Source organism: Nocardia sp. NPDC024068, assembly GCF_040638875.1.
Classification (GTDB): domain Bacteria; phylum Actinomycetota; class Actinomycetes; order Mycobacteriales; family Mycobacteriaceae; genus Nocardia.
The window spans coordinates 1-57671 of record NZ_JBEZYU010000032.1 but is presented as its reverse complement, the minus strand read 5'-3'; the positions used below and the strand labels follow the sequence as shown (position 1 = coordinate 57671).

Annotated in this window: 46 protein-coding genes and 3 tRNA genes; 21 read left to right on the top strand and 28 right to left on the bottom strand. The window is 67.3% G+C overall.

Annotated elements, in window-relative coordinates; all coding sequences use genetic code 11:
* Window positions 1-187 precede the first annotated feature (187 nt).
* The 6 genes from rsmG to rpmH form a co-directional block, all read right to left on the bottom strand.
* On the bottom strand, window positions 188-928 hold the full coding sequence (gene rsmG / locus AB0F41_RS21780; protein ID WP_357426524.1) for a 16S rRNA (guanine(527)-N(7))-methyltransferase RsmG: 741 nt from the start codon (window positions 926-928) through the stop codon (window positions 188-190).
* A 171-nt stretch (window positions 929-1099) separates the two neighbouring features.
* Complete coding sequence (locus tag AB0F41_RS21775) at window positions 1100-1645, bottom strand: protein jag (protein ID WP_357426522.1); 546 nt, start codon at window positions 1643-1645, stop codon at window positions 1100-1102.
* An 83-nt stretch (window positions 1646-1728) separates the two neighbouring features.
* On the bottom strand, window positions 1729-2814 hold the full coding sequence (gene yidC / locus AB0F41_RS21770) for a membrane protein insertase YidC (RefSeq protein ID WP_357426530.1): 1086 nt from the start codon (window positions 2812-2814) through the stop codon (window positions 1729-1731).
* A 4-nt stretch (window positions 2815-2818) separates the two neighbouring features.
* The gene (yidD, locus tag AB0F41_RS21765; RefSeq protein ID WP_357426520.1) at window positions 2819-3163 is read right to left on the bottom strand and encodes a membrane protein insertion efficiency factor YidD; all 345 of its coding nucleotides are present in this window, start codon (window positions 3161-3163) and stop codon (window positions 2819-2821) included.
* Entirely contained in the window at window positions 3163-3564 is a 402-nt protein-coding gene (gene rnpA, locus AB0F41_RS21760; protein ID WP_357426518.1) for a ribonuclease P protein component, read from the bottom strand. The genes yidD and rnpA overlap by 1 nt, the downstream gene beginning before the upstream one ends.
* Window positions 3565-3669: 105 nt before the next feature.
* Window positions 3670-3813, bottom strand: coding sequence for a 50S ribosomal protein L34 (gene rpmH / locus AB0F41_RS21755; protein ID WP_058854877.1), 144 nt, complete (start codon window positions 3811-3813; stop codon window positions 3670-3672).
* 600 nt (window positions 3814-4413) lie between these two features.
* On the opposite strand from rpmH, the gene dnaA reads away from it, so the two are divergent.
* The 9 genes from dnaA (at window position 4414) to AB0F41_RS21710 (ending at window position 18346) form a co-directional block, all read left to right on the top strand.
* Complete coding sequence (gene dnaA / locus AB0F41_RS21750) at window positions 4414-6597, top strand: chromosomal replication initiator protein DnaA (RefSeq protein ID WP_357426516.1); 2184 nt, start codon at window positions 4414-4416, stop codon at window positions 6595-6597.
* Window positions 6598-8105: 1508 nt separating this feature from the next.
* Window positions 8106-9281 (top strand): DNA polymerase III subunit beta, encoded by a 1176-nt coding sequence (dnaN, locus tag AB0F41_RS21745; RefSeq protein WP_357426514.1) that lies wholly within the window; start codon window positions 8106-8108, stop codon window positions 9279-9281.
* A 185-nt stretch (window positions 9282-9466) separates the two neighbouring features.
* Window positions 9467-10684: a DNA replication/repair protein RecF gene (gene recF, locus AB0F41_RS21740; RefSeq protein ID WP_357426512.1), complete on the top strand. Its 1218-nt coding sequence runs from the start codon at window positions 9467-9469 to the stop codon at window positions 10682-10684.
* Window positions 10685-11038: 354 nt separating this feature from the next.
* Window positions 11039-11608, top strand: a complete 570-nt coding sequence (locus AB0F41_RS21735; protein WP_357426510.1) for a DUF721 family protein — start codon at window positions 11039-11041, stop codon at window positions 11606-11608.
* Window positions 11609-11914: 306 nt separating this feature from the next.
* Complete coding sequence (gyrB, locus tag AB0F41_RS21730) at window positions 11915-13960, top strand: DNA topoisomerase (ATP-hydrolyzing) subunit B (RefSeq protein WP_357426508.1); 2046 nt, start codon at window positions 11915-11917, stop codon at window positions 13958-13960.
* 98 nt (window positions 13961-14058) lie between these two features.
* Window positions 14059-16560 (top strand): DNA gyrase subunit A, encoded by a 2502-nt coding sequence (gene gyrA, locus AB0F41_RS21725; RefSeq protein WP_357426506.1) that lies wholly within the window; start codon window positions 14059-14061, stop codon window positions 16558-16560.
* 39 nt (window positions 16561-16599) lie between these two features.
* Complete coding sequence (locus AB0F41_RS21720; RefSeq protein ID WP_357426504.1) at window positions 16600-17706, top strand: DUF3566 domain-containing protein; 1107 nt, start codon at window positions 16600-16602, stop codon at window positions 17704-17706.
* Between the two features lie 164 nt (window positions 17707-17870).
* Window positions 17871-17944: transfer RNA gene (locus AB0F41_RS21715), tRNA-Ile, on the top strand.
* A 294-nt stretch (window positions 17945-18238) separates the two neighbouring features.
* On the top strand, window positions 18239-18346 hold the full coding sequence (locus AB0F41_RS21710; RefSeq protein ID WP_327148968.1) for a DLW-39 family protein: 108 nt from the start codon (window positions 18239-18241) through the stop codon (window positions 18344-18346).
* Window positions 18347-18400: 54 nt separating this feature from the next.
* Here the strand turns inward: AB0F41_RS21710 and AB0F41_RS21705 are convergent, their stop codons facing one another.
* Entirely contained in the window at window positions 18401-19048 is a 648-nt protein-coding gene (locus AB0F41_RS21705) for a TetR/AcrR family transcriptional regulator (protein ID WP_357426502.1), read from the bottom strand.
* Between the two features lie 267 nt (window positions 19049-19315).
* Between AB0F41_RS21705 and AB0F41_RS21700 the strand changes: the two genes are divergently transcribed.
* Window positions 19316-20596 carry an oxygenase MpaB family protein gene (locus AB0F41_RS21700; RefSeq protein WP_357426500.1) on the top strand — a complete coding sequence of 427 codons (1281 nt, stop codon included), beginning with the start codon at window positions 19316-19318 and terminating at the stop codon, window positions 20594-20596.
* 87 nt (window positions 20597-20683) lie between these two features.
* A tRNA-Ala gene (locus AB0F41_RS21695) sits at window positions 20684-20756 on the top strand.
* A gap of 17 nt (window positions 20757-20773) precedes the next feature.
* Here AB0F41_RS21695 and AB0F41_RS21690 read toward each other — a convergent pair.
* On the bottom strand, window positions 20774-21118 hold the full coding sequence (locus AB0F41_RS21690) for a helix-turn-helix domain-containing protein (RefSeq protein WP_357426498.1): 345 nt from the start codon (window positions 21116-21118) through the stop codon (window positions 20774-20776).
* On the opposite strand from AB0F41_RS21690, the gene AB0F41_RS21685 reads away from it, so the two are divergent.
* Window positions 21035-22135, top strand: coding sequence for an NAD(P)-binding domain-containing protein (locus AB0F41_RS21685; RefSeq protein WP_357426497.1), 1101 nt, complete (start codon window positions 21035-21037; stop codon window positions 22133-22135). The genes AB0F41_RS21690 and AB0F41_RS21685 overlap by 84 nt on opposite strands.
* A gap of 73 nt (window positions 22136-22208) precedes the next feature.
* Here the strand turns inward: AB0F41_RS21685 and AB0F41_RS21680 are convergent, their stop codons facing one another.
* Together AB0F41_RS21680 and AB0F41_RS21675 are read right to left on the bottom strand one after the other, a co-directional pair.
* Window positions 22209-22730: a helix-turn-helix transcriptional regulator gene (locus AB0F41_RS21680; RefSeq protein WP_357426495.1), complete on the bottom strand. Its 522-nt coding sequence runs from the start codon at window positions 22728-22730 to the stop codon at window positions 22209-22211.
* 155 nt (window positions 22731-22885) lie between these two features.
* Window positions 22886-23530 carry a class I SAM-dependent methyltransferase gene (locus tag AB0F41_RS21675; protein WP_357426493.1) on the bottom strand — a complete coding sequence of 215 codons (645 nt, stop codon included), beginning with the start codon at window positions 23528-23530 and terminating at the stop codon, window positions 22886-22888.
* Between the two features lie 109 nt (window positions 23531-23639).
* Between AB0F41_RS21675 and AB0F41_RS21670 the strand changes: the two genes are divergently transcribed.
* On the top strand, window positions 23640-23909 hold the full coding sequence (locus tag AB0F41_RS21670; RefSeq protein ID WP_357426491.1) for a cold shock domain-containing protein: 270 nt from the start codon (window positions 23640-23642) through the stop codon (window positions 23907-23909).
* Window positions 23910-23946: 37 nt separating this feature from the next.
* Here AB0F41_RS21670 and AB0F41_RS21665 read toward each other — a convergent pair whose 3' ends face one another.
* Together AB0F41_RS21665 and AB0F41_RS21660 are read right to left on the bottom strand one after the other, a co-directional pair.
* On the bottom strand, window positions 23947-24456 hold the full coding sequence (locus AB0F41_RS21665) for a thioesterase family protein (protein WP_357426489.1): 510 nt from the start codon (window positions 24454-24456) through the stop codon (window positions 23947-23949).
* 100 nt (window positions 24457-24556) lie between these two features.
* Entirely contained in the window at window positions 24557-25468 is a 912-nt protein-coding gene (locus AB0F41_RS21660; protein ID WP_357426487.1) for an oxygenase MpaB family protein, read from the bottom strand.
* Between the two features lie 608 nt (window positions 25469-26076).
* Here AB0F41_RS21660 and AB0F41_RS21655 point away from each other — a divergent pair.
* Both AB0F41_RS21655 and AB0F41_RS21650 read left to right on the top strand, forming a co-directional pair.
* Entirely contained in the window at window positions 26077-27132 is a 1056-nt protein-coding gene (locus tag AB0F41_RS21655; protein ID WP_357426485.1) for an ATP-binding cassette domain-containing protein, read from the top strand.
* A 53-nt stretch (window positions 27133-27185) separates the two neighbouring features.
* On the top strand, window positions 27186-27986 hold the full coding sequence (locus AB0F41_RS21650; protein WP_357426528.1) for an ABC transporter permease: 801 nt from the start codon (window positions 27186-27188) through the stop codon (window positions 27984-27986).
* Window positions 27987-27995: 9 nt separating this feature from the next.
* Here AB0F41_RS21650 and AB0F41_RS21645 read toward each other — a convergent pair whose 3' ends face one another.
* Complete coding sequence (locus AB0F41_RS21645) at window positions 27996-28208, bottom strand: hypothetical protein (RefSeq protein ID WP_357426483.1); 213 nt, start codon at window positions 28206-28208, stop codon at window positions 27996-27998.
* A gap of 192 nt (window positions 28209-28400) precedes the next feature.
* Here AB0F41_RS21645 and AB0F41_RS21640 point away from each other — a divergent pair, with 192 nt between their 5' ends.
* Window positions 28401-29279, top strand: coding sequence for a rhomboid family intramembrane serine protease (locus tag AB0F41_RS21640; RefSeq protein ID WP_357426481.1), 879 nt, complete (start codon window positions 28401-28403; stop codon window positions 29277-29279).
* A gap of 73 nt (window positions 29280-29352) precedes the next feature.
* Here AB0F41_RS21640 and AB0F41_RS21635 read toward each other — a convergent pair whose 3' ends face one another.
* Window positions 29353-29814 carry a PH domain-containing protein gene (locus AB0F41_RS21635; protein ID WP_357426479.1) on the bottom strand — a complete coding sequence of 154 codons (462 nt, stop codon included), beginning with the start codon at window positions 29812-29814 and terminating at the stop codon, window positions 29353-29355.
* 93 nt (window positions 29815-29907) lie between these two features.
* On the bottom strand, window positions 29908-30174 hold the full coding sequence (crgA, locus tag AB0F41_RS21630) for a cell division protein CrgA (protein WP_357426477.1): 267 nt from the start codon (window positions 30172-30174) through the stop codon (window positions 29908-29910).
* Between the two features lie 201 nt (window positions 30175-30375).
* Here crgA and AB0F41_RS21625 point away from each other — a divergent pair, with 201 nt between their 5' ends.
* Window positions 30376-31017, top strand: a complete 642-nt coding sequence (locus AB0F41_RS21625; protein WP_357426475.1) for an aminodeoxychorismate/anthranilate synthase component II — start codon at window positions 30376-30378, stop codon at window positions 31015-31017.
* Between the two features lie 54 nt (window positions 31018-31071).
* Here AB0F41_RS21625 and pknB read toward each other — a convergent pair whose 3' ends face one another.
* From pknB to AB0F41_RS21590, 7 genes are all read right to left on the bottom strand, one after another.
* The gene (gene pknB / locus AB0F41_RS21620; RefSeq protein WP_357426473.1) at window positions 31072-32976 is read right to left on the bottom strand and encodes a Stk1 family PASTA domain-containing Ser/Thr kinase; all 1905 of its coding nucleotides are present in this window, start codon (window positions 32974-32976) and stop codon (window positions 31072-31074) included.
* Window positions 32973-34475 carry a serine/threonine-protein kinase gene (locus AB0F41_RS21615; RefSeq protein ID WP_357426471.1) on the bottom strand — a complete coding sequence of 501 codons (1503 nt, stop codon included), beginning with the start codon at window positions 34473-34475 and terminating at the stop codon, window positions 32973-32975. Before AB0F41_RS21615 ends, pknB begins: the two co-directional genes overlap by 4 nt.
* A gap of 37 nt (window positions 34476-34512) precedes the next feature.
* Window positions 34513-35979 (bottom strand): penicillin-binding protein 2, encoded by a 1467-nt coding sequence (locus AB0F41_RS21610; RefSeq protein WP_357426469.1) that lies wholly within the window; start codon window positions 35977-35979, stop codon window positions 34513-34515.
* Complete coding sequence (locus AB0F41_RS21605) at window positions 35976-37451, bottom strand: FtsW/RodA/SpoVE family cell cycle protein (protein ID WP_357426467.1); 1476 nt, start codon at window positions 37449-37451, stop codon at window positions 35976-35978. The genes AB0F41_RS21610 and AB0F41_RS21605 overlap by 4 nt, the downstream gene beginning before the upstream one ends.
* Entirely contained in the window at window positions 37451-38932 is a 1482-nt protein-coding gene (locus tag AB0F41_RS21600; RefSeq protein ID WP_357426466.1) for a PP2C family serine/threonine-protein phosphatase, read from the bottom strand. The genes AB0F41_RS21605 and AB0F41_RS21600 overlap by 1 nt, the downstream gene beginning before the upstream one ends.
* Window positions 38929-39396, bottom strand: coding sequence for an FHA domain-containing protein (locus tag AB0F41_RS21595; protein ID WP_357426464.1), 468 nt, complete (start codon window positions 39394-39396; stop codon window positions 38929-38931). The genes AB0F41_RS21600 and AB0F41_RS21595 overlap by 4 nt, the downstream gene beginning before the upstream one ends.
* Before the next feature lie 202 nt (window positions 39397-39598).
* Window positions 39599-40996: an FhaA domain-containing protein gene (locus AB0F41_RS21590; RefSeq protein WP_357426462.1), complete on the bottom strand. Its 1398-nt coding sequence runs from the start codon at window positions 40994-40996 to the stop codon at window positions 39599-39601.
* Window positions 40997-41244: 248 nt separating this feature from the next.
* On the opposite strand from AB0F41_RS21590, the gene AB0F41_RS21585 reads away from it, so the two are divergent.
* Window positions 41245-41327 (top strand) — tRNA-Leu (locus AB0F41_RS21585).
* 865 nt (window positions 41328-42192) lie between these two features.
* Here AB0F41_RS21585 and AB0F41_RS21580 read toward each other — a convergent pair.
* On the bottom strand, window positions 42193-43188 hold the full coding sequence (locus tag AB0F41_RS21580) for a stage II sporulation protein M (RefSeq protein ID WP_357426460.1): 996 nt from the start codon (window positions 43186-43188) through the stop codon (window positions 42193-42195).
* 149 nt (window positions 43189-43337) lie between these two features.
* Between AB0F41_RS21580 and AB0F41_RS21575 the strand changes: the two genes are divergently transcribed.
* On the top strand, window positions 43338-44144 hold the full coding sequence (locus AB0F41_RS21575) for an RDD family protein (protein ID WP_357426459.1): 807 nt from the start codon (window positions 43338-43340) through the stop codon (window positions 44142-44144).
* Between the two features lie 2 nt (window positions 44145-44146).
* On the opposite strand, the gene AB0F41_RS21570 is transcribed toward AB0F41_RS21575, so the two are convergent.
* The 5 genes from AB0F41_RS21570 to AB0F41_RS21550 all read right to left on the bottom strand — a co-directional run bounded on the left by AB0F41_RS21570 (window position 44147) and on the right by AB0F41_RS21550 (window position 50136).
* Window positions 44147-45442, bottom strand: a complete 1296-nt coding sequence (locus AB0F41_RS21570; RefSeq protein WP_357426457.1) for a DUF58 domain-containing protein — start codon at window positions 45440-45442, stop codon at window positions 44147-44149.
* 3 nt (window positions 45443-45445) lie between these two features.
* Window positions 45446-46450, bottom strand: coding sequence for a MoxR family ATPase (locus AB0F41_RS21565; RefSeq protein WP_357426455.1), 1005 nt, complete (start codon window positions 46448-46450; stop codon window positions 45446-45448).
* Entirely contained in the window at window positions 46447-47484 is a 1038-nt protein-coding gene (locus tag AB0F41_RS21560; RefSeq protein ID WP_357426453.1) for a DUF4129 domain-containing protein, read from the bottom strand. Before AB0F41_RS21560 ends, AB0F41_RS21565 begins: the two co-directional genes overlap by 4 nt.
* Window positions 47481-48389 carry a hypothetical protein gene (locus AB0F41_RS21555; protein WP_357426451.1) on the bottom strand — a complete coding sequence of 303 codons (909 nt, stop codon included), beginning with the start codon at window positions 48387-48389 and terminating at the stop codon, window positions 47481-47483. The genes AB0F41_RS21560 and AB0F41_RS21555 overlap by 4 nt, the downstream gene beginning before the upstream one ends.
* Window positions 48390-48456: 67 nt before the next feature.
* Window positions 48457-50136, bottom strand: coding sequence for a DUF4407 domain-containing protein (locus tag AB0F41_RS21550; protein ID WP_357426449.1), 1680 nt, complete (start codon window positions 50134-50136; stop codon window positions 48457-48459).
* Window positions 50137-51049: 913 nt separating this feature from the next.
* Here AB0F41_RS21550 and gltB point away from each other — a divergent pair.
* Window positions 51050-55702: a glutamate synthase large subunit gene (gltB, locus tag AB0F41_RS21545; RefSeq protein WP_357426447.1), complete on the top strand. Its 4653-nt coding sequence runs from the start codon at window positions 51050-51052 to the stop codon at window positions 55700-55702.
* 56 nt (window positions 55703-55758) lie between these two features.
* Window positions 55759-57228 carry a glutamate synthase subunit beta gene (locus AB0F41_RS21540; protein WP_357426526.1) on the top strand — a complete coding sequence of 490 codons (1470 nt, stop codon included), beginning with the start codon at window positions 55759-55761 and terminating at the stop codon, window positions 57226-57228.
* The last annotated feature ends 443 nt before the right edge of the window (window positions 57229-57671 follow it).

Below are 57671 nucleotides of genomic sequence, written 5' to 3'. Positions count from 1 at the left end.
GGCGATTCAGCAATGCCGAGCCGACCCATCATGGCAACTCCACCACCGTGTGCATGGTCGTCGAGAGCGCAGAGAATCCGCGATGGACTCCAGACAATGTTTCCCGTGAAACATCGCAGCCGCCGGCGCGTACAGCAGCAGCCCGCGTTGCCGTTCCGGCACCCCGCGGACGACTGGCGGGATCGACTCAGCTCTTGCGGCGCTCCGCCCGAACGCCGCGCTTCTTGGACTTCTTCGACGTCCGCTCCGAACGCCGGAGCCGTTCCGCGGACAGCACGACAGTGGGGGTCGAGAGGACTTCCACGCCGCACGCCAGGACGCTGAAATTCCCGGCGCCGGTACGCTCGACCGCTTCACGATCGCGTTCCAGTTCCTCGGTGACACTGGACCCTTTGAGGGCGAGCATATGTCCGTGATCCCGCAGGAGGGGGAGCGACCATTCGGCCAGCTTCGCCAAGGGAGCCACCGCACGTGAGGTCACCACATCGGCGCCGCCGGCTTCCTGGATCACACCCGGCTGTTCCGCCCGCCCGCGTACCACGGTGATATCGAGTTCGGCCGCGTCGATGAATTCCTTCAGGAAGACGGTCCGGCGGAGCAGCGGCTCGACGAGAATGATCCGGAGGTCCGGCCGGGCCAGCGCGAGGGGGATTCCGGGGAGACCGGCGCCGCTGCCGATATCGACCACGGAAGCGCCCTCACCGATCACTTCACCGACCACCGCGCAGTTCAGGATGTGCCGCTCCCAGAGGCGCGGGACTTCGCGGGGGCCGATGAGTCCACGCTCCACCCCGGCGGTGGCCAGCGCGTCCCAGTATCGGCGCGCCAGCCCCACGCGGTCACCGAATACGACCTCCGCCTCCGCCGGCGGCCGCGACTCCGGCGCCGCGGCCGCCGAGTCGCCGAGATCTGGTTTCACGTGAAACACCCTTCTGTGTGATCGTTCGCGCCGGTGTGAACTGGCCACCCGGTATCGAAGGTCAACCGTATCCGCTACCCGCGACAACCGGGACCACCGCGCGCCGGGCAGAGAAAGGGCTCGGGTCCATCGGACCCGAGCCCTATCCAACCACCGGCCGCGTTCGGCCGGATCGCCGTCTCACTCCGGGATGACCACAACCCGGCGGTTCGGCTCCACGCCTTCACTCTCGCTGGCGACCCCGTCGATCGCGGCCACGGCGTCGTGCACGATCTTGCGCTCGAACGGCGTCATCGGCGCGAGCTGCTCGGGTGATCCCGTCTGCAGCACCCGCTGCGCGGCCGCGGCGCCGAGTTCACTCAGATCGGCCCGCCGCTTGGCACGCCAGCCCGCCACATCGAGCATCAGCCGGCTGCGCACCCCGGTCGACTGCTGTACCGCGAGCCGGGTGAGCTCCTGCAGCGCGTCCAGCACCTCGCCGCTGTGACCGACCAGCTTCGACAGATCATTACCGCCGTCGATGCTCACCACCGCACGGTCGCCCTCGACATCGAGATCGATATCGCCGTCGAAGTCGAGCACATCCAGAAGCTGTTCGAGATAGTCACCGGCGATCTCGCCCTCTTCGATGAGCGCCTCCTCTGCATCGCTCACGGCGTCATCAGGATCGGCTTCCACCACGGTCGCGGATACGGTGGCGTCGCCGCCTTCGGTCTCGAGAGTCATATGTTTCCTTTTATCTGCTCGTCGGGACTCCACCCGGTCGGCCGGCCGGGTCCCGATCACAAGGGGTCTCGGTGGGGGAGCGGTCAGCGCCGGCGCTTCTGATTGGCGCGGCCGCGATTGCCGGGTCGCTTCTGACCACTCGACCTCCGCTGGCCCGACTGCTTGCCGGCGGCCTTGGTCGGCGTCGAGCCGTTGGTGCCCGCAGCGCCTTCGTCGGCGGGATCGGCATCCTCTTCGCCGGGCTTCGCCGTCTTCTTCTTGGTGTCGACCGGTTTGGCACCGGGCTTCGGTGCGTTCTGCGCCTGCTTCTCTTTACGCTCCAGCGCCTTGGCCTCTTCTTCCTTGGCCATCCGGCCGAAGACGAGATGCTGCTGGCCGTAGGTCCAGATGTTGTTGGAGACCCAGTAGAGCAGGATGGCGATGGGCAGGAACGGACCACCGATGAGCACACCGAACGGGAACACCCACAGCGCCAGCTTGTTCATCAGCGCGGCCTGCGGATTGGCCGCGGCCTCGGGAGTCTGCCGGGCGACGGAGGCGCGTGCGTTGAAGTGGGTGGCGATCGCGGCGATCACCATCAGCGGGATGGCGACGGCGGCGATGCTGATCTTGCTGGGCACGCCGCCGTAGTCGGCGAAGGCCTGCAGTTCGTCCACCGGTGCGGTGATGAAGGCCGAGATCGGGGCGCCGAAGATACGGGCGCTCAGGAACGACTGCACATCGTCGGCGTTGAAGACGTAGTTCGGGGTGTGGGCGTTGGTATAGGGATCCATACCGAGCTGCCCGAATCCGTGGCCGGTCCGGTTGAACGACCGCAGCACATGGAACAGACCGAGGAAGACCGGGACCTGCGCCAGGATCGGCAGGCAGCCCATGAGCGGGTTGAAGCCGTGATCCTTCTGGAGCTTCTGCATCTCGGTCGCCATTTTCTGGCGGTCGTTCTTGTACTTCTTCTGCAGCTCCTTGATCTGGGGCTGCAACTCCTGCATCTGTTTGGTGGTCCGGACCTGCCTCACGAAGGGCCGGTAGAGCACCAAGCGCAGCGTGAAGACGAGGAACACCACGGACAGCGCCCAGGACAGACCGTTGTCCGCTCCGAAGGCGAAGCCGAAGACCCGGTGCCAGAACCACAGGATCCAGGACACCGGATAATAGATGAAATCGAGCACGGCTCTATGCACTCCCGTCGGTAGTGTCACCGATCACCGCGTGCGGTGATCCCTTACAAGCTTCGGTCCGCGGATCGTCGTGGCCGACGTTGCGCCGCCGCTCCGGTACGGGATCCCATCCACCAGGGTGCCAGGGTGCGCATTTGGCCAGCCGGGCGGCCGTCAGTCCGAGGCCGATCACCAGTCCCCGGGTGCGCAGCGCGGTGACCGCGTACTCACTGCACGTGGGTGTGAATCGGCAGACCGGCATCCGGGTGGGGGAGACATAGGTCCGGTACAGCTCGATCAGAAAGATCAGAATATTCGCGGGCCAGCGAGCAGGCGCGAGGCGACGGCCACGGGGGCTCATCACGGGGTACCTGCGTCGGCGAATGCGCCGACGGGCTGGACGCCGAGCTTGCGGAGACCGCTGCGCAGCTGCCGACGGAGCTCGTCGCTGCCGGCGGCAGCGGAGCCCGGGAGTGCGCGAATCACGATATCCACTTCGGTGGGGACCTCCGCGGTCAGCTCGGCGCAGATATGACGCAGGCGGCGAGCCACGCGGTGACGGACGACCGCGGGACCCACCGCCTTGCTGACGATCAACCCGAAACGCGGTCCACCGAACCGGGTCGTTACCTCACCCGATTCGGGATCCGGCAGTTCGGTCAGTACGTGGACGACCAGATCCTGTTTTCCCGCGCGCCGGCCGCGGCGTACCGTCCGGGAGAAATCGGCACGTCGGCGCAGCCGGTGCGGCTCAGGAAGCACCCGGAGATCCCAGGTGGAAAGGAGCCGCCGGCCGGATCGGACAACCGGCGGCGTGGGCCACGGAGTTCGGCGAACCGGGCATCGGGCACCGAATACGACGGGCGATCAGGCGGTGAGGGTGCCGCGGCCCTTACGGCGCCGCGCGGAAACGATGGCGCGGCCCGCACGGGTCCGCATCCGGAGACGGAAACCGTGGACCCGCGCCCGACGACGGTTGTTCGGCTGGAACGTCCGCTTGCCCTTGGCCACGGTGAACACTCCTCGAATTGGTGGGCGCCCCGCGGCGCCCGAAGCTTTTCAATGATTCTGGCGATGTCCTCCGACTCGGCGCCGCGGTCCTGGCGAACGGTCAGCACAGAACGGTCACCGCGCCAAGGGGTGACTGTACGAGGGTACTTATCCAGTTCTACCGGGTCAAACTCGCCCCCCATCGCGGCGATCCGCGCGGCGGTTGCCGCCGTGGGCCGCGATTCATGAGTGGTGGTGATCATCACCGCTCATCCGCCCGGCCCCCGAGGCCGCAGGTCGTAGGCCTGCCACCGGGTCGTCCGCACCGCGCGACCAGAACGGCGGTCCACGGAGATTGTGCACATCTGTGGATAATTGTGTGGAAATACCCTGTGAATGGCATATTCGTAGGGCCGACGGTGCCACGCAGCAGCCGGGAAATCGGGGATTCCCGGCAGCGCCCCTCGGGCGCCGTATCCGTCGCAGCGCTCCCGGGGCGCCGGATGCGGCAGCTCTGGTCGGGTGGACGTATGCGGTGTCGCTGAAACGAACCAGTACAGTAGACGCACCGCGAGCCCCGGACGTCTGCGCCGAGCAACCGACTCCCGGGGAGGACACTGGATGGACGACGAGCAGAACGTACTGGCCACGGTGTGGCCGACGGTGGTCGCGGAGCTGACCACCGGTTCGCCCGACGGTGCCATTGCCGCGGTGACCCGGGCCCAGCAGGCCTGGCTGAAGCTCGTCAAACCGCTGATGGTGGTCCAGGGTTTCGCGCTGCTCTCCGTCCCGTCGTCGCTCGCCCAGGAAGCAATCGAACGCGACCTGCGCGAACCCATTCTGCGATCGCTGGGCCGACGGCTCGGGCCTCAGGTGGAGGGGCTGGGGGTGCGCATCGCGGCACCGGTGCCCACCGGCTCCGACAGCGGGCCCCCTCGGCACGCACGCATGACCAACCGGCCGGATCATTTCGGGTCCCCCCGTCCCGGACCGGGACCGTCACCGGTTCCCGCCGGGCCTCCGGAACCCTGGCAGGCCGAGCCCTCGCGCGATTCCGACGGCGGCGAGTATCCCGCCCGCGGCTACCAGCGCGATCCGGGCTTCCCGCGTAATCAGGCGGGCGAACCGCGCTATCCGCGCGAGGAGTTCTCCCATGAGGCGGAACTACCGCTGACCGGGGAGCTGCCGCTGAACCCCGGCCATCCACGCGGGCCCGAAGCACCCGGGCCCGACCATTCCCGGCGCCCGGCCCTCCCCGAACTGCCACAGGGGGCGCAGTTCGGGAACTCGCCGCCGGTCCGGGGCGGCGACGGGCCCGCACCGTACGCGGTTCCCCGGCCGTACCCCCGGGAATACGCACCGGCGGCCGAGTACACCCGGGAGCCCGGATACGAGCGGGACCGCGAGTATCCACCCGCCGAATACCGCGACGCCTACTCCACGGGCCGCTCCGATATCGCGGAACCGGCCGGCGGCCGCGACCGTCCCGCCCCGCCCGTCCGTGATTCCGGACCCGAACTCGATCCGGTCCTGCCGCCGCGTCGTACGAGCCGCCCGGCGCAGGACACCCTTTTCGCACCCGACCTTCCGGCCGCCGAAACCGCCGGCCGCGACCCCCACCGGGACAGCAGCCGCGACAGTCTCCGCGAAAGCGTGCGGGATTCCGGGATCGAGCCCGTCGACGACGATCACGAGGACGAGAAGGTGGTGAACGTCCGGGATTCCTGGCCCACCTTCTTCGCCAAACCGACCGAAACCGCCGATCCCTCGAAATCCTCGGCGAGCCTGAACGCCAAGTACACCTTCGAGACCTTCGTCATCGGCGCGTCCAACCGGTTCGCGCACGCGGCCGCCGTCGCGATCGCCGAGGCGCCCGCGCGGGCCTACAATCCGCTGTTCGTCTGGGGCGCCTCCGGACTCGGCAAAACCCATCTGCTGCATGCCGCCGGTCACTATGCGCAGCGGCTGTTCCCGGGGATGCGGGTCAAATACGTGTCGACCGAGGAATTCACCAACGACTTCATCAACAGCCTGCGCGACGACCGGAAGGTGGCGTTCAAACGCCGCTACCGGGAGACCGACATCCTGCTGGTCGACGATATTCAGTTCATCGAGGGCAAGGAAGGTATCCAGGAGGAGTTCTTCCACACCTTCAACACCTTGCACAACGCGAACAAACAGATCGTGGTGTCCTCCGACCGCCCGCCCAAGCAGCTGGCCACCCTGGAGGAGCGACTGCGTACCCGGTTCGAATGGGGGCTGATCACCGATGTGCAGCCGCCGGAACTGGAGACCCGTATCGCGATCCTGCGCAAGAAGGCGCGGATGGATCGCCTGGATGTCCCGCACGATGTCCTCGAACTCATCGCCAGCCGGGTGGAACGCAATATCCGCGAGCTCGAAGGTGCACTGATCCGGGTCACCGCGTTCGCCTCGCTCAACGGTCAGCCGCTGGATCAATCCGTGGCCGAAGTGGTGCTCCGCGATCTGATGCCCGAATCACAGGACGTCGAGATCACCGCCTCGACGATCATGGGTGTCACCGCGGAGTATTTCAACACCTCGATGGAGGAACTGACCGGTCCGGGCAAGGCGCGGCCGCTCGCCCAGGCCCGCCAGATCGCCATGTACCTGTGCCGCGAACTCACCGACCTCTCGCTGCCCAAGATCGGCCAGGCCTTCGGCCGCGACCATACGACCGTCATGTACGCGGAGAAAAAGGTCCGTAAGGAGATGTCGGAGCGGCGCCGCGTGTACGACCAGGTCCAGGAACTCACCGCGCGGATCAAGCAGCGCTCCCGGTAGTCGATCCGAATTCTCGCCCGGTGCGGCTCGGAGTCCGATGGCTCCGGGCCGGTGCCACAGCGCGACCACATACCGTCGGGTGCTCGCACCTCTTCCGGGCAGGACCTCGAATTCGTTCGGGATGATCGCCTGATCCGCCCCGGCAATCGGTGAGATCGACGCCCTGTACATTCGCGGACCTTCGGCCCCATTTCCTTCGCTTCTTCGGCCCTCGCGGACTGCTGCCTGCGTCGGCGCACGGCCCCAGCGAGGTCCGACGAGCGCACTGGTGGGTGCATCGTTCCCGGGCGCTCCGGGTACGGCAGGACCCGAACCAATGACCACCGCGGGTGCATTGCGCCGCCGGCCGGCCCGCGGCGCAATGCCTCACGGCCTCAATCGGGTTGGCGAATCGGCGCTTCGCCGGTCGGGTCCGATCAGTCGCCGGGGGCGGCATTCCGAATCCATACACAGGTATTCCGCTAACAGCCTGTGGATGCCCTGAACTGGGGGTTTCCGATGGTTATCCCTGTGGATTCCACAGGTTGTCCACCGGTTCCTCCACAGCTTCGGACCACCTGCGCCGAGATCTTGTCCACAGGAAGGTTATCCACAGTTTCCACAGGCAGATTCATCCACACGCACTGATCAGGAGCGATCCGGTCAGAGGCATGGGGACAACCTGTGGAATCCCTGGGGAATCCTCGAGGAATCCACAGGTTATCCACGGATTCGTACACAGTGTGCACAACAACGCGAAAACTGGGGAGCGAACTGGGGATGAACTGTGGAGACAGTGTGGACAACGAAACCTGTCCACAGAGCGGGCGAATCCATCCTCGAGTTATCCCACGGCGGTCCACAGGCGGACACGCGCTGCCATCAGGTAAAACAGGGGAAATCCACAGTTTCCACAGGGCCTATTACTACTCCTGTTCTTCCCCTAGAGAATTTCTCTTGAAAACAGGATGTGTGGACAAGCCGTCGAGCGGACCGCACGACTCGAATCGCGCCCGGAGCCGACAAGGAGAGCGGAACGGGCGGTACTCGGACGGATGAGCACTCGTCCGCGAGTGCCCCGGCCGGGGTCGGCCTTCCTGTCCGAGAGTCCCGAGCCGAGCACGCTCGGACAGCACCGGCGGGCCGGCGCGATAACCGGACGGCGGACTTGTCCACATCGCGGGCACGGGACAGCTGTGGATACGTGGCGGGAATCGGTTCCCGCTCGTTTGTCCCCAACCGTCCCCATGTGCGTCCCCCCTTGCCGGGATACTCCACCGCCGCATGTGGGGCAGGCCTGGTCCGTCCGGCCCCCGAGGACGTATCCTCCACACGGAGGGGCAGCCGACCCGGCCACCGGAAACCGGGTACGGTCTGATGTCGGTCGCGTGTGCCGGACTTCTCGGGCGATCGAGCCGGTTCACCGATCGCGCGGTAACCGCGCCGGCGGAGCAGGAGTAGGCGCAGCCGGATACACGGGGGCAGTACGGCCACCGATCCACACTGAACGGGAGAGGACACCTCGGGCGATGGACCTTGCAGGCATGAAGTTTCGGGTCGCGCGTGAGGATTTCGCGGAATCGGTCGCCTGGGTGGCACGCAGTCTGCCGTCGCGCCCGCCGGTCCCGGTTCTCGGCGGAGTCCTGCTGGTCGCGGACGAGGACGGTTTGACGGTTTCCGGGTTCGACTACGAGGTCTCCGCGCAGATGCGGGTCGCCGCGGAAGTCGCCGGGCCGGGCAAAGTGCTGGTCTCGGGCAAACTCCTCGCCGATATCACCAAGGCCCTGTCGAACAAACCGGTGGACGTATCGGTCGACGGCAGCCGGGTGCTGATCCAGTGCGGAAGCGCCAAGTTCTCGCTGCCGACCATGCCGGTCGAGGATTATCCCCAACTGCCCGAGGTGCCGCAGTCCAGTGGGGAACTGCAGGTCGATGTGTTCGCCGAGGCGGTCGGCCAGGTCGCCGTCGCCGCCGGTCGCGACGATACGCTGCCCATGCTGACCGGGATCCGGGTCGAAATCGAGGGGCCGCAGGTCGTCCTCGCCGCGACCGACCGGTTCCGGCTCGCGGTCCGCCATATCCAGTGGCAGCCGGCGCGCACCGATATCGAGACCGCGGTCCTCATCCCGGCCCGCACCCTCTCCGAATCGGCGAAGACCCTGGGCGCCTCGGATAGGCCCGTGCAGTTGTCGCTGGGCTCGGGAACGGGGGCCGACGGGCTGCTCGGGATCGTGAACGGTGGCCGCCGGACCACGACCCGGCTACTCGATGCCGAATTCCCGAAGTTCCGGCAGCTGCTGCCGAAAGAGCACACTTCCATCGCGACGCTGGAGGTCGCCTCCCTCGCCGAGGCCATCAAACGTGTCGCCCTGGTGGCCGAGCGTGGCGCCCAGGTGCGGCTGGAGTTCTCCGGAGAGGGACTGCTGCTCTCCGCGGGCGGGGACGATGCCGGCCGGGCCGAGGAGTGGCTCACCGCCGATTTCCGGGGCGAACCGCTCACCATCGCCTTCAACCCCGGGTATCTCATCGACGGGCTCTCCGCGCTGCGGTCGGACCGGGTGACGTTCGGCTTCACCACTCCCAGCCGTCCGGCGGTGTTGCTGCCGGCTGCCGACGAAGCACCGGAACCGCTCGACACCGGGGCCTATCCGGCCCTGGAAAGCGAGTACATCTACCTGCTGATGCCGGTCCGGCTTCCGGGCTGAGCCCGTGGACCCGGCAGCGCTGACCCGGCGGCCGATCCGCCTCCGTGCCCGGGTGTGTGATCCCATGGAGACCGCGGCGGCGCGGGGGAGCGATATCGCCGCAAACTCGCGCGCCGACCTGCACAATCCGAAGTTATCCACAGCTGTGGATAACTCGGTGGTGATGTTTCGGGCGGTGTGAACAGGTGCATATCCGTGCTCTGACCTTGCGTGACTTCCGTTCCTGGGAGCTCGCCGAGATCGAGTTATCCACAGGGCCTACAGTTTTCCTGGGTGCCAACGGCAACGGCAAAACCAACCTGCTCGAGGCCCTGGGCTACCTTTCCACGCTCGGCTCGCACCGGGTTTCCAGCGATACACCGCTGGTTCGCACCGGCGCCGAACGCGCCCGGATAGGCGCGAATGTGGTGCATCTGGGCCGCGAACTGCGTATCGATCTGGAGCTGAACCGCGGTACGGCCAACCGGGCCCAGATCAACCGCTCACCGGTGCGCCGCCCCCGCGAGATCCTGGGCATCCTGCACACCGTGCTGTTCGCCCCGGAGGACCTGGCCCTGGTGCGCGGAGACCCCGGGGAGCGGCGTCGCTTCCTGGACGAGCTGTGCACCGCCCGCCGCCCGAGCCTGGCCGGTGTCCGCGCCGACTACGACCGGGTGCTGCGGCAGCGGTCGGCCCTGCTGAAAACCGCGGGCCGTTCGGGGCGGGCCGAACTCGGCACGCTGGACGTGTGGGACGGGCACCTGGCCGCGCATGCGGCCGTGCTGCTGGCCGAGCGGCTGCGCCTGGTGCACGAACTGCACCCGTACCTGGCCCGCGCTTATGCGGCACTGGCTCCCGAATCGCGTCCGGCCGCCATCGGCTACCGCAGTGCCGCGCTTCCGGAGGAACTCCTCGATCCGGGTCGTGTTCCCGAGCCCGGCGATACCGCCGTACTGGAGGAAACGCTGTTGCGTGAACTCGCCGCGGCCCGGCCGAAGGAACTGGAGCGCGGTGTCTGCACAGTGGGTCCGCACCGCGACGACCTGGATCTGATGCTCGGTGAGACGCCCGCCAAGGGGTTCGCCAGTCATGGCGAGTCCTGGTCGTTCGCGCTCGCCCTGCGACTGGCCGCCTTCGAGCTGCTGCGGGCCGGGGGTACCGAACCGGTGCTGCTGCTCGACGATGTTTTCGCCGAGCTGGATCGCCGCCGCCGGACCGCGCTGGCGGCGGTTGCCGCGGCCGCGGAGCAGGTACTCGTTACCGCGGCCGTCCCCGAGGACGTCCCTGCCGAACTCTCCGGAGCCACCCTGCGGGTCACGACCACCGGTGATCCCGAACACCGGATTTCGAGGTTGTCCTCGTCTCCGGCGCCGGCGGCCACGGGCGGGACCGGCGGAGAATCATCCGCCGTTGCCGGCGAATAGTCGGCACCTCGGACACGCGGTGGTTCCTGCCTTGCACGCGGGCCGGAGCGTTCGTAGAGTGAGCCGGTACGTCGGGCCGTTATCCCCGCCCGGCACGTAGCGCACAGTTATCCACAACCTGTGGATAACTTGTTCCCCTGGTCGTCGGCCCGGATTCGGGTGGTGGCTCGGTGCGCTTGTCGGCAACCCGCGCCGAACCTCGTAAAACCTGGTCTGAACTGGGAATTTCCTATTCATCACCAGGTATGCCCGGATCGGGGCCGCGGCGCCGGGGAGCGGAACCTCGGATGTGCACAACCTGAGGAATACCGGTCGAACCTGGGGATAACTCGAACCGGTGAGTGGAGCGCGACCATGACCGACCAGCCCGGTACACCCGGTGGCACGCCGCCGTCCGCCGAAGCCGCGTCGCCGGAGTTACGCGGGATCGACCTTGCCCGCCGTGCGCTGGAAGAGGCCCGTGCGGCCGCGCGGGCAAGCGGCAAGTCCGTGGGGCAGGGGCGCTCGTCGCCGCGCCGCGGCCGGACCGGCCGTCGGCGCAGCGGATGGTCCGGTCCGCGACCGGACGACCGGGATCCGCAGCCGCTGTCGAAACTCGCGAGTTCCATCGCCCGCAGCCGGGGCTGGTCCACCAAGGTGGCCGAGGGCACCGTTTTCGGCCATTGGGAGGGTGTGGTCGGTGAGGACATCGCGGCCCACGCGAAACCGGTGAAACTGGAGAACGGCGTGCTGAGCGTGGCGGCCGAGTCCACCGCGTGGGCGACTCAACTGCGATTGCTGCAGGCGCAACTGCTCGCGAAGATCAGCGCGGCCGTCGGCCCCGGTGTTGTCCGGTCCCTGCGGATCGCCGGCCCCACCGCACCCAGCTGGCGTAAAGGACAGCGCCACGTACGGGGCAGAGGGCCGCGGGACACCTACGGATAGGGGTTCGGTTTCACGTGGAACCGGCCGCATATTCGGGTGTGGCCGTCAGTGAACTCTCAGGCCGAATCTGATGGTCCGAAACCGCCCGGGCCGCGAGGGGACCCGTGCCGGGTCGATTTCTCCCATCCTGGAAGCGCTCAGGGGTGTCGCAGATGCACTGTAAGTTGGGCTGCCAAGTAAGATGGAATAGTAAATCAGCGGCGATACCCTCGGCGCGCTGTGTGCAGCCCTCGATCGATTCCGGGCCCCACGCGTGCTGTCCTACCGTCGTCCCGGGGACCAGCAAGTAAGGAGAGCTACCGACCAGTGGCTGCCAAAGACTCCAAAGCATCGGGTTCGAGCGCATCGGACAAGCAGGACTACGGTGCCTCCTCCATCAAGGTCCTCGAAGGTCTCGAGGCGGTGCGGATGCGCCCGGGCATGTACATCGGTTCCACCGGTGAACGCGGCCTGCACCACCTGATCTGGGAGGTCGTCGACAACTCGGTCGACGAGGCGATGGCCGGGCACGCCAGCCGGGTGGAGGTAACCCTCCTCGCCGACGGCGGCGTCCAGGTCGTCGACGACGGCCGCGGTATCCCGGTGGCGATGCACTCCCAGGGCATCCCGACCATCGAGGTCGTCATGACCCAGCTGCACGCCGGCGGCAAATTCGATTCCGATTCGTATGCCGTGTCCGGCGGTCTGCACGGTGTCGGCATCTCCGTCGTCAACGCGCTGTCCAGCCGGCTCGAAGCCGAGGTCGACACCGACGGATACCACTGGAGCCAGACCTACAAGGACGCGGTTCCGGGGCAACTGATCCAGGGCGATCCGACCAAGGCCACCGGGACCACCATCCGGTTCTGGGCCGATCCCGCCGTGTTCGAGACCACCACCTACAACTTCGAGACGGTCTCGCGGCGGTTGCAGGAGATGGCCTTCCTGAACAAGGGCCTGACCATCGTGCTGACCGATGAGCGGGTCACCGATACCGAGATCACCGACGAGGTGGTCAGTGATACCGCCGAGGCGCCCAAGCACGATGAGGGCGGCGAGAAGCCCGCGACCGAGCACAAGGTCAAGACCCGGACCTACCACTACCCGGGCGGTCTCGAGGATTTCGTCCGGCATATCAACCGGACCAAGCAGCCGATCCACAACTCGGTGGTGGCGTTCAACGGCAAGGGCACCGGGCACGAGCTCGAGATCGCCATGCAGTGGAACTCTGGTTACTCCGAGTCCGTGCACACCTTCGCCAACACCATCAACACCCATGAGGGCGGCACGCACGAGGAAGGTTTCCGCGCGGCGCTGACCACGGTCGTCAACCGGTACGCGAAAGAGAAGAAGCTCCTCAAGGACAAGGACGGCAACCTCACCGGCGACGATATCCGTGAGGGTCTGGCCGCCATCGTCAGCGTGAAGGTGAGCGAACCGCAGTTCGAGGGGCAGACCAAGACCAAGCTCGGCAACACCGAGGTCAAGGGGTTCGTGCAACGCGCCTGCAACGAGCACCTCGCGCACTGGTTCGAGGCCAATCCGGCCGATGCCAAGACCATCGTCAACAAGGCGGTGTCTTCGGCGCAGGCCCGGGTCGCGGCCCGGAAGGCGCGCGAACTGGTCCGGCGCAAGAGCGCCACCGATATCGGCGGCCTGCCGGGCAAGCTGGCCGATTGCCGGTCCAAGGATCCGAGCAAATCCGAGATCTACATCGTCGAGGGTGATTCGGCCGGCGGTTCGGCCAAATCCGGTCGCGATTCGATGTATCAGGCGATCCTGCCGCTGCGCGGCAAGATCATCAACGTCGAGAAGGCGCGGATCGACAAGGTCCTCAAGAACGCCGAGGTCCAGTCGATCATCACCGCCTTCGGCACCGGTATCCACGACGAGTTCGATATCGCCAAACTGCGGTATCACAAGATCGTGCTGATGGCCGACGCCGATGTCGACGGCCAGCACATCTCCACTCTGTTGCTGACCCTGCTGTTCCGGTTCATGCGCCCGCTCGTCGAACAGGGACATGTGTTCCTGGCGCAGCCGCCGCTGTACAAGCTGAAATGGCATCGCACCGAGCCCGAGTTCGCCTACTCCGACCGTGAGCGCGACGGACTGCTCGAGGCGGGCCTGGCGGCCGGTAAGAAAATCAACAAGGACGACGGTATCCAGCGGTACAAGGGTCTCGGCGAGATGAATCCGAAGGAGCTGTGGGAAACCACCATGGATCCCTCGGTTCGCGTGCTGCGTCAGGTGACGCTGGACGACGCCGCTGCCGCGGACGAACTGTTCAGCGTTCTGATGGGCGAGGATGTCGCGGCGCGCCGCAGCTTCATCACCCGTAATGCCAAGGACGTCCGCTTCCTCGACGTGTAGGAGCGGTGCTTCGCCCGCGGCGCGCACGCGCGCGGTGATGTACAGCGCGCTCGCGCGCGGGTGATCCACCGTTGTTCCGTCAGTACCTAGGAGATTGCATGACCGACACCACCCTGCCGCCGGAGAGCGCGGGCGACCGGATCGAGCCGGTCGATATCCAGCAGGAGATGCAGAACAGCTACATCGATTACGCGATGAGCGTGATCGTGGGCCGCGCGCTGCCCGAGGTGCGCGACGGCCTCAAACCCGTGCACCGCAGGATCCTCTACGCGATGCACGACAACGGCTATCGGCCCGATCGTAGCTATGTGAAGTCCGCCCGTCCGGTGGCCGACACCATGGGTAACTACCATCCGCACGGCGACTCGGCCATCTACGACACCCTGGTGCGGATGGCCCAGCCGTGGGCGATGCGGTATCCGCTGGTCGACGGCCAGGGCAACTTCGGCAGCCGGGGCAACGACGGCGCCGCCGCCATGCGTTACACCGAATGCCGGCTGACCCCGCTGGCCATGGAGTTGCTGCGCGAGATCGACCACGACACGGTCGATTTCATCCCCAACTACGACGGTAAGACCCAGGAACCGGTCGTCCTGCCCAGCCGGGTGCCGAATATGCTGATGAACGGCAGCAACGGCATCGCGGTCGGTATGGCGACCAATATCCCACCGCATAATCTCAACGAGCTGGCCGAGGCCATCTACTGGGCGCTGGACAATCACGACGCCGACGAGGAATCCACGCTCGCCGCCTGTATGGAGCGGGTCAAGGGCCCGGATTTCCCGACCGCCGGCCTGATCGTGGGCACCCAGGGCATCCACGATGCCTACACCACCGGCCGCGGGTCCATCCGGATGCGCGGTGTGGTGGAGATCGAAGAGGACGCCCGCGGCCGCACCACCATCGTCATCACCGGGTTGCCCTACCAGGTGAACACGGACAACTTCATCAACGCGATCGCCGAGCAGGTCAAGGACGGCCGAATCGCCGGAGTCTCCGATATCCACGACGAGTCTTCGGACCGGGTGGGCCTGCGCATCGTGGTCACGGTCAAACGTGACGCGATCGCCAAGGTGGTGCTAAACAATCTCTACAAGCACACCCAGCTGCAGACCAGCTTCGGCGCGAACATGCTCTCCATCGTGGAGGGCGTGCCGCGCACCCTGCGCCTGGATCAGATGATCCGGCTGTATGTGAACCATCAGCTGGAAGTCATCGTCCGGCGCACCCGCTACCTGCTCCGCAAGGCCGAGGAACGCGCCCATATCCTGCGCGGCCTGGTCAAGGCGCTGGATCTGCTGGACGAGGTCATCGCGCTGATCCGCCGGTCGGCCAATACCGATACCGCGCGCACCGGCCTGATGCAACTGCTCGATATCGACGAGACGCAGGCCACCGCGATCCTGGATATGCAGCTGCGACGCCTCTCGGCGTTGGAGCGGCAGAAGATCGTCGACGAACTGGCCAAGCTCGAGGCCGAGATCGCCGATCTGAAGGACATCCTGGAGAAGCCGGAACGTCAGCGGGCGATCGTGCGCGACGAACTGGCCGAGATCGTGGAGCGATACGGCGACGACCGGCGCACCCTGATCATCTCCGCCGACGGTGATGTCGCCGACGAGGATCTGATCGCCCGCGAGGACGTCGTCGTCACCATCACCGAGACCGGATACGCCAAGCGCACCAAAACCGACCTCTACCGCAGCCAGAAACGTGGCGGTAAGGGCGTACAGGGCGCCGGGCTCAAACAGGACGATATCGTCCGGCACTTCTTCGTGACCTCGACCCACGACTGGTTGTTGTTCTTCACGAACAAGGGCCGCGTCTACCGGGTGAAGGCCTACGAACTGCCCGAGGCCAACCGCACCGCGCGCGGTCAGCACGTCGCGAATCTGCTGGCCTTCCAGCCGGACGAGAAGATCGCCCAGGTCATCCGGATCAAATCCTACGAGGACGCCGCCTACCTGGTCCTGGCCACGCAGAAGGGCCTGGTCAAAAAGTCGCGTCTGGTGGACTTCGACTCCAACCGCAGCGGCGGTATCGTCGCGGTGAACCTGCGCGACAACGACGAATTGGTCGGCGCCGTACTGTGTTCGGCCGAGGACGATCTGCTGCTCGTCTCGGCGCAGGGACAGTCGATCCGGTTCTCCGCCACCGACGAGGCGCTGCGTCCGATGGGGCGCGCCACCTCGGGTGTGCAGGGTATGCGGTTCAACGCCGAAGATGCCCTACTCTCGCTCAATGTGGTCCGTGATGGAACGTATCTGCTGGTAGCGACCTCGGGTGGCTATGCCAAGCGGACCGCCATCGAGGAGTACACCGCCCAGGGACGAGGCGGAAAAGGTGTATTGACGATCCAGTACGACACCCGGCGTGGCACCCTGGTGGGGGCGCTCATCGTCGACGACGACGACGAGCTGTATGCGATCACGTCCAGCGGAGGGGTTATCCGCACTGCCGCCCGGCAGGTTCGTAAGGCCGGTAGGCAGACCAAGGGCGTGCGATTGATGAACCTCGGCGAGGGCGATACCTTGCTTGCGATCGCACGTAACGCCGACGAGCCCGAACAGATCGACGGTGGCGGTTCCCCCGAACAGTAATCCCATATCGGCGGCAAAGAACGGATCCGAGGATTCCCATTGACCACTCCGAAACAGCCGAGCGACGAGCGGCAGCAGACGAACGGTGTGACCGAGAGGGTCACCCCGTCCCCGATTTCGCCGCGCCCGATCCAGCGGCCGGGCGATGCCGCGGAAAACGAGCAGGCCGGCGGCGGTCAGCAGGGTGGTAACCCGCCCGGCGGGTCGTCCGCCGGGGGCCCGGCGCCCGAGAATCAGGAGAACCAGGGAGAATTCGCGTCCGAATCGCGGAATTCACCGGCGGGCCAGCAGAATCCCGGCCAGCAGAATCCCGGCCAGCAGAATCCCGGTCAGCAGCAGGGCGGTAGCAATCCGCCCGAGCAGCAGGGTGGAAACGGAACGGACAGTGGACGTTTCCAGGAGGGCTGGTCGCAGCTGCCGCAACGGGAACCCCAGTCCAACCTCTCGCGTCCCGGGCATATGCCGGTCGGCGGCGCCCAGTCGCAGCGCGGGGTCGGTCTGAGCGGCGGGGTCACCAACGCGCGGACCACCAGCGACCTGGCGGCCAAGGCGGCGCGTAAGGAAGCGGCCATGGCCAAATCCGTTGGGCTGGACGGTCCTACCCGCAGTATCGCCCGGCCGGAGCTGGTCAAGGATATGCCGGACCTTTCCGAGATCCGGCATCCGCTGCCTCCGGACCAGGCCCCGCACGCCCCGCATCCTCCGCATATCCAGCACACTCCGCCCCCCGCGGCCCCGGCGGCCCCGCAGGTCCCGCGTGGGCTGCCGCAAGCGGTGCTCGGCGGCGAGCCGCTCCGGGCGACCGTGCAGGTGCGGCGTATCGATCCGTGGTCGACGCTGAAGATCACCCTGGTCATCAGCGTCGCCATGTTCTTCGTCTGGATGATCGCGGTTGCCCTGCTGTACATGGTGCTGGCCGGTATGGGCGTTTGGGAGCGGCTGAACAGCACGTTCACCGATATGGTGTCGCCGGACAGCGGGTCGGTGGGCCTTATCGACGCCGGCACGGTCTTCGGCTACGCCGGGGTGATCGGGCTGATCAACGTCGTGCTGTTCACCGCCCTGGCCACCGTCGGGACGTTCATCTACAACCAGTGCTGCGATATGGTCGGCGGTATTCAGGTCACCCTGGCCGACCCCGACTGATCCGGTTCTTCCGTTGACGGCCGACCCCGGAAATTCGGGGCCGGCCGTCGCGCGTTAGGGTGTGTGCCGGCCTCCGGCTCTGTGACCAGCCGTTTTGGTTCCTCATGGAGGATTCCGGTACAGTCTCTCCTCGGCGGTTACTTGACATAGAGCAGTCGTCCCGCGGGTCTATAGCTCAGGCGGTTAGAGCGCTTCGCTGATAACGAAGAGGTCGGAGGTTCAAGTCCTCCTAGACCCACTGGAACAGTGCAATCGGGCTCGGATGAAATTCATCCGAGCCCGATTGCATTTCTCGATGAATTTCGTCGTTCACACCCAGGCCCGATATCGCCGTATGGTCCGGTATCGCAGCGGTCCGGAGTCGGCCTCTCCGCCGGAGAACGACAGCGCCCGCAATGCGCCGCCGTCGCCTCCTGGTGGTGGTCACCGACACCGTTGCGGCGATGGGGCAGGGCGCGCGGAACGCTGCGGGGGCGGGCCGCAGGGCCGAGGCCGGGAAGCGGGCCGCCCGGTGGCGCACTAAGCTGAAAGTATGAAATACGTTCTCACCATCGGAATTGTCGCCGCGGTCCTCATCGGGATCAACAAACTGCGCCAGCGTGACGACGCCGATCTGTGGCACGAGGTCACCACTCGCTGAGTCCGCCGCGTTCGACGTCCCCGGCCGGCCGGTAGGCACCTGACAGCCGGGTGATCACGGCCGGGCCAGCAGTTCGATGACCGAATGCACCTGAGCGGTGGTCGGCGTCGGCAGGTTGTCCCGGCCGTGGATCAGACCGAGCCCGATATACACCATGGCGCCGGCCCGCAACCCGGCCTGGTATTCGTCGAATCCCAGGTCCAGCATCGTCCGGTGCACCGTTTCGAAAACTTCCTGATCGAGCGTGCGTACCGCGGCCGCGACCTTCGGATTGCTCCGGGACCATTCCCGTACCGTGGTCTCCACCAGCCAGTGCCGCCGGTCGACGAGCATCGCGGCCATCTTCTCGATCCGTTCCTCCACCGGAATCCCCACGAAGGCGCCCAGTTCGCGCACCGTTTCACTCTGTGTCGCGCTCCAGCGGTCGGCCATCGCCGTCGTGAGCTGCTCGATATCGTCGAAATGCCAGTAGAAACTGCCCTTGGTGACCCCGAGTTCCTGGCACAGTCGCGGGATCTTGATCGCCGCGACGCCCTCGCGCGACAGTAGATTCAACGCACCGTCGACCCAATCGTCGTAGGTCAGCCGTGCGGTGCGGCGGGTCCGGCGTTGCTGCGCCTGCGCCTTCTTCGATTTCGGACGGGGAGTGGCCGGCCGTTCGTCCGATGGGTCCGGGTGGTCGGCGGTGGAACCCGCCGTCATCGGCCCGACGGATCGGCACTGAGTCTCATACCCCGATGGTAGGGGAGCCGCATCCGAGGCTCCGCTGTAAACGGTCATCGACGGATTCGCGGCGTCCTCACCGACGGCACGGATATATGCGTTCCGAAGGTGGAGCTTCCGCGAACCCTCGCCCTCAATCCATACCATCGAGTACTGTATTGCCATACGTAAAGGTACGGTCCGCAAAACGGGTCCGGTTCGGTGAGATATCGGACCGGGACGGCGGGATCGGCGAGGGGAGCGACGATGTCGGCAACCGTGGACTACCCGGATGGTGCGGAGGGCGCTGCCCCGCGTTGCCCGGAGGCATTTCATTACTGGCAGGCGCGGCAGAGGCCGTGGGTGCGCCGGGCCGAACGATTGCTGCGCACGCTCACCGGAGCCGAACTCTTCCCCACCGACGAACAGGCGCGCGCCCTGTGCCGGGATATGTTCTCCGGCGATCCGGTCGCCGAGCGGTTCGTCGCCGAGGTCCTGCACGGGGATATCGGCCGCGATCACGGTCGCCGGATGCTCGACACCGCCCTGAGCGCGGGAATCGGCGAGGTTCCGGACGCTCCGGAGGCCATGCGCGCGCTGTTCGCCGAGTTCGAGACCGTACCCGACTGGGTGCGCCCGGAACTGGTCGAGCGCGGCGCCGCGGTCTGGCGCCGGTGGGGGACCATGCTGTTCAGTTTCGCGGGCGCGGAAACCCTGGAGATGTACACCGAATCCGCCGTGGCGACACCGCTCTCGCTGGCCGGCGGCTACGCCGGCGACAGCGCGCTGCGCCGTTTCCTGGAGACCTGCCGGTTCTGGATGGACGTTTCCCGGCCGGGTGCGTTGCTCACCACCGGGTCGCCGGGACGTGCCACCGCACTGAAGGTGCGAATCATGCACGTATCGGTCCGTGCGGGCGTCGCGCGGCATCCGGAATGGGATACCGAACGGTGGGGGTTGCCGATCAGCCAGACCTACCAACTGCTGACACTGATCGCGGGCAGCACGGTCCCGGGGCTGGGTCTGTGGGCGCTCGGATACCAGACCACCCCCGCGGAGTTCCGGGCGTTACTGCACTTCCAGAAGTACCTGGGCTATCTGCTCGGTGTGCGGCTCGCGTGGCATCCGGAAACCGTGGCCGACACCCTGCGGGTGATGGCGATGACCATGGTCGCCCGTGCCCACGACTCCGGGGCTCACGGCGCCGAGCTCATCGAGTCCTATCCGGCCGCCTTCGCGCCGCGCGCCGAACAGCGGGGTCCGGCGCGGCTGCGGGCGCGCTACAACTACCGGATCAATTCCGCGTATGCGGCGCTGTTCATGCTGCCCACGACGCGCCGCCGATATCGGATGCCGCCCGCGTTCCCGTGGGTACTGCTGCCCATCGCAAGGATCCCGCTGGTCACCGCCGTGGAACTGCTGCGACGGGTGCCACCGGTGGGCCGCCTGCACGAGCAGCTCATGCTGTGGCACCGGGAGAACTGGTACCGCGAGCAGATGCAGGGGCGCGAAGCGGAGTTCGAGGCCACCGGCGCACTGCGGCGGTGAGGGCGTCGACGTACCCTTGTTTGACGGTGTACGTGCCGGAACGCTACTGTTTCGCAGGCGACCGGCGGTTTCCCGCCGGGTCTGCAAGGGGCCTTAGCTCAATTGGCAGAGCACTGCCTTTGCAAGGCAGGGGTTAGGGGTTCGATTCCCCTAGGCTCCACTTCTCCGCCACCGCGGTCAGCAGGTGGCTCCCATCAGGTGATCGCGATGGCGATCGCCCCATTCCTCCAGCGGGCGCAGCGCGCCGGCCAGATCCTTGCCGAGCGCGGTGAGCGAATACTCCACGCGCGGCGGCACCTCGGGGTACACCTCGCGGCAGACCACCCCGTTCGCCTCCAGATGGCGCAGATTCTCCGTCAGCACTTTCTCGCTGACCCCGGTGAGTGTCCGGCGGATCTCCCCGAACCGGCGTGGTCCCTCGCCCAGGATCCACATCAGGTGCAGTTTCCATTTGCCGCCGACCACGTCGATGGCCAGGGACATCCCACAGACATCGTGATCCGTATCACCGGCTGCGGTCATCGCGTCCTCCTGACCTCATTACGGACCTCGAGGTGGGCAACCCCACCCGGGCGTACGTTCTTGTCCACTCTAGCTGCGGCGACGCACTATCGGATCCGGCGCCGATCAACCGAAGGACTACCGAGAAGGGGCATGGATATGTCTCAGCAGAAAAACCGGTCCGTCACCGTCGTCGGCCTGGGGCCGATGGGGCAGGCGATGGTTCGCGCGTTCCTCGCGGCGGGTGTGGAGGTCACCGTCTGGAACCGCACCGCGGCGAAGGCCGACGCGATGGCGGCGCTGGGCGCGAAACGTGCCGCGACCGTGGCCGAGGCGCTCGCCGCCAACGAGGTGATCGTGCTCAGCCTGACCCATTACGCCGCGATGTACGACGTCCTCGGGCCGGTGGCCGACCGGCTCGCCGGCAAAGTGATCGCGAATCTCTCCTCGGATTCGCCGGAGATGGCGCGCAAGGGCGGGGCCTGGGTGCGGTCGCACGACGCCGAATTCCTTTCCGGCGGTTTCATGTCGGCGGGCGATGACATCACCCATCCCGCCTCGTACATCTTCTACAGCGGCAGCCAGGAAGTGTTCGAGGCTCATGCCGACCTGTTGCGACCGCTGAGTCCACAGGAGTACCTCGGCACCGACGACGGTTTGGCGCAGGTGTTCTACCAGGCGTTGCTGATCACCTTCCATCCCTGGATGCTGGCCTTCGATCAGGCGCTGGCACTGATCGAAAGTTCCGGCAACGACATCGACCGGTTCCTGCCGTACGCGCAGCGTTCCAGTGAGGCCTACCCGTTCTTCATGGCGCAGTACGCGGCGGCCGCGAAGTCCGGCGGCTGGGGTGACGCGGCCGCGTTCGCGATGATGGACGCCGGCGCGCAGCACATCATCGACGCCAGTGAGGAGGCCGGGGTCGACGCCACGCTTTCCCGTACGGCACAGAAGTTCTGGCGAGCCGCCCGCGAGGCGGGTGAGAAGGCCGGACGTCCGGTGCCGGTATTCGAACTCATGCGTTCCGGCGCGTCCTGACAGCCGTTCCAGGTCTCCGGTTCGCCCCCGGCGGGGGCACCCCGGGATGCTGCCGGGTGCCCCCGCCGGGCCGTCAGGTGCCGGTTCCGGAATCGGTGTGACGCACCTTCTCCGCGATCTCGGCGCCGTACTCCTGATGTCCGACGCCCGGCAGCTGGTCGAGGGTCAGGCCCTCGATATCCCAGCGCGGCCGGGCGTCGGCGATGAATCGGATGGCGTCCCGGACGAAGCGCTCGTCGGCCGGTCTGCCGATATGGGCCGACGGGGTGTACAGCCGGTGCCACCCCAGCAGGTCCGCGGCGGTTCCCTCGATCGCTGTGGCGGTGACGGTTTCATCGGCGTCGGTGGTGTCGGGCAGCAGCAGGCTGGTGGGGGAGACGCCGAGTGCGACGGCGAGCGCCATGAGATCGTCCACATCGATGCGGCGCTCGCCGTGCTCGATCCGGGACAATCCCAGCACCGGGATGGGGCGTCCGAGGGCCTCGAGCCTGCGTGCGAGATCCGCGTAGCCGAGGTTCAGTCGGTTGCGATATCGCAGGACGTTCTCGCGGACGGTATCCCCTGTCGGGCCGAGCGGGTTCTTCTTGATCACCACCCGACCAGGCTGGTCTATCGAAATGATCGCGTCAACAATCATTACGATCGCACGAGTGGGGACAGGTTTCGGAGGCAATCCGGCGCAGATCTATCAGCATGTTGCCTATCATGATGATAGACATACAGCTCGTTTGGATAGCATCCGACGATCTGTCAACTCGAGCGGGTCGCCATGAGTGCCGCCTGCGGTGTCGACTCTCCCGGCCGCATGGCCCGGCGCTCGAACCGGATATCGATCGTGAAGCCGGCGGTTTCCAGAGCGGCGGCGATCTCGTCGGGAGCCAGCCGGTGGAAATCCAGGGCTATCTGCCGGCCGAAACCCTCGTTGTGGCGTACCACCTCGTTGCCCGCCTGGAACCCGAGCAGCAGCCGGCCGCCCGGTCGCAGCACCCGGTGGAATTCTCCGAGCACCCCCGGTCGCTCGGCCGGCGGGATATGGATCAGGGAATACCAGGACACGACGGCGGCCAGTGAACCGTCGGCCAGGTCCGGTTCGGTCATCGAACCCTCGTCGAAGCGGATATCCGGGTATGCGCGGCGGGCCAGGTCCACCATCGCCGGCGACAGGTCGATACCGCGTATCGGCAGTCCGTGCGCCGCCAGATACGCGGTGGTGTCGCCGGGTCCGCTGCCGAACTCGGCGACCGGACCCGTATCCGCGACCTCCTCGGCGAACGCGGTGAGCAGCGCGCGGGCCCAGGGGTCGGCGTGGAGCACATCGGCGAAATGCGCGGCGTAGGCGGGCGCGATGCTGTCGTAACCGGCGCGGGTGCGGTCGAGGAAAGAGGATTCTGACACCAAGGAAGAGTAGACGTGGGCCCGGAAGCCGCGGCGACCGTGACGAACCGGGGTCCGGAGCGTAGTTTTGTGGTGTCGAGCCTGATGGAACGAGTGGAGAAGACCTGGTATGCGCGCTTCGGAGTTTGCCGCACCCGGGATCGACGGGTCGGATTGGAGACGTGGAAGGGTCTTCTGGTTCGACTCCGAGAAGGGTTTCGGCTACATCAAACCCGATGACGGTACCGAGCAGGTTTTCGTCGAGTACCGGTGCATCGAAACCGACGGCTACCGCACATTGCACGCCGGTCAGCCGGTGCTGTTCGTCAGCACATCACGGCCTCGCGGCCACGAGGCGGTCACGGTCCGCCCGGATGGTCTGGGCGGGCAACAGGATTGATCGAGGGGTAGCGATCCGGTGTGCCTGGGTGCCCGGATCAGCGGCGCACGCCCATGGCCCCGCATACGGGGGCCGGCCAATCCGCCTGGGACGGAGCCAGTTCCCGATCGATCGCGGCGGCGATATCCGGTGCGAACGGCGCGGCGGCCCGGGTCCGCAGATCGACGTGGATGGCGGTGACCTCGAGCGTGCAGCTGAGCCGGCGGGTGCTGTCGTTGACCAGCAGTGCGACGATATGAACGACCTTGTCGGAGCGGTCCACTCCGCGGACGAACACCGAAACCTCTTCGCCGACCCGCGTTTCGGCGTGGTAGCGGATGTGGTGCTCGGCGGTGAAGAATCCGACGCCGCGTCCGGCCCGGTATTCGTCGGTGATCCCGGCCCGCTCGAACACTCCGCCCGCCGCCTCGACGCAGAGATCGAAGTAGTGCTTGATGTTCATATGGTCGTTCTCGTCGCGGAAGGATTCCGGAACGGTGAACGGGCCCAGCTCCCGGGGTAGCGCCACCACCTGGTCGTAGCCGGGCAGCACGGCGGTGCCGGTCATATCCACTCCTGTCGTGTCCGGACCGACAGAGTGTATCGATTCCGGAAACCGGCCCCGGATCCGCGGGGGATCCGGGGCGGGGTGTTATCCGCCGGGGCGGTCAGAGCGGCCGGGAGTCGATGACCTTGCGCAGCCGCGCCTTGTCCCGTTCGAGCTTGCGCGCCTCGTAGGCGATGGGGAAATACCGCAGGCGCTCGGGCAGCAGCGGGAGGAGGCGGGCGATGAACCAGCCGAGGATCCGCAGTTTGCGCTCATCGGATTCGCTCCAGGTGAGGCCCAGCTTTTCGCGGGCCGCATCGGGAGTGGTGCCGACGGTGACGAAGTACTGCATCCGGCCGAACGGGTCGGTCACCGCGCGCCACAGCGGGCGCAGGGCCCGCGGCAGCTGCGCGGGCGGCGCGATGGTGCGGATGACCTTCAGGTAGTCCTTCGAGGTCTGGGTCGCCTGCAGATGGTTCTCGACCTGATCGGCGAAGAACTTCTCGAACTCGGCGTAGGTCGCGGGCAGCTCTTTGGGCGGTACCGAGAAGTTCCGCATCAGCTGGAGGGCTTCGCGGTAGTAGTCCTCCTTCTCGGCGATGGTCAGCGGCCGCTTCGAGAAGTATTTGGCGTTCTCCGAGAAGGCGAAGGTCCCGGTGTGCAGGACCCAGGCCCAGGGCCCGCTGGAGAGCGCGGTATGCCGGATGCCTTTGTCGTCGGTGGTGTTGAGGGTCGCGTGCATTTTGCGGAGGCGATCGGTTTCGCCCAGCGATTCCTCGCCGCCGTAGGTCCACATCATCACCGCGGAAAGGCTGCGCAGGGCTCGGCCGATGGGGTCGGTGCGGAAGGTGGAGTGGGCGTCGACCACCGCGGAGATCGTGGGCTCCATGGTCTGCAGGAGGAAGGCCGAGCCGGCGGTGAGGGAGAAAGTGACCAGTCCGGTCTCCTCCCAGGTGCGGGTGCCCGGACCGAATGGACGACGCTGGGCCGGAGCGTGCGTGTCGATGGATGCGACGTCGACGGACGCGGTCATGCGGATCTCCCTTGATCTACTGCATCAATCTGATGAGACGATGATACTTCAACTCTCTCATCCTTGCGGGGGTGGATCAAGGTCGTACGGCGGTAGGAGACGGCCGGATTCGAGGCCCCACCGCAGGCAGACGACTTATCGGCACGGCTGCGCCCGTTCGGGTGGGCGGGTCGAGGTGGTTCCCGAGGCGGAAGATCCCGGAGTCCGGGCATGAGAGCGGGCCTCGGCGAAGGGGGGGAGTTAGCCGAGGCCCGCGTAAGGTCGGCCCGGGGGGGAGGGGCCGACGCGATTGATCCTACGCGATGAACCTGCGTTGCGCGTACAAGGGGCCCAGTAGTTTCCAAGATTTTTTGGTGCAGATCACAGCCGTATGCGCAGGTTCCGGACGTGCGCGTCCGGACGTCACCGAACCTGTCGTACCCCGATGGCACTATGCCGCTGAAGTCGCGGGCGAACCGGATAAATCGGATGAAAACGTCGGCGACCGCGACGATACTGGCTCCACATACGGCCGGCTACCACACGCGCTGCAGGTCGGCGGCTCTACTGCCGTCGGCGCTCGATGACACGTACCTCGTCCCCCGACAATTACGAGTTTCAGGAGAATCATGCCCGACGCAATAGTCGCCGAGGGTCTCGTCAAACACTACGGTCCGAACGTCCGCGCCCTCGACGGTCTCGACCTCACCGTGCCCGAAGGCACCGTGACCGCCCTGCTCGGGCCCAACGGAGCCGGGAAGACCACCACCGTCCGGGTCCTGACCACCCTGCTGATACCCGACGCCGGCAGCGCGACCGTGGCGGGTATCGACGTACTCGCCCGGCCCCGGGCCCTGCGCTCTCGTATCGGCGCATCGGGCCAGTACGCGGCGGTCGACGAGTACCTCACCGGATTCGAGAACCTGGAGATGGTGGGCAGGCTCTATCACATGGGAACGCGGCGCAGTAAGGAGCGCGCCCGGGAGCTGCTCGAGCGGTTCCGCCTCAGCGATGCCGCCGATAGGCCGGTCCGGGGCTACTCCGGCGGTATGCGTCGCAGGCTCGACCTGGCCGGCGCACTGGTGGCCAATCCGCCGGTCCTCTTCCTCGACGAACCCACCACCGGTCTGGACCCGCGGGCCCGGCTCGACCTCTGGGATGTCATCGAGGAACTGGTCGCGGGTGGCACCACCCTGCTGCTCACCACGCAGTACATGGAAGAGGCGGACCGGCTGGCCGATGCGATCGCGGTGATCGACCGGGGCCAGGTGATCGCCCGCGGTACCGCCGACCAACTCAAGAGCATGGTCGGCGGTGACCGGATCGAGCTGACCGTCGATCACGTCGACAATCTGGCTGTGGCCCAGCGGGCGCTCACCCCGCTGGCCGACGGTGAGATCCACCTCGAACCCGGGTTGCGCCGGGTCGTGGTTCCGGTCAGCGCCGGATCGCAGGCGCTGGTGGACGCCATCGGCCGGCTCACCGACGAGGGCGTCAAGATCCACGACGTCGGGCTGCGGCGGCCTTCGCTGGACGATGTCTTCCTCTCGCTGACCGGTCACGAGGCCGAGGAGGCCGAAGACGAGGATGCGGAGTACCAGAGCAAGGGCGACCGGCCCGCCGAGGCGCCCGCCGCGGCGCGGGAAACCGAATCGATCGAGGTAGTGGAAGGAAAGAGCCGATGACCACGGTGGCGACGGCCGACGGTGTCCGGGATGAGCCCACCCTGGCCGAGCGGATGTCGATGGTGGTCAGCGACAGTCTGACCGTCACGAAACGCAATGTCATCAAGATCAAGCGAGTACCCGATGTGCTGATCTTCAGCACACTCTCGCCGATCATGTTCGTACTGCTGTTCGCCTATATCTTCGGCACGGCGATCAAGGTGCCGGGGCTCGAGGGCGGCTATCGGGAGTTCCTGATCGCGGGCATCTTCGTCCAGACGGTGGTGTTCGGTTCCACCTTCACCGGGCTCAGCCTTGCCGAGGATATGCAGAAGGGCATCATCGACCGGTTCCGGTCCCTGCCAATGGCGCCGTCCTCGGTGTTGATCGGGCGCACGGTCAGCGACGTGGTGATCAACGTGGTCAGCCTGGTGGTGATGTCGCTGACCGGCCTCGTGGTCGGCTGGCGGATCCGCGGTTCGGTGCTGGACGCGGTGCTCGCCTACGCACTCCTGCTGCTGTTCGCCTACGCGATCTCCTGGATCATGGCGGTGGTCGGGCTGCTGGTCCATACCCCCGAGGTGTTCAACAACGCCAGTTTCATGGTGATCTTCCCGCTCACCTTCCTGGCCAACACCTTCGTACCCCTGCAGGATCTGCCCACTCCGTTGCGGATTTTCGCCGAATGGAACCCGGTCTCCGCGCTGGCTCAGGCGACCCGTGAACTGTTCGGGAACGCCTCGCCGGTGGTGGACGGGTCGACGGCGTGGTCGCTGGAGCACCCGATCGCCACAACCCTGATCTGGGTGGTGATCATTCTGGTGGTGTTCGTACCGCTGGCGCTGCGGCAGTACCGCAAGACCGTCAGCCGCTGAGGGGCGGACTCAGTCCTCGCCGGGCGCGGCGGCTCCGGTGTCCGGGGTCGCCGCGACGCCGTTGCGGGAGTGGCCGATCCGCGGCGGGGCGGGTGCCGGTTCGGGAGGCGCCGGGCGCTTACTGCGCACCAGCCATGCCGTACCGCCTGCCGCCGCGACCGCGGCGGCGGCCAGCAGGCGGTAACGCGAACGACCGGACGGACGCAATGGCCTCGAACTCATGGCTCAACTCTGGCACAGCCGGACCGATAACGCAGATCTCCAGGTCAGCGGCTGTTCTGCGGGGTGGTGACCCGTTGCTGCGATCCGCGCGAAACGGACACATGGCACGATGGGGCAGGTGAGTACGACACGCCGCATCCGGTCGGCAGCGCGCCGCGAGGTCCTCCAGCCGTTCACTTCGCGGGTCGTTCGGTGAATCCACAACAGTCGCCACCCCCCGCTCAGGTATGTGTACGTCATACAGATCGTCCGACCGGGCTGTCGTGCACCCGGTGTGGACGTCCGGCGTGTCCGGAATGCTTGCGCCCGGCCTCGGTCGGGCAGCACTGCGTCGATTGTGTGCGCGCCGACCGGCGCACTACTCCGCAGGTACGCACGGTCTCGGGTGCCGCGGCCGCGCGCAGCGGGACCCCGATCGTCACCTATACGCTGATCGCCCTCAATGTGCTGGTCTACGTGGTCACCGCGGCGCAGTCCCGCAGTCTGATGGCGAACGAGCGCGGATCGGCGCTGTTCGTGGACTGGGTGATGTTCCCGCCGGCGGTTGCAAGTGGTGACTGGTTCCGGGTGATCGGCTCCGGATTCCTGCACTACGGGCTGATCCATCTGCTGTTGAATATGTTCGCGCTCTACATCGTGGGTCGTGATATCGAACTGGTGCTCGGCCGGGCCCGCTATCTGGCGGTGTATCTGATCTCGCTGCTCGGCGGATCGGCCGCGGTGATGCTGCTGGCCCAGAACAGCCTGACCGCCGGCGCGTCCGGCGCGGTATACGGCCTGTTCGGCGCGATCACGGTCATCCTGATCCGGCTGCGGCAGAATCCGAACAGCATGCTGATCCTGATCGGGATCAATGTGTTCATCAGCTTCTCGTTGCCCGGGATCTCACTGTGGGGTCACCTCGGCGGCCTGGCCGCCGGCACTCTGGCGACCCTCGGAGTCGTCTTCCTGCCGTCCTGGCTGGGAGCCCGGACGCCCGAACGGGCGCGAGTGGTCGGCATCGTCGCGCTGGTGACCCTGGCTGTCGCGGTCCTTGCGGTGATCGTCGTGGCCACCATGGCACTGCGCTGAAAGCGCCATCATGACGCTGCGCTGAAAGCCCATTGTTTTACGTGAAACATGAGGGCCTGTTACGGCGGGTAGTTCAGCGCGCTGATTCGCCGCGGAGGCGGAGTTCCTTGCGCAGGGTCTCGTAGACATCCTCCGGACTGGTACCGAGATCCCATCGGCCGAAGATGAGCAGTCGTTCCGTGCCGAGGTGGTCGACGTCGATCTCCAGCATCGGTGATTTCCGGCCGAGCCTGCGGTAGCCCACCACTCGGGCGCGCAAGATCTGTTCGCGGGTGTACCGCGTGACGCCGGTCAGGCCGCGCAGTACCAGCAGCGGCCGGTCGCCCGGGACCACCGATAACCGCGGGCGCTGCCGTATCCCCATCCCGGCCAGTGCGAGCAGCACCACGGCGGCTACCCCGAGTAGGAACTTGCCGGGAACTTCGGCGGTGAACACCGCGGCACCGGCCAATATCAAACCTCCCGCCGCGACCGCGACCAGCGCGGGCAGTGGAGTCGTCCAGGCCAGGCTCGGTTCCGTGCTCTCGGGCTGCACGCGGCGTCGTCCCCTATCCGTCCGATGAGTTATCCACAGGTTTATCCACAAGTGTGCATTAATTACACCCGTGTAATCCCCGCTGGGGACGTGCTACCGCCACCGCATCGTCATGATCAGTCCGACCACCATCAGCCCGAACCCGATGAGGAAGTTCCAGGCATTGAGGCTGCTCATCCAACCGATCTGATCGGCCGCGAGATAGTAGACCAGCAACCAGACCAGCCCGGCGAGCATGAAGCCGAGCATGATGGCGACGTACCAGACGGGCGATGGACCGACTGCTTTCACCTTCACCGGCGTGCGGCTGGCGGGGTTGATCGTGTAGTCGGTCTTCTTCCGGACCTTCGACTTGGGCATGATGTCCTCGTGTTCAGCGTGCAGGTCGTGTTCCAAGGCTATCCCACCAGGTAATCGTCGTGATGCCCAGCGGCCCGCACCGAGTCCCGGGGCAGGTCGCGCGTGGTGGGTACGCGCTCACCGGTTCGACCGAACCGCGAACCCGGTACGAACCGCAGGCCGGGGGCCTCCTCGCGGGCACCGAACACGTAATCTTTGTGCATGCGTGTTCTGGTCGTCGACAACTACGACAGCTTCGTGTTCAACCTGGTCCAGTATCTGGGCCAGCTGGGCGTCGAGGCCGTCGTCTGGCGCAACGACGACCCGCATCTGGACGATCTGGACGCCGTGGCCCGTGACTTCGACGGAATCCTGATCAGCCCGGGTCCCGGAACCCCGGAACGGGCCGGTGTGAGCGTCGAACTGGTGCGCGCGTGCGCCCGGGCGGCCACCCCGATGCTCGGCGTGTGCCTCGGACATCAGGCGATCGGCGCGGCCTTCGGCGCCACCGTGACCCGCGCACCGGAGCTCCTGCACGGGAAGACCAGCTCGGTGTTCCATATCGGAGCCGGGGTACTGGCCGGACTGCCCGATCCCTTCACTGCCACGCGGTATCACTCGCTGACCGTGCTGGAAGAGACGATCCCGCCGGAATTCGAGGTCATCGGGCGTACCGAAACGGGCATCGTCATGGCCCTGCGGCATCGTGAGCTGCCGATCCACGGTGTGCAGTTCCACCCCGAATCGGTACTGACCCAGGGCGGGCACCGGATGCTGGCGAACTGGCTCGAGTTCTGCGGCCGACGGCCCGCCGAGGGCCTGGTGGAGATGCTGGAATCCGAGGTCGCCGCACTCGCCGTGTAGCGACGACCGCCGATCACCGACCGGAGATGCTGCCGGGCCCGGGCCCGGCAGCGCTCAGGGGGGACCCAGCGGAAGAACTCCGGTGTTGATGGTGACGGTCGTCGAGGACTGCACTGTGGTTCCCGCCGACGGCTGCTGGCTGAGCACCTTTCCGGCCTGATCCGAGTTCAGCGTGATCTGCGTGATCTGCCGGACCTGGTTCACGCTGCCCTGCCAGCCGCTTTCGCGCAGTTTGTCGACGACCTCGGCCGCGCTCAGTCCGATGAGGTTCGGCATCGCGATCCGGTCGCTCTGGGCCACCTGCACCGTGATGGTGGACCCCTTGTCGGCCATGGAGCCGCCGGCGGGGTCGGTGGACAGCACCTCGCCGCGCGGCCGTGCCGATTGCACCTGCTCCACGACGATCTTGAAACCGGCGCCCTCCAGGTTCGGCTGCGCCACATCGATCAGCTGGCCGACCACATCGAGCACCCGGACCTGCTCCGGACCGGAACCGACGATCAGGGTGATCTGACTGCCGGCGTCCATCTCGATCCCCGGTGAGGGATCCAGGCCGATCACCTTGTCCTTGTCCTGCGCGCTGGACGGTTCCCGCCTGACATCGGGATTGACCTGGAGACCGGCGTTGTTGAGTTCCTGTTCGGCTTCCTGCCTGGTGAGGCCGGTGAGCCGGGGTACCGGCACCTGCTGGGGTCCGGTGGATACCTGCACCGTGATGGTGCTGCCCTCATCGGCCCGGGAACCGCCCAGCGGCTGGGTCGCGATGACATTGCCGGCACCGATCTTGCCGTCCGGTTTCTCCTGGATGGCGACATCGAAGCCGAGCGAATCGAGCTTCTGCTCGGCCTCGCTCGCGGTGACGTTCGAAACATCCGGCACCGCGACCTGATCGGGTTTGCTGCCCGGACCGATCAGCATCCAGAACAGGCCGAATGCCAGCACCACGGCGGCGAGCGCACCGGCCGCGATATAGGCGGTCCGCCGGTTTCCACCGTCGCCGGCGTAATCGTCGAGGTCTTCGTCGTCGTCGAGGCGGTGGTAGCCGCGCGATCCCGGATCCGCCGGGCCGAGCATCGTGGTGCGATCCTCGTCGGTCATCACCATGGGCGCGCCGGGCTTCTGCCCGCCCAGGACCCGGATCAGGTCCCCGCGCATCTCGGCGGCGCTCTGGTAGCGGTTGGCCGGATTCTTGGCCATCGCCTCGAGGACCACGGAATCCAGTTCGCGCGGTACACCCTCGTGCACGAGCGAGGGCAGCCGCGGATCTTCCCGAACATGCTGGTAGGCCACCGCGACCGGGGAATCACCGGTGAACGGCGGCTGCCCGGTGAGGATCTCGAACAGCACACAGCCGACGGAGTACACATCGGATCGGGCATCGACGGTTTCACCGCGCGCCTGTTCCGGCGACAGGTACTGGGCGGTGCCGATCACGGCGGCGGTTGCGGTCATCGGGTTGGCGGCATCGGCGATCGCGCGGGCGATACCGAAATCCATCACCTTCACCGCGCCCGCGCGGTTGATCATGATGTTGGCGGGCTTCATATCACGGTGCACGATTCCGGCCTTATGGCTGAAATCCAGGGCCGCGCAGACGTCGGCGATGACCTCCATAGCCCGGCGCGGCGGCAGCGGGCCCTCGTTGCGCACGATATCGCGCAACGTATCGCCCTCCACGTACTCCATCACGATGAACGGCAGTGGCCCGCCGTCGACCTCGGCCTCGCCGGTGTCGTACACGGCGACGATGGCGGGATGGTTCAGCGCCGCGGCGTTCTGGGCCTCGCGCTTGAAACGCAGATAGAACGTGGGATCCCGGGCGAGGTCGGCGCGCAGCACCTTGATCGCGACATCGCGGTTCAACCGGAGGTCGCGTGCTCTGTGGACTTCCGACATCCCACCGAACCCGATGATCTCGCCCAGCTCGTACCGGGACGAGAGGTTCTTCGGGGTCGTCATGGCTGTCCTTGCGGATTGAAGGGCGGCAGGTTGATGGTGGTGCGGTTGTCCACTGTCGGCACGACATCGGGGAACTCGATGGGCGGGACCACCGGACGACCGGTGGTGGTCGTCTCCTCGTCCGTGGTCTCTTCGGTGGTGGTCGGCGCGGTGGTCGTCGACTGCGTGGTCGTCGTCGGCGGCTGCGTGGTGGTGGTCGGCGGTTGCGTGGTCGTCGTCGGCGCCTGCTGCGTGGGCGTCTCGGTGGGAGTCCAGACCGGAGGCTCGGTGACCTCATAGGTCGTGGTGACCGGGGGCGGGAGCTGCCGGGTGGTCGGCGCGGTGGACGACGTTCCCGGCGAGGTGCCGCCCGGGTTGGTATCGCCGCCGAAGAGCAGCCACAGCACGGCCCCGCCGAGCAGCAGTGCGCCGATACCCAGCCCGATCATCCACTTCTGGTTCTTGTTGAGCCCGCCGCCGGAGCCGTCCCGGTAGTCGTCGGGGTCGACCTCGTGCGCGCCGCGATCCATAGCGGTGGCCGGACCCGCCATCGCCGTCGCCGGCGTGGCGTAACCGGCCCCGGGCGGCGTGGCGTAACGCATCGTCGCGCCCTCGTCGTAACCCGGTTGAGGTGCGGGAATCACGCTGGTGGGACCTGCCGCGACGAAGTTCCGCGGTGGTGGCGGCCGGCGACCGGAACGCACCGCCGCGACCGCCTCGGCGAACTCGCCGCCGTCGGTGTAGCGCTGCGACGGGTCCTTGGCCAAGGTGATCTCGACCAGCTCGCGCACATTCGGAGGGAGGTCGGCAGGCATCGGCGGCGGTACTTCGCGCACATGTTTCATCGCGACGGTCAACGCACCGTCGCCGGTGAACGGGCGCTGCCCGGCGAGGGCCTCGTAACCCACCACACCCAGTGAGTACACGTCGCTGGCCGCGGTGGCGTCCTCGCCGACCGCCTGTTCCGGGGCGATGTACTGGGCGGTGCCCATCACCATGCCGGTTTTGGTGACCGGCGAGGCGTCTACCGCCTTGGCGATACCGAAGTCGGTGATCTTCACCTGACCGGTGGGGGTCACCAGGATGTTTCCCGGCTTCACATCGCGATGCACCACACCCGCCTGGTGCGCGACCTGCAGGGCGCGACCGGTCTGCTCCAGCAGATCCAGACCCTGCACCACCGACAACCGGCCGAGTCGGTTCAGCACAGTGTTCAGCGGCTCGCCCTGCACCAGTTCCATCACCAGATAGGCGGTCTCACCACCCTGCGGGTCGTAGGTTTCGCCGTAGTCGTAGATGCCGGCGATACCGGAGTGGTTCAGCTGCGCGGTCGTCCTGGCCTCGGTGCGGAACCGGTGCCGGAAGGTCGGGTCGGCGGAGAACTCTGACTTGAGTACCTTGACCGCGACACGACGATCCAGCCGGGTGTCCAGGGCTTCCCACACCTGGCCCATACCGCCGGTGGCGATCAGCCGCTGCAGCCGGTAGCGGTCCGCGATCATCGCGCCGTTTGTCAGCATCGGGTTCCCCGCAGATTCACTCGCACATCCATCTCGTTCAGCGACCTCGCAGACCTGCGTCCAGTACCGCCCGGGCAACCGGCGCGGCGACCGAACCACCGGTAGCCGCCAGCGCGCGGTCACCGCCGTTCTCCACGATGACCGCGATGGCGATCTTCGGGTTCTCGGCGGGAGCGAACGCTATGTACCAGGCATGCGGCGGTGTGTTGCGCGGGTCGGAGCCGTGCTCGGCGGTACCGGTCTTGGACGCGATCCGATAGCCCGAGCCGCCGCTACCCGCGGTGTTCTCTTCCGAGGCCACCATCAGGTCGGTCAGGGTAGACGCTACCTCCGCGCTCACCGCCTGCCCGACCGAGACCGGTTCGGTGGTGGCCAATTCACTCAGATCGGGGTTCTGCAACTGGTCGACGAGGTAGGGCTCCATCCGCACGCCGCCGTTGGCGACGGTAGCCGCGATCACCGCGTTGTCCAGTGGGGTGAGCGCCACATCACGCTGGCCGATACTGCTCTGCGCGAGGGCGGCGTCGTCGGGGATATTGCCCACCGAACTCTCGGCGACCGGCATCGGGATACCGCGATGCGGGCCGATTCCGAAGGCGGCCGCCTCGTCTTCCAGTGCCGGTGCGCCGACGTCAACGCCGAGTTCCACGAACGCCGTGTTGCACGACCGGCGGAACGCCTCGTAGAGGCTGGCGGTGGCACCGGAACCGCAGGTGCTGCCGTTGTAGTTCTCCAGCGTGGTGCTGGTGCCGGGCAGCGTGATGTTGGGCGCCGCGGTGAACTGGCTCTGCGGGTTGGCCTTGCCGTTGGACAGCGCGGCCGCGGTGACCACGACCTTGAAGGTGGAGCCCGGCGGATAGGTCTGTGAGATCGCCCGGTTCAGCATGGGCTGGTTCTCGTCGGCGCTCAGACTCTCCCAGGCCTGGGTGCCCTGGGCGCCGTCGTGCCCGGACAGCTGGTTCGGGTCGTAGCTCGGCGTGGACACCATGGTGAGGATCTTGCCGGTGCTCGGCTCGATCGCCACCACCGAACCCGTGTAGCCCTTGCTGGTGAGCTCGTTGTAGGCGACCTGCTGCATCGCGGGGTCGATCGTGGTGACCACATTGCCGCCGCGGGGGTCGCGCCCGGAGACGAGATCCACCAGGCGGCTCCCGAACAGCTGCCCGTCGGATCCGTTGAGCACCGGGTCCTCGGCGCGTTCCAGGCCGGTGCTGCCGTACTGCATGGAGTAGAAGCCGGTCACGGGGGCGTAGGCGGCCGGATCGGTGGGGTAGTTGCGCAGATACTTGTAGCGGTCGTCGGTGGCGACGGAACTCGCCAGTACCGTGCCGCCGGCGGAGATCTGCCCGCGCTGGCGTGAGTACTCGTCGAGCAGCACCCGGGAGTTACGGGGGTCGGCGCGGTAGTCGTCGGCCTTGATCACCTGGACATAGGTGGCGTTGAGCAGCAGGGCCACGATCATCACCATGACCGCCATGGCCACCCGGCGTAGCGGTGTGTTCACTGGTGACCCCCTCGCGGTCGCGACACCATCACGGTCTGTGCTTCCGCCAGCGGCGCCGGGGCCGGTTCGCGGCGCCGGGCCGGGGCCGGTTCGCGCGCCGCGTCCGAGATCTTGATGAGCAGGGCCAGCAGGATGTAGTTGGCCAGCAGCGAGGAACCGCCGTAGGAGACGAAGGGGGTGGTGAGACCGGTGAGCGGGATCAGCTTGGTCACCCCGCCCACGACCACGAAGACCTGGATGGCGATGGTGAACGACAGGCCGGCGGCGAGCAGTTTCCCGAAACTGTCACGGATCGCCAGCGCGGTGCGCATACCGCGCAGGATCAGCATCAGGAACAGGATCAGGATCGCGGTCAGGCCGATGAGGCCGAGTTCTTCGCCGATCGTGGTGACGATGAAGTCGGTTTTGGCGAACGGCACCTGCGAGGGCCGCCCGCTGCCGAGACCGGTTCCGGCGAGCCCGCCGGTGGCGAGCCCGAACAGCGACTGCACGATCTGATAGCCCGTGTTGTTGTAGTCGTCGAACGGGTGCAGCCAGGTTTCCACCCGCACCCGGACATGCCCGAAAAGCTGGTAGGCGAAGACGAAACCGAGCAGCAGCAGACCGCCGCCGATGAGCAGCCAGCCGACACGTTCGGTCGCGATGTAGAGCATCACCAGGACCGTGCCGAAGATCAGCAGTGAGGTGCCGAGGTCTTTCTCGAACACCAGCACGCCGATGCAGACGATCCACACGGCCAGAATCGGGCCCAGATCGCGGGCGCGCGGGAATTCCATACCGAGGAAGTGCCGGCCGGCCGCGGTGAACAGTTCACGTTTCGAGACGAGTACCGAGGCGAAGAAGATGATCAGCAGGATCTTCGCGAACTCGCCGGGCTGCAGGCTCAGGCCGGGCAGCCGGATCCAGATCTTCGCGCCGTTGACCTCGGAGAGCGAACTGGGCAGGATCGCCGGGATCGCGAGCGCCACCAGTCCGACCAGCCCGAGGGTGTAGGCGTATTTGGCCAGGGTCCGGTAGTCGCGCAGCGTCAGCAGGATCGCGACGAACAGGACGATGCCCAGTGCGGTCCACAGGATCTGCTGGTTGGCGTCGGGGGAGGGGATATCCCACGAGTTGTAGGCCGCCGTCTGCTGGTCCGCGAGGTCCAGGCGATGGATGAGCACCAGCCCGATCCCGTTGAGCAGCGCGACTATCGGCAGCAGCAGCGGGTCGGTGTAGGGCGCGAACCGGCGCACCGCGAGGTGGGCCACGGCGAAAAGCCCCAGGTAGGCCAGCCCGTATTTGGCGATATCCCAGGTCAGCGACTGTTCCTGGCCGGCCTCGACCAGGAACAGCGCGGCCGTGGTGATGAACGCGGCGAACCCGAGCAACAGGAGTTCGGTATTACGCCGGTTCCGGGGCGACGGCGCTGCCGCGAAACCGCCCGGGGGGCTCGGAAAAGCCCCGGCGGCCGGTGGTGCCGGTGCGGACATCAGTCCGCCACCCGGCAGTTCTCCCCGGCGATCTGGGGCGCTGCGGTGGTCGTCGGCGCCGGCGCGGTGGTGGTCGGGGGTGCGGGCGGCGCGGGATTCTCGCCGTTCGAACCGGGTGCGGGCGCGGGCGGGGGCGCCGCGGGCGTGGGGGCCGGCGCGGCCGGCGGCGCGGGCGTCGGGGTGGTGGTGACCACGCCGGGCTGCGCGGCGGAGGCGTTCTTCTTGCAGACCGGCAGCAGTTCACGGTCCGCAAGGACCCGCATCTGCTCCCTGGCCTTGTCCAGGGTGCCGGGCGGCAGTCCGCGTTCCACCTGGTCGCGCCCGGTCTGCTCGAGATCGCTGACCTTCAGCTCACGGCAGTCGTCGGGCAGCGGCGCGCCGCTGTCGACGAGGGTGAGCCGGTCCTTCGCGGTTACGCAGCCGACCAGGTTCACCTCGTGGATGGAGTAACCGAGGATCGATCCGGGCAGGCCCTGCATGACCACGACGCTGTCGTTGTCCGCGCCCACGTAGTAGTTGGAGCGGATCATCTTGTAGCCCACGACCAGTCCGATCCCGACCGCGAGCACGAGGGCCAGGGCCAGCAGCACCCAGCGCAACTTATGCGATTTCTTCGGCTCGGGTTCGGGCTCACCCGCGGCCCGCCGCGGCGCGGCGGCCGGCGGCCGCATGGCGGCGGCCCGGCCGGCGGCGGTGTTCGGCGGCGGGTTGTCCTCGGCCTCGCCGGAGGCGGCGCCCGCGACGATCGGATGGCTCTGGCCGTAGTCGAGGTCGATGACATCGGCGACGACCACGGTGACGTTGTCCGGGCCGCCGCTGCGCAGCGCCAGCTCGATGAGCCGGTCGGCGCATTCGTCGGTGCTGCCCTCGCGCATGGTGTTGGCGATGGTCTCGTCGCTGACGACATCGGAGAGGCCGTCGGAGCACAGCAGATAGCGGTCACCGGCCCGGGCCTCGCGCATCACCAGCGTCGGCTCGATCTCGTTACCGGTGAGGGCACGCATGATCAGCGACCGCTGCGGATGGGTATGGGCCTGTTCGGCGGTGATCCGGCCCTCGTCCACCAGCGACTGGACAAAGGTGTCGTCACGGGTGATCTGGGCCAGTTCGCCGTCGCGCAACATATAGGCGCGGGAATCGCCGATATGCACCATGCCGAGCTTCTTGCCCGCGAACAGGATCGCGGTGAGCGTGGTGCCCATCCCGTCCAGTTCGGGTTCTTCCTCGACCTGTTCGGCGATCGCGGAATTACCGGCATGGGTCGCCCGATTCAACTTGCCGAGCAGGTCTTCACCGGGCTCGTCGTCGTCGAGGTGCGCCAGCGCGGCGATCATCAGCTGTGATGCCACCTCGCCGGCCGCGTGCCCGCCCATGCCGTCGGCAAGGGCCAGCAGGCGGGCGCCCGCGTAGACGGAATCTTCGTTGTTGGCGCGGACGAGGCCGCGGTCGCTGCGCGCTGCGTAGCGGAGAACAAGTGTCACGATCGGAGCTCGATCACTGTCTTGCCGACCCGGACCGGAGTGCCGAGCGGAACGCGGACTGCGGTGGTGACTTTGGCACGATCGAGGTAGGTACCGTTGGTCGAGCCGAGGTCTTCGACGTACCAGTCGTCACCGCGTAGGGACAGCCGGGCATGTCGCGTGGAGGCGTAATCGTCGGTGAGCACCAGTGTGGAATCGTCCGCACGGCCGATCAGCACCGGTTGGGTACCCAGCGTGATGCGGGTACCGGCGAGAGAACCTTGAGTCACCACAAGATGTTTGGCGCCCTTCTGGCCCCGGCGCATCGACGGCAGCACCGTGGAACCACGCGGTCCCCGGTTCTGGAGCCGCACTCCGGAGGCCGCGTAGATATCACTGCGGAGGGTGCGCAGGATTGCCCACACGAACAGCCACAGCAGCAGGAGGAACCCGGCACGGGTCAGTTGCAGAATCAGGCCCTGCACGGCGCTCCACCTCCTGTTCGACCGTGTGTCGGTGCCGTAGGAGTGGTGTGACCCACCCCGTGGCAGTGCTCGTCCCGGCGGCGCCCGGTATGGCGCCGCGAGCATGTTGGCACATCATAGGACCGTCGGACGAGACCGATCACGATTGGACCGCCCCATTATGGGAGAGGTTCCTCGTGATCCGCACGGCGAGCCTACGGCATCAGACAATACGGATAAGGATCTCGGAGTGCCCGGCGCGAATCACGTCGCCGTCGGCGAGTTGCCAGTCCTGGACCGGAGATCCGTTGACCAGCGTGCCGTTGGTCGAGCCCAGATCCGAGAGCATTGCGGTCTGGCCGTCCCAGCGCACCTCGATATGGCGGCGCGAAACTCCGGTGTCGGGCAGCCGGAAGTGCGCATCCTGGCCGCGGCCGATGATATTGCTGCCTTCCCGGAGCTGGTAGGTACGGCCGCTGCCGTCGTCCAGGGCGAGGGTCGCGGAGAAGCCGGGGCCGGCGGCCGGCGCGTACCCGGCCTGACCGTAGCCGCCCTGGGCGGCGTAGCCGGCCTGCTGACCCTGCTGGTCGTAGCCGGCCTGCTGACCCTGCTGGTCGTAGCCGGGCTGCTGGGCATAGCCCTGCTGGTCGTAGCCCTGGTCGTAACCGGGCTGCTGGTCGTAGCCCTGGTCGTAACCGGGCTGCTGGGCATAGCCCTGCTGGTCGTAGCCGGGCTGCTGCGCGTAACCCTGCTGGTCGTAGCCCTGGTCGTAACCGGGCTGCTGGGCATAGCCCTGCTGGTCGTAGCCGGGCTGGCCCTGATACCCCTGGTCGTACCCCGGCTGGGCGTACCCCTGCTGGTCATAACCCTGGTCGTAACCGGGCTGCTGGGCATAGCCCTGCTGGTCGTAGCCGGGCTGCTGCGCGTAACCCTGCTGGTCGTAAGCGGGACGGCCGCCGTACCCCTGCTGGTCGTAGGCTGCGCCGCCCTGCTGGTAGTCGTAGCCGTTCTGATAATCCGGAGCACCGTTGTAGGGCGCGCCGGAACCGTAGTCCTCGGGGTACGCGCCGTTCTGCGGCCCGCGTCCCGCGGGTCCGGGAGCGTACCCGCGGTTACGTGGATCGGACTCCGCGTGCTCACGGCTCGGGTCGTAGCCAGAGTTCTGCGTCATGGGGCCAGCTCCTGGTTGCGGGTTAGCGGGTCGTTGTAGCGGTTCCGGGCGGCGAGCCGGGGCAGCTCCGCGGCCGGCGTCTGGGTCGACGCGACCGCTCGTCCTGAACATTCCGGTGTGCAGCGTAGGGGATGCCTCGAACACCACGTGTACTTCGCCGTAGGTCTGCCACCCCTGATCGTGGATGTAATCCTGCAGATGTTTGGCGAAGGCACGGGTGGTGAGGTCGTGATCGGCATCGAGTTGCCGGTGATCCGACTCGTTGATCGTGATCACGTAATTGTTGGGTGCGAGCAGATGCCCGCCACCGAGGTCCTGGATCCTGTCGGCGGCCTCACGCTGCAGCGCTGCCTCGACCTCCTGCGGAACCACGCTCCCGCCGAAAACCCGGGCGAAGACGTCACCGACGGCGCCCTGTAGGCGTCGCTCGAATCTCGAGACGAACCCCATCCGGGCCCTCCCTTCGGTGAGTCTCTCCTGTTTCTTTACGACGACACGCGGGTACGGCGTGTCGCACTACGAGCACGTTCCCTGCATGATATCCACGATCGGTTATACCTGTAACTACCGGAACGGTTGGGGAGTTCCCCCGGCGTGGTAACGGTTGCCCGGGCCCAGGTCAGCGGGTCGGTCCGGGTTCTTCGACGACGTGATTTCGTTCCGTGGTCACCTCCGTGCTACTGTCTGATCCGTCGCTCGGGCGAGTGGCGGAATGGCAGACGCGCTGGCTTCAGGTGCCAGTGTCCTTCGGGACGTGGGGGTTCAAGTCCCCCTTCGCCCACAAAAAAGAAGCCGTGGATCGCATCCGGTCCCCGGCTTCTTTCGTTTCTGTGTGCGGTCTCGGCGTACGGGTTCTGTCCGGTTCCTGTAGGGCATCCGGATGCCGGGCGGGTCGGCCCGGGTTGCCGGATCTTCTCGTTGTCATGAGCCCGGACCGTTCGGTGTGGTGTACGCGATCCCGAGCCTCAACCGCCTTCTATCGAGCATTTATGCCGGGATGAGACCAAGGTCACATCTATGAATTCCGGTTGCGGCGGCGCTGCTGAGGTTTGCCCGAATCCGGGTGCCGAGTGACTCAGTTCACGTATCGGAACGACCTTGGTTAACTACCTCGCGGTCCAACTCTGGGATCAATTCAGGGCGGTGGAAGGTTTGGACTCGATAAACAAACCCATGGTCTCTTTTGCCTCCACGGCAGTGCCGGCAACCGTGTTAACCCTTCGCGAATGTCCTGTTCGGCGCGCAATCATCCGGGTTAACGGCGGTTCGGGCGTATCTCCGGGCGAACTCGTCGGAGGTGGTGCGTAACCGTGGTTATGGATATGGCTATGACCAGTAAAAATCAAATGTACTTGCATATGAAAGCACCGTTGCAAGCGTGCGACCGACTGCTGGAAGTTAGCTGGAACGGGTGCCAGGAGGGGGTTTCCAGATGTTTGCTGGCTTGCGACTTATACCTGTGACCTCACTCGCAACGGGTTGCGTAGCAATAACGATTGTGTAGAGTCAACGGTAACGCTGGCCGCAGCTAGAGCGGCGACTCGCTGCGGCCAGCGGAATTCAATCGGGGGAATTCTCACTGGTCATCCAGCCCACTTTGCTGCTACCTCACAAAATGTGACCTGCCGGCGTGTGCTCCGGGTTGTCTACCTGTTGTCCGGCGCGTACACCGCAGGTGAACCGGAGGTCGAGACGCCCTTTCCGTGGACTGCCCGGCGACCCGCGGTGACGATATAGGTGAGGAAGACCGTCTCGACCAGCAGTCCACAGGCGATGCGCGCCGGGGTGGGTAGCACGCTCGGGGTCACGAAGCCCTCCAGAAGTCCCGCGACCAGCAGGGTCGGCACGAGTCCGAGGGCGATGGCCGCGGTGGCGCGCCCCTGGTGCGCCACCGCCTCGCCGCGGCTCATCGGACCTGGATCGACCAGCGTCCAGCCGAGTTTCAATCCGGCGCCACCCGCGATGAAAATGGCTGTCAGTTCCAGCATTCCGTGCGGGAGCAGGAAGCCGAAGAACGAGTCGAGGCGGCCGGCCTCGGCCATCAACCCTGCCGTCACCCCGATATTCAGCGCGTTCATGAACAGTAGATACAGCACCGGCAGGATCAGTACACCCATGAAGAGCGCCAGTGCGGCCACCCAGGCATTGTTGGTCCAGACCAATGCCGCGAAAGCATCGTTCGAATGCTCGGTGTAGTACGTCTCGAAGGCGCCCCCGGGGGCGGTCAGCGCACTGGTGTCCTCTTGCAGCCCAAGCGTTTCCCGTGCGAACGGGTCCACCGCGATCCAGGTGGCGAAAACGGCCGCCACGCCGAGGAAGGCCACGGCTACGCCGAGCCACCACCCGAACACCCGGTACACCGCGGCGGGGAAGGTGTGGGTGAAGAAGCGGCCGATCTCGGTCCAGGTGTTCGGCGCGCTGCCGACGATCCGGCCTCGCGCCCGGGCCAGGACAGCACTGAGACCGGCGACCAGTTCGGGTTCGGGACTGTGGGTCTGCAGGCGGGCCAGCTGCTGCGAGGTGCGCCGGTACAGCGACACCAGTTCATCGGTTTCGGCGCCGGTGAGCTTCCGCTGCCGCGACAAGGTGTCCAGCCTCGTCCAGGCTCCCCGGTTCCGGGCGCTGTACGCGTCCACATCCATAAGGCTTCCCTCCCACTGCACGCCCGTCGCGAGCCGCCGGCCGCGGTGTCCGGCCCTGCCGGGCGGAACGTTATCCGGCCGGCGCTCGGCGGCGTACCGTTCGCGGACCGCGGTGCGACGCGGGCCGCCGTGGAAGAATGCTATGCGATATGGCTGAATTCACGACGGGGGAAGCGGTGGCGCTCGAGCTGCCGGTCGCCCGTATCCCGACCCGCGCCGCGGCTTTCGTGCTCGATCTGATCCTGCAGGTCGTGCTCGGGATCATCCTGATGACCGTCGTGATGCTGGTGCTGCGCGGTGACGACAGCGACCCGTGGTTCACCACCCTTTCGCTGGTTTCGCTGGTGGCCGTCCTGGTCGGCTATCCGGTCGTCTGGGAGACCCTGCTGCGTGGCGCCACGCCGGGAAAGCTCGCCTTCGGGCTGCGGGTCGTACGCGCCGACGGTGGGCCGGTGGACTTCCGCCATGCGCTGACCCGCGGCCTCACCGGTGCCATCGTCGATTTCTGGATGCTCGGCCTTTTCGGTGTGATCGCCGTCGTGAGTTCGCTGTGCTCCGCCGACGCGCGGCGGGTCGGCGATGTGCTGGCCGGGACGGTCGTCGTGCATATCCGGCAGCCGCTGTCCGTTCCGGCGCTGGCGGTACCGCCGGCCTGGCTCACCGGATGGTCGGCCGAACTGGATACGGCCGCGCTGCCGGAGGAGCTGGCGCTCGCGATACGCCGGTATCTGACCCGGATCAACTCGCTCACACCGGCCGCCGGGCACGAGCTCGGCCAGGCCCTGGTCACCGCGGTCTGCGTCCGGCTGCGGACCACCGCGCCCACGGGCTATCCCCCCGTGCAGATCCTGGGCAGTGTGATTGCCGAACGCCAGCGCCGCGCCCTACCGGCGGGTCCGGCACCGGGGTACCGGCCGGCTCCGCTGTTGCCGGCTCCGCTGCCGGTGCCGCGCTGAGATCAGAGCGCACCGGACTGTTTGAGCTCCAGATATTCGTCGGCCAGCGCTTCGGGTAGATCCGTGGCGGACGCGGCCACCACCGCGATACCGCTGCGCCGCAGCGATTCCTGGAGTACCGCGTGCTCGGCGATCCGGACTTCGGCGGCCGCGGCACGGTAGAGCGACCGGAGGCCGGTGCGGTCGGCGGCCGCGGCGGCGACATCCGGATCGGTGACGGAGACGATCAGCACCCGGTGGCGTTGCGCGAGCACGGGCAGCACGGGCAGCAGGTTCTCGGTGACGGCGGCGCTGTCGAGGCTGGTGAACCAGACGATCAGGCTTCGCCGTCTGGCCCGTTGGACCACTGCCCGCACCAGACCCTCGGTATCGGTGTCCACCAGCGCCGGAGTGACACCGGCCAGTGCGTGCATCAGTTTCGGGGGCAGACCCTTTCCGGTTGCCTGCCGGACCTCGGCCCGGACCCGGCGGTCGTAGGCGAGGAGGCCGACGCTGTCGCCGCCCGCCGCGGCGAGACTGCCCAGCAGCAGCGCCGCCTCGATCGCGCTGTCGAGCCGCGTTCCCTCGTCGATCCGCGCCGCGCCGATCCGACCGGTGTCCAGCAACATCAGCACATGCCGGTTACGTTCCGGCCGCCAGGTGCGCACCAGCACATCGGCGGCCCGGGCGGTGGCCCGCCAGTCGATCGCGCGGACGTCGTCGCCGGGTACGTATTCGCGGAACGAGTCGAATTCGGTGCCCGCCCCGCGCTGATCGGCCCGGTTCCGTCCTTCCAGATGCTGTAGCCGCTTCACCTTGGAGGAGAGCAGGCGTTCGCTGCGGAACGGCGGCAATGCCCGGACCCGCCCCGGGACCTCGCGACGGAACTGATGCCCCGCGAGCCCCATCGGCCCGAACAGGCGCACCGTCACCGGGCCGGCGCTGCGGTCGCCCCGGCGGGTGGGGGCGACCGTGGTGTGCGACCGGACCCGGTTTCCCGGCGCCAGCGCGATGCGGTGTTCGCGGCCCGTGGCTCCGGCCCCTGCGGGCCAGTCGTCCCAGACGACACCGCGTAGCGGGCGGGAACCGGTGTTGGTCACCGCGAGTTCGATATCGGTGTGGCCGCCCAGGCGCAGCACCGATAACTCCGTGCGGTGCAGCGTCACGTCCGCACCGGATGGGGTCAGCAGCCGGTCGGCGGCCGCCAGCGCGCCCACCAGGGTGGTGGCGAGCAATACTCCGACCCAGGAGGGGATCGCCGCCGCGACCGTTATCGCCGCTGCGACCGCGATCAGGACCAGGCGGCCGGTGACGACCACGGACTACACCGGAACCGGGATCGACAGCAGCAGCGACGCCATGACCTGCTCGCCGGTGATCCCGTCGAGTTCGGCCTCCGGGCGCAACTGCAACCGATGCCGGAGTACGGCCACGGCCACCGTTTTCACATCATCGGGCGTGACGAAACCACGGCCGTTCAACCAGGCCAGGGCCCGCGCCGCGGCCATGAGGGCGGTGGCGCCCCGGGTGGAAGCCCCGTGCTGGACGGCCGCGGCGGCGCGGGTCGCGCGGCACAGGTCGACGATGTAGGCGAGGACTTCCGGTCGCACGGTGATATCGGCGATCGCGGACCGGGCGGCGGCGATATGGGCGGGGCCGGCCACCGGACGCAGGCCGGCCCCGGCGAGATCGCGGGGATCGAAACCGGAGGCATGCCGTTGCAGGACGCGGAATTCGTCGTCGCGGTCGGGCAGCTGGATATCGACCTTGAACAGGAACCGGTCCAGCTGCGCCTCGGGCAGCGGGTAGGTGCCCTCCTGTTCGATGGGGTTCTGGGTGGCGACCACCACGAACGGATCGGGCAGCGGCCGGGCCCGGCCGTCCACCGAGACCTGGCGTTCCTCCATCGACTCCAATAGCGCGGACTGGGTTTTCGGTGGTGTGCGGTTGATCTCGTCGGCCAGCAGCAGATTGGTGAAGACCGGGCCGTCGCGGAAGGTGAACTCGGCCGAATGCGGATCGTAGATCTGCGAGCCGGTGACATCGGCGGGCATCAGATCCGGGGTGAACTGGACCCGGCTGTGTTGCAGATCGAGCGCCGTGGCCAGGGCGCGGACCAGCAGGGTCTTGGCCACACCGGGCACCCCCTCCAGCAGGACGTGGCCGCGGCACAGCAGCGCCAGGACGAGATACATCACGGCGTTGTCGTTGCCCACCACCGCCTTGCCGATCTCGGTGCGCAAGGCGGCGAACGCCTCGGCGGACTCGGCCGCCGAGGGCCCGGACGTCGCGCCGGTACCCGCCTTATCGGTGTCAATGCTGGTCATCCGACCTCCGCTTCGATCCATTCGAGTTGCGCGGCAACTTGTTCCAGGGCGGGCCCGTCCGGAACCGGGCCGTAGAGCGCCGAGCCGACCGTGCCGGGGTCGGCACCGATACGTGCCGCGACCGCCGCCACCAGTGCCTCGGGGGTGATACCGGCCGTCACGCCGAGCGCGCGGCGCAGCCGCCGGATCGTCGCGGCGCGTAGCACATCCGCGATATGCGGGTAGTCGCCGGAGCGGCGGTAGAGGCCCGCCTGCCCGGCCAGTAGTTCGCCCGCGGCCACCTCCACCGGTCGTGGCTCGCCGACCACCGCGCCGCGGCGCCGGGCCCGCCACCAGACGAGCAGCGCGCCGGCGATCAGGAACTGCAGGCCGCCGAAGGCCAGCCACGCCGGGGTCCGGGCGAAGAGCGAATCGTCACCGGTCGGCCGGGGGAGATCGGGGTCGTAGTCGTCGGGCGGATCGACCGGGGGCGGATCCAGCGGCGGCGCCTCCGGCGGCCGGGGCGCGGTGGGCCCGGAACATCCCTGCAGCACGGCGTACAGGATCAGGGCCGACAGGGTCAGCGCGGCCACAGTGCCCCAGAACCGGGGATCGCGAAGCAGCGGCGGCCCCGCCCACGAACCCTTGCGCGACCGGGAGCGGCGTGCGCCGGACTCGACCTCGACCGGCTCCGTCGTGGGTGGCGGCGCGGTCGCCGAGAACCGATCGGCACGGGTCAGCCGCAGGTACTCGTCCGCGTCGGCCCGCCGGCCGCCGTAGACGACCTCGTCGAAGGCATCGGCCGCGGGCGGTATCTCGGCCGAGATCTCGGGTGGCAGCACCGTCGCGGTCTCGTGTGCCGTTTCGCGTGCCGTCCGGGACCGGCGGACGTCCAGTACCGCGCGCTGTTCGAGCCCCCGCAGCACCGCCCGGAACCGTTCCCGCAGCGCGGTATCGAAATCGCCGTGCGCCGCGGCCCGTTCGGCCGCGGCGTTGTGCACGGCGGCGGCGGCCAGATGGGGGAGCTCCGGTGTGGGCGGCTGCGGAGCGGTCACCGGGGGCCTCCGGCGGGAATGCGGATATCGAAACCTTCGCGACGGCAGCGCAGGTCGAGATAGCCGACCACCCGGGCCGCGGCCTCCACCACCTCCGCGAACGCCACGAGTAGCAGCGCGCCGGTGGTGACCAGTATGAGGAACGGCCAGCGGTGGGTGCCGGAGATATCGCCGGCGAACAACATCAGACCCAGAAGCGGGACGATGAGCACGGCGAACAGCAGGTGCAGGCAGATCCGGAGACCGGCCCGGCGGGCGCGCAGCGGGCGGGACAGCATCGCGGACCGCTTCAGTGCGGCACCGGCGGTGGTCCGCTCGGCGAACAACACCGGTTCGGCCACCGAATGTATCGCGCGCAGCCAGGCCAGCAAGAGGATGAGCAGCGGGTAGGTGAGCAGGAACCAGAGCAGGCCACCCACGAAGGTCAGGGGAAACAGCACGGCGCTGGGGGCCAGGACGGCGATTCCGATCGCGGTGAATACCGCCTGCGTCAGCAGCAGCGGGCCCAGGCGGGCGCCGGTGCGGCGCACGGATTCCCGGAGATCGACCGGCGCGCCGAGGACGCGTGCCAGACCGGTGGTCACCGTGACACCCCGCAGCGCGACCCGTAGCAGCCAGGCGGCTCCGAGGGTCGCGAAGATCGCGGCGAGCGCGGTCCCCTCGTCCGACCCGTCGGTGAGGTGCGAGATCAGGCCGATGAACCCGGCCACCACCAGCTCACCGGACACCAGCAGGATTCCGGCGCAGCCCGCGAGCAGCCGTATATCGGCCTGCAGCAGCGCGAACGGCAGGTCGAGTAGTTCCCGGAAACTCAGCGGGCGGATCGGAACCGTCGCATCTTGGGCTCGGTTCTCCGGATCCACTCCCGCCCCGACGGCACCGGCCGGATCAGCGGCAGGCTGCACGCGGCCGAGTCTAACGGGTGTGCCCGTCCGCGGGTGCCGGACGAACCGGCCGCGCACCGCGCAGGCGTTATCGGTCCGCGGGTGGGAGTTCGCGGGCCGGGTTTTTCTCCGGCAGCGTGGCGTGCCCGGGCTCCAGCCGGGTGGTGGCCGAGACGATGGCGTCGGCGTCCAGGGTGAAATCGGCGTCGATCACCTCGTCGTCGTGCCGCGGCGCTACGGATGAGGAGTGCCGGTCGGGTTCCGGGTCACCGGGCCGGGTCTCCACGGTGACCTTCCGCGTCCGGCGCAGGGTGAAGGTGATCTCCTCGGCCTCGGTCAGCACCTGGCGTGCCGTGCGCAGGGGCCGGCCGGCGGTGTCGAGCGCGCTGTCGATGGCCGTACCGACGAAAGCCGGGACCAGCGGCCGGATCATGCGGGCGGCGGTATCGCTGAACGGAAGGGTGCCGATGAAAGGCAGCTCCAGCCCGGCCGGGCGTTTATCCGTGCTCGCGGCGAGCGGTGCCGGTAGATCGGCGCGTTCCACGCGTTCGAGTTCGCGACCGCCGGGCAGTGCGCGGGGTTCGGATTCCGCGGCGCCGGTGACGCCGTCACGTTCGGTGACGCCGATCTCCAGTCCGCCCAGCGCCGCGATCACCCGGGTGCGCTGGCGTTCCCTGTCGATCGTGGTGTCGGCCTCGGCGGCCAGCCGGGCGGCGGTGAGCTGCTGTTCCGCCCGGACCGCCGCGGTTTCGGCCCGGACCCGGGCCTCCTGCTGGGCGACGGCGGCGTCGGCGGCGCGATCGGCCCGGTCGCGGACCGCGTCGGCGGCCCGGCGGCGCTCCTGGGTGGTTTCCCCGCGCCACCGGCGCAGGATCAGTGGAAGCAGGGCCAGCAGCGCGAAGAACAGCCAGGTGAGCACCCGGATCACGAATGCGCCCGCGTGCCCGGTGGTGTGCTCGTGCGCGGCCGACCACCGGGCGCCGAATCCGCGATCACCCTGGCCGGTGGCCGCGACGCGGGCCTCCTGCAGTGCGGTCCGGGCGTCGGTCACCCGCTGGTCCAGTGGTCCCATCCGGTTCTGCGCGGCGGTGAGAGCGCCGCGGGCGTCATCGAGCATGTCGTTGGCGGTTTTCGCCTCCGGACCGCGCCCCGGCACACCGGTGATCTTGGTCTGCGGGCATTCGGCGGTCGGGTTGAATTCGCACCGCGCGACGATCAGGGCGGTGTCGATCTCGGTGGTGGCCTGGGCGATGGTCCGGTCCAGGGCAGTCCGTTCGGTGGTCGCGCGGTCGAGGTCGTCCTGGGCGGTCCGTACGGCGGGGGCGGTGGTGGCGTTCGTCGCGGCGCGTTCGTCCAGTACCCGGTCGACGGTGCCGGCGAACAGCACTGTGGTCGCGAGTTCCGCCACCAGAATTCCCGCGGCCAGCGCCACACCGACCCGCAGCAGAACCGCGCGGGTATTCGGCGCACCCGCCGGGCGGTCGGGCCGGGCCGTCGGTTCGGCGCCGGCCAGGGCGCGGCCGATCAGGCCCGCGAGCACACCCGCGACCAGTGCCGCGGGCACGACGGCCGGGGCCGGCCAGTCGCCCGAACCCAGCGCGGCCGCGGCGATCCCGCCGGTGACCAGGGCGAACAGCGTTACGGCCACGCCGGTGACGGTGTAGCCGGTCCGTTCGTATCCGTCGGCGGCCTCGGTGGGCTGTCCGCCGCCGAGCCAGATGAACATGCCGGTGACGCTCATGGGACCCATATCCTCTACAGCTGTCATCGATTCGTTGTCTCAGCGTGACAGGCGGCACGCCGGTCGATCGAGCCCTCGCGCGCCTGTGTGGGCATCTTCACAGGCCGGTCCGAGAGTGTCGCGTCGTGGCCGCGTGCCCTGGCGTGGGCGGATGTCTGCCGAGGTCGAATCCTGCGCTGTCGCAACAGGACCGATTCGTAAACAGATCCGAACAATGTGTTCTACACCACTGAAATCGGCGTTTGCCAATTGTGTGCTGAGGTGGCGGAATCGCAAAACAGTCCGGACGGTCGGATCATGTTCGGTGCTTGTCACGCGGCTGTCACGAACATCTCATCGGGCCGTGTGACGGTTAGCCATGGGTGCATGGGTTTGCCCCTCGGCATCCGCGGGAATTCAACTCCGATGCAGGTGAGCGCGTGTTCGGTGAATTCGGGATGGTTCGACGGAACCGTCCGGATCGGTGGATCGCCGCTGTTCGGAGGGCTACTCCGGGATCGATCCACCCCCGAGCGCTGCTTTACACTAGAAAACGCGCATATGTGGAGGAACGAATGAAGAAGCCCAGCTAGACCGATTATTAGGGCAACCTTGGTTGGTTGGGCCCGAAGCCTGGCTTATCGTTTGCTCTTACGCCGCACACACCGAGTTCGGCCGAGGAAACGTACGGGCAACCCACCGATACCGGCCAGCCTAGCGGGCGAAATCCCGCCTCGAAGTTCCGAGCGCGTAAGCGTTTCGTTACCGGCGGGCACCAGCGCACCGGCGCGGGTGCGACAACTTCAGACGTGACTGCACGCCGAACACCATCAGCGCGGCTGGTGTCGGCGAACGTACGGACGCAGTCCTAGCAGGGAGCGTTCGACAGTACCGGCGTTCGACAACGGGCGTTCTCTCGAGGCCGCACCACGTCGAGGTCGACTTTCTCGAAGGCAGAGGCATGACGCAACTACCTGGCCACAGGTCCCCCGGACCCATCGGGCTCTACGACCCGGCGAATGAACACGACGCCTGCGGCGTCGCGTTCGTCGGTGATATGCACGGCCGCCGCAGCCGTGACATCGTCGACAAGGCCATCACGGCCCTGTTGAATCTGGAGCACCGCGGCGCCGCGGGCGCCGAGCCGAACTCCGGCGACGGCGCAGGCATCCTGATCCAGGTCCCCGACCGCTTCTTCCGGGCAGTGGTCGACTTCGAGCTGCCTGCCGAAGGCTCCTACGCCACCGGTATCGCCTTCCTGCCCCAGGCACGGCGCGAGGCTGCCCGAGCCTGTTACGGCGTGGAGAAAATCGTCAAGGAAGAGGGCCTGACGGTACTGGGCTGGCGTGAGGTACCGATCGACGAATCGTCGCTCGGCGCACTCTCGCGCGACGCCATGCCACTGTTCCGGCAGGTGTTCATCGGTTCGCCGGCCGATTCGGCCGAACCGCTCACCGATATGGACCTGGAGCGGCGTGCCTACGTCGTGCGCAAACGGGTCGAGCACGAACTGGGCCGGTCCGGCGCCGGCGAGGGCGCCGTGGGCAAGGAGACCGTCTACTTCTCCAGCCTGTCCGGCCAGACCTTCGTCTACAAGGGCATGTTCACCACGCCGCAGCTGCGCGCTTTCTACCTGGATCTGCAGGACGACCGGGTGGAGAGCGCCCTCGGTATCGTGCACTCCCGGTTCTCCACCAATACCTTCCCCTCCTGGCCGCTGGCCCATCCGTTCCGCCGGGTGGCGCACAACGGCGAGATCAACACGGTCGCCGGTAACGAGAACTGGATGCGTGCGCGCGAGGCGCTGCTGCGTTCGGATGTCTTCGGTAAGGATTCCGCGGGTAAGAACCGGCTGGAGAAGATTTTCCCCGTCTGTACCCCCGGTGCCAGCGATACCGCCCGTTTCGACGAGGTCCTGGAACTGCTGCATCTGGGCGGGCGCAGCCTGCCGCACGCCGTGCTGATGATGATTCCCGAGGCCTGGGAACGCAACGAGAACATGGACCCGCAGCGCCGCGCGTTCTACGAGTACCACTCGATGCTGATGGAGCCGTGGGACGGCCCCGCGTCCGTATGTTTCACCGACGGCACCGTGATCGGCGCCGTCCTGGACCGCAACGGTCTGCGCCCGAGCCGGATCTGGGTCACCGACGACGGCCTGGTGGTGATGGCCTCCGAGGTCGGCGTCCTGGATATCGACCAGTCCAAGGTCGTCCGCAAGATCCGCCTGCAGCCGGGTCGTATGTTCCTGGTGGATACCGCGCAGGGCCGTATCGTCGGTGACGAGGAGATCAAATCCCAGCTGGCCGCCGAGCACCCGTACCGGGAATGGCTCGACGCCGGTATCAAGCACCTCTCCGATCTGCCCGACCGCCCGCATGTGCATATGTCCCACGACCGGGTGCTCATCCGGCAGCAGATCTTCGGGTACTCCCTCGAGGAACTGAACCTGCTGATCTCGCCGATGGCCAAAACCGGCGCCGAAGCGCTGGGATCGATGGGTACAGATACCCCGATCGCCGTGCTGTCGGCCCGGCCGCGGCTGCTGTTCGACTACTTCTCCCAGCAGTTCGCGCAGGTCACCAACCCACCGCTGGACGCGATCCGCGAAGAGGTCGTCACCAGCCTGCGCCGCCAGATCGGCCCGGAGTCCGATCTGCTGCATCCGAGCCCGGAATCGTGCAAGCAGATCGTGATCCAGCAGCCGATCATCGACAACGACGAACTGGCGAAGCTGGTCCATATCAACGACGACGGCAGTCATCCCGGTCTGCGCTCGGTGGTCGTCCGCGGACTGTATGACGTCAAGGCTGGCGGCGAGGGTCTGCGCAAGGCGCTGAACGCGATCAACACCCAGGTCTCGGCCGCGATCGACGGCGGCGCGCGGATCATCGTGCTGTCGGACCGCGAATCCAACGAGAAGCTCGCGCCGATCCCGTCGCTGCTGCTCACCGCGTCGGTGCACCACCACCTGGTCCGGGAACGCACCCGCACCATGGTCGGCCTGGTGGTCGAGGCCGGTGACGCCCGCGAGGTGCACCATATGGCGACCCTCGTCGGCTTCGGCGCCGCCGCGATCAACCCGTACATGGCCTTCGAATCGATCGAGGACATGCTCGATCGTGACGCGCTGGCGGTCCCGGGCGCCGAAGGCGACCCGGCGGCCGCCTACCGCAAGGCCGTCGCGAACTACAACAAGGCCGCCAGCAAGGGCGTGCTCAAGGTGATGTCCAAGATGGGCATCTCCACCGTCGCCTCCTACAACGGCGCGCAGCTGTTCCAGGTGATCGGCCTGTCGCAGGAACTGGTGGACGAGTACTTCACCGGCCTGCGGTCGCATCTGGGCGGCATCGGCCTGGACGAGATCGCCGCCGATGTGGCCAAGCGGCACGCGGTGGCCTTCCTGGAGAACCGCAACGAGCGCGCGCACCGCGAGCTCGAGGTGGGTGGTGAGTACCAGTGGCGCCGCGAGGGTGAGTACCACCTGTTCAACCCGGATACGGTGTTCAAGCTGCAGCACGCCACCCGCAGCGGGCAGTACTCGATCTTCAAGGAGTACACCAAGCTCGTCGACGATCAGTCCGAGCGGCTGGCCTCGTTGCGCGGCCTGATCAAGTTCAAGAAGGGCGCGCGTTCCCCGATTCCGATCGAGGAGGTCGAGCCCGCGAGCGAGATCGTCAAACGGTTCTCCACCGGTGCGATGAGCTACGGCTCGATCTCGGCCGAGGCGCACGAAACCCTCGCCATCGCCATGAACCGCCTGGGTGGCCGTTCCAACTCGGGCGAGGGCGGCGAATCGCCGGCCCGGTTCGAGCCGGAGGACAACGGCGACTGGCGGCGCAGCGCGATCAAGCAGGTGGCCTCGGGCCGGTTCGGCGTGACCGCGCACTACCTGACCAACTGCACCGATATCCAGATCAAGATGGCCCAGGGCGCCAAGCCGGGCGAGGGCGGTCAGCTGCCCGCGCACAAGGTGTACCCGTGGGTCGCCGAGGTGCGGCATTCGACGCCGGGCGTAGGCCTGATCTCGCCGCCGCCGCATCACGATATCTACTCGATCGAGGATCTGGCGCAGCTGATCCACGATCTGAAGAACGCCAACCCCCAGGCGCGTATCCACGTCAAGCTGGTCGCCGAACCCGGTGTCGGCACCGTCGCGGCCGGCGTCTCCAAGGCGCATGCCGATGTGGTGCTCATCTCGGGGCACGACGGCGGCACCGGCGCCTCCCCGCTCACCTCGCTCAAGCACGCGGGCGGTCCGTGGGAGCTCGGCCTCGCCGAAACCCAGCAGACCCTGCTGCTCAACGGTCTGCGCGACCGGATCGTGGTGCAGGTCGACGGTCAGATGAAGACCGGACGCGATGTGGTGGTCGCCGCGCTGCTCGGCGCCGAGGAGTACGGTTTCGCCACCGCGCCGCTGGTGGTCTCCGGCTGCATCATGATGCGGGTCTGCCACCTCGACACCTGCCCGGTGGGTGTGGCCACCCAGAATCCGGTGCTGCGTGATCGCTTCACCGGTAAGGCCGAGTACGTGGTGAATTTCTTCATGTACATCGCCGAGGAGGTCCGGGAACTGCTGGCGCAGCTCGGTTTCCGCACCCTGGACGAGGCCATCGGCCGGGTCGATATGCTCGATACCGCCAAGGCCAAGCAGCATTGGAAGGCGAGCAAACTGGATCTCTCGCCGATCCTCGACGATGTCGAGACGGCGTTCATGTTCCAGGAGCGGCGCCGCACCAGGGAGCAGGACCACGGCCTGGAGAAGGCGCTGGACAACGAGCTGATCGCGCAGAGCCGCGATGCGCTCGAGTTCGGTAAGCCGGTCAAGATAGACACCAAGATCACGAACGTGAACCGGACGGTCGGCACCATGCTCGGCCACGAGGTGACCAAGCTCTACGGTGGCGCCGGCCTGCCCGACGACACGATCGACATCACCCTCACCGGTTCGGCGGGCAACAGCTTCGGTGCCTTCGTTCCGGCCGGTATCACGCTGCGGGTGCAGGGCGACGCCAACGACTATGTCGGCAAGGGTCTCTCGGGTGGTCACCTGGTGGTGCGCCCGGCGCCCAACGCCCCGGCCGAGTTCAAGGCCGACGAGAACATCATCGCGGGCAACGTGATCCTGTTCGGCGCGACCAGCGGCCAGGCGTTCATCAGCGGTGTCGTCGGTGAGCGGTTCGCGGTACGCAACTCGGGCGCCGTCGCCGTGGTCGAAGGCGTGGGCGATCATGCCTGCGAGTACATGACCGGCGGCCGCGTGGTCATCCTGGGTGATACCGGACGTAACTTCGGCGCCGGTATGTCGGGCGGTCTCGCGTTCGTCTACGACCCCGACAACACATTCGGCGGCCGGGTCAACCCGGAACAGGCCGATGCCATCGAGGCGCTGTCAGGTGACGATTTCACCTGGCTGCGCGACATCATCGCCCAGCACCGGGATCAGACCGGTTCCGCTGTGGCCGAACGCATCCTGGGCGACTGGTCGCAGCAGGTGAACCACTTTGTGAAGGTCATGCCGCGCGAGTACAAGAAGGTGCTGCTCGCCATCTCCGAGGCCGAGAAGAGCGGTAAGGACGTCGACGAGGCGATTATGGAGGCCGCTCGTGGGTAATGAGGGAGCTTTGAAGATGACGTCGACGAGGCGCTGTGACTATTCGGGGGCCGCTCGTGGGTGACACCCAAGGATTTCTGAAGCACACGTCCCGGGAGTTGCCCGAACGCCGTCCGGTGCCGTTGCGGCTGATGGACTGGAAAGAGGTCTACCAGGAGGGTTTTCCGCACGAGACCCTGCAGCGGCAGGCCAGCCGCTGTATGGACTGCGGTATTCCCTTCTGCCATAACGGCTGCCCGCTCGGGAACCTGATTCCCGAGTGGAACGATCTGGTGCACCAGAACCGCTGGCGCGAGGGTATCGACCGGCTGCACGCCACCAACAATTTCCCGGAGTTCACCGGGCGGTTGTGCCCGGCGCCGTGCGAGGCCTCCTGCGTGCTCGGGATCAACCAGGACCCGGTGACCATCAAGCAGGTCGAGGTCGAGATCATCGAGAACGCCTTCGACGAGGGCTGGGTCGCGCCGGTGTACCCGACCCGGCTCACCGGTAAGAAGGTGGCCGTTGTCGGTTCCGGGCCCGCGGGTCTGGCCGCCGCGCAGCAGCTCACCCGTGCCGGGCATACCGTGACCGTCTTCGAGCGGGCCGACCGGATCGGCGGCCTGATGCGGTACGGCATCCCGGAATTCAAGATGGAGAAGCGTTTCATCGACCGCCGTCTGGCACAGATGGAGGCCGAAGGCACCATCTTCAAGGCCGGGGTGAACGTAGGTGTCGATATCACCGCGGACGAACTGCGTGAGCGGTTCGACGCGGTGGTCCTGGCCGGCGGCGCCACCCAGGCCCGCGATCTGCCCATCCAGGGCCGGGAGCTGGACGGTATCCATCAGGCGATGGAGTTCCTGCCCTGGGCCAACCGGGTGCAGCAGGGTGATCCGGTGACCGATGAGCAGGGCCTGCCGCCCATCCACGCCCACGGCAAGAAGGTCGTCATCATCGGTGGCGGCGATACCGGCGCCGACTGCCTCGGCACCTCGCACCGGCAGGGCGCGGCCAGCGTCCACCAGTTCGAGATCATGCCCCGCCCGCCCGAGGAGCGCGCCGGTTCCACGCCGTGGCCGACCTACCCGCTGATGTACCGGGTCTCCTCGGCACACGAAGAGGGTGGCGAACGGGTGTTCTCCGTGAACACCGAACGTTTCGTCGGCTCCGACGGCAAGGTGACCGGACTCGACGCGCACGAGGTCAAGATGGCCAACGGCCGGTTCGAGAAGGTCGAGGGCACCGATTTCACGCTCCAGGCCGATCTGGTCCTGCTCGCCATGGGCTTCGTGGGCCCCGACAAGCCCGGCCTGCTCACCGATCTCGGTGTCGGCTACGACCAGCGCGGCAACGTCCAGCGCGATAAGAACTGGGCCACCAATATCCCCGGCGTTTTCGTCGCCGGCGATATGGGTCGCGGCCAGTCCCTGATCGTCTGGGCCATCGCCGAAGGTCGCGCCGCCGCGGCCTCGGTGGACGCCTACCTGGAAGGCGAGACCGCCCTCCCCGCCCCCATCCCGCCCACGGCGGTCGCCCAGCGGTAATCCCCACCAACCGCAGCAAACCGAATATCGAAAGGCCTCGCCGACTCACACCGAGTCCGGCGAGGCCTTTCGCATCCGCCACCCCGTCCTGGCTCAACGCACCACCCGGACAAACCGAGAGAGCACCCACCGGGACAAACGGAGAGCACTCACCCACCGGCCCTCACGGAACCTGAGGCAGTCCGGCCCCCACCCCGGCCGACGGCGGCACCGCGGCACCCAGCACCCTGAACGCCGGGATCGGCCCACCACGCCCGCGCGAACAGCGCACCCCGGACGCCCACGCGTGCCCGCGATCATGTGAATGCCCGAGGTCCGCAACTATGGACAGCCACCCGCATCCCAATTCTCCCGGCGCCGAGTTCAGCGAGGCCCTGAAAGGGTTCGGCCCGCGTCTGCTGTCAGCCCTCGAAGCGCATGTGGCGAAGCCACGAGTCTCGAGG

Excerpts from the sequence above, each read along its gene's own strand:
- AB0F41_RS21775 (WP_357426522.1), bottom strand. The coding sequence starts at position 1,645 with ATGACTCTCGAGACCGAAGGCGGCGACGCCACCGTATCCGCGACCGTG.
- yidD (WP_357426520.1), bottom strand. The coding sequence starts at position 3,163 with ATGAGCCCCCGTGGCCGTCGCCTCGCGCCTGCTCGCTGGCCCGCGAAT.
- dnaA (WP_357426516.1), top strand. The coding sequence starts at position 4,414 with ATGGACGACGAGCAGAACGTACTGGCCACGGTGTGGCCGACGGTGGTC.
- dnaN (WP_357426514.1), top strand. The coding sequence starts at position 8,106 with ATGGACCTTGCAGGCATGAAGTTTCGGGTCGCGCGTGAGGATTTCGCG.
- AB0F41_RS21735 (WP_357426510.1), top strand. The coding sequence starts at position 11,039 with ATGACCGACCAGCCCGGTACACCCGGTGGCACGCCGCCGTCCGCCGAA.
- gyrA (WP_357426506.1), top strand. The coding sequence starts at position 14,059 with ATGACCGACACCACCCTGCCGCCGGAGAGCGCGGGCGACCGGATCGAG.
- AB0F41_RS21710 (WP_327148968.1), top strand. The coding sequence starts at position 18,239 with ATGAAATACGTTCTCACCATCGGAATTGTCGCCGCGGTCCTCATCGGG.
- AB0F41_RS21705 (WP_357426502.1), bottom strand. The coding sequence starts at position 19,048 with ATGACGGCGGGTTCCACCGCCGACCACCCGGACCCATCGGACGAACGG.
- AB0F41_RS21700 (WP_357426500.1), top strand. The coding sequence starts at position 19,316 with ATGTCGGCAACCGTGGACTACCCGGATGGTGCGGAGGGCGCTGCCCCG.
- AB0F41_RS21690 (WP_357426498.1), bottom strand. The coding sequence starts at position 21,118 with ATGACCGCAGCCGGTGATACGGATCACGATGTCTGTGGGATGTCCCTG.
- AB0F41_RS21670 (WP_357426491.1), top strand. The coding sequence starts at position 23,640 with ATGCGCGCTTCGGAGTTTGCCGCACCCGGGATCGACGGGTCGGATTGG.
- AB0F41_RS21665 (WP_357426489.1), bottom strand. The coding sequence starts at position 24,456 with ATGACCGGCACCGCCGTGCTGCCCGGCTACGACCAGGTGGTGGCGCTA.
- AB0F41_RS21660 (WP_357426487.1), bottom strand. The coding sequence starts at position 25,468 with ATGACCGCGTCCGTCGACGTCGCATCCATCGACACGCACGCTCCGGCC.
- AB0F41_RS21655 (WP_357426485.1), top strand. The coding sequence starts at position 26,077 with ATGCCCGACGCAATAGTCGCCGAGGGTCTCGTCAAACACTACGGTCCG.
- AB0F41_RS21650 (WP_357426528.1), top strand. The coding sequence starts at position 27,186 with ATGTCGATGGTGGTCAGCGACAGTCTGACCGTCACGAAACGCAATGTC.
- AB0F41_RS21645 (WP_357426483.1), bottom strand. The coding sequence starts at position 28,208 with ATGAGTTCGAGGCCATTGCGTCCGTCCGGTCGTTCGCGTTACCGCCTG.
- crgA (WP_357426477.1), bottom strand. The coding sequence starts at position 30,174 with ATGCCCAAGTCGAAGGTCCGGAAGAAGACCGACTACACGATCAACCCC.
- AB0F41_RS21625 (WP_357426475.1), top strand. The coding sequence starts at position 30,376 with ATGCGTGTTCTGGTCGTCGACAACTACGACAGCTTCGTGTTCAACCTG.
- pknB (WP_357426473.1), bottom strand. The coding sequence starts at position 32,976 with ATGACGACCCCGAAGAACCTCTCGTCCCGGTACGAGCTGGGCGAGATC.
- AB0F41_RS21615 (WP_357426471.1), bottom strand. The coding sequence starts at position 34,475 with ATGCTGACAAACGGCGCGATGATCGCGGACCGCTACCGGCTGCAGCGG.
- AB0F41_RS21605 (WP_357426467.1), bottom strand. The coding sequence starts at position 37,451 with ATGTCCGCACCGGCACCACCGGCCGCCGGGGCTTTTCCGAGCCCCCCG.
- AB0F41_RS21590 (WP_357426462.1), bottom strand. The coding sequence starts at position 40,996 with ATGGGGTTCGTCTCGAGATTCGAGCGACGCCTACAGGGCGCCGTCGGT.
- AB0F41_RS21580 (WP_357426460.1), bottom strand. The coding sequence starts at position 43,188 with ATGGATGTGGACGCGTACAGCGCCCGGAACCGGGGAGCCTGGACGAGG.
- AB0F41_RS21575 (WP_357426459.1), top strand. The coding sequence starts at position 43,338 with ATGGCTGAATTCACGACGGGGGAAGCGGTGGCGCTCGAGCTGCCGGTC.
- AB0F41_RS21565 (WP_357426455.1), bottom strand. The coding sequence starts at position 46,450 with ATGACCAGCATTGACACCGATAAGGCGGGTACCGGCGCGACGTCCGGG.
- AB0F41_RS21550 (WP_357426449.1), bottom strand. The coding sequence starts at position 50,136 with ATGACAGCTGTAGAGGATATGGGTCCCATGAGCGTCACCGGCATGTTC.
- gltB (WP_357426447.1), top strand. The coding sequence starts at position 51,050 with ATGACGCAACTACCTGGCCACAGGTCCCCCGGACCCATCGGGCTCTAC.